Origin of the sequence: Flavobacterium sp. DSP2-3-1 (assembly GCF_049896865.1) — a bacterium.
In the GTDB taxonomy this organism is placed as follows: domain Bacteria; phylum Bacteroidota; class Bacteroidia; order Flavobacteriales; family Flavobacteriaceae; genus Flavobacterium.
Map to the genome: position 1 here is coordinate 173,015 of NZ_JAFCVD010000008.1, position 45,449 is coordinate 218,463.

Consider the following 45,449-nt stretch of genomic DNA (forward strand, 5'->3'; position numbering starts at 1 on the left):
CCATTCGACCAATTCTTCCGTTTCGGGTCTTGGAATCAAAACGTCTTCATTGACTTCAAAGTCCAATCCATAAAAACTGGTTTTTCCTAAAAGATATTGTATCGGAATTTCCTTTTTTAATTGTTCCAAAATAGAATTCCAAACAACAGTTTCCGCTTCCAAAAAAACCAAATCGGGACGCAACGCCAAGTCGATTCTTTTCAATTGATTTTTTTCTTCTAAAATCAAATAGAAAAAACTCTCGGCTTCTACTGCATCGTACAGTGGCGTAAGCGCGTCAATAAATTGAGTTCTGTATTCTTTTATTTTCATTTTCTCTGTCAATCGTTTCTAAAGAATTAACACTCGCAACTCATTATTCAAAACTTACAAATCTTTCAACATCCAAACCGGACAACTAACGTGACCAGTGCTTCCCATGGGTGCAGCAATATTTTCAAAACCTGTTTTTTTGTATAATTTTTGTGCGTTGAGCATAAATGGCATGGTTTCCAAATAGCATTTTTCGAAACCAAAATTCTTAGCGCTTTGCAAGCAAACTTCCATCATTTCAGTTCCAATTCCCATTCCTCGAGTTTCAGGCAGAAAATACATTTTTTGGAGTTCGCAGATGGTCTCCGCTTCATTTGCGAGTGGAGCAATTCCTGCAGCACCGACAATTTTACCATTATTCTCGACCACGTAATATACTGATTTTGGTTTATTGTATTCTTCATACATGAAGTCCAAATATAGGTCCTCGTAAGCCGTCCCCACTTTGGGAATATCCATTTCATCAAAAACTGCACGTATCAATTGTGCAACTTCTTGATTGTCTTCTTTATTTATTTTTCTGATACTGTAATTTTCCATTTTTTCAAAATCTTGTTATACCTGCAAAAATAGAAATTGTTTGCTATTATTTTGAAAAGTTTTAAAACAAATCTTGAGGTTTCAGGACTAATCCCAAAATTACTACTTTTGTGTGGTGAAAATACATGAAAAATACATAAAACGATGCATTGAATTAGCCAAAAATGGCTTGGGAACAACGTACCCAAATCCGTTAGTAGGCAGTGTTATTGTGCATGAAGGCAAGATTATTGGCGAAGGATGGCATCAAAAAGCAGGAGAGTCGCACGCAGAAGTGAACGCCGTAAATTCCGTCAAAGATAAATCTTTGCTAAAAAAAGCGACAATTTACGTTAGTCTGGAACCTTGCAGTCATTTTGGCAAAACGCCACCGTGTTGCGATTTGATTATCAAAAATAAAATTCCGAATGTGGTTATTGGAACTGTAGATCCTAATGTAAAAGTGGCCGGAAGCGGAATAAAAAAACTTTTAGAAGCTGGCATTCATGTCACGGTTGGTGTACTTGAAGCGGAATGCAACGAACTTAACAAACGATTCTTTACATTCCACGAAAAGAAAAGACCCTACATCATCTTGAAATGGGCTGAAAGCCAAGATGGTTTTATTGCGCCTATTGAAAAATCAGAAAAGAAACCCGTTTGGATTACCAATGCGTATTCAAGGCAATTAGTTCACAAATGGCGCACTGAAGAGCAAGCTATTCTGGTGGGAACACAAACAGTCATTGATGATAATCCCATACTAAATGCACGCGATTATTATGGAAACAATCCGATTCGAGTGGTTTTAGACCAAAATAATCGAATTCCGAAAAATAGCCATATTCTTGATAATCAAGTTAAAACTATCCTATTTTCCGGATATAAAACTTCTCTTGAAAAAGAAAATAGTATCTTTGAAATAATCGATTTTGAAAAAAACATTGCAGAGCAAATCGTTCAATCATTGAATAAAAATCAAATTCAATCCATTATTATTGAAGGTGGAAGACAAACTTTACAAACTTTTATCGATGCCAATCTTTGGGATGAAGCACGAATATTTGTTGGAGACATCCAATTTAAAAATGGAATCAAAGCGCCCATTCTTGCTAAAAAACAGTTCGAGAAACATTGCATTGCGGCAGACGAACTTATAATTTTTAGAAACCATGATTAATACTATTATTTTTGATTTTGGAGATATTTTTATCAATTTAGATAAGCAAGCCACTATTACTTCTTTTGAAAAATTAGGCTTAAAGGAATGGAATAACGATTTAGACCAACTGAATTTACAGTTTGAAACAGGTAAGGTTTCCCGTGAAAATTTTCTTTTTGGTATTCAAGAACATATTCCGAATGCCAGCATAAAAGAGATTTTGGCAGCTTGGAATGCCACCTTGCTTGACTTCCCGCTATATCGATTGGAATTCTTGCAGATGCTTTCCCAAAAATACCGCATGTTTCTATTATCCAATACAGATGCCATTCATATTGAAACTTTTGAACAAGCGAGTGGTGTTTCATTTTACAGAGATTTTTATCAATGTTTCGAAAAAGTTTATTTCTCATTTGAGCTCGGCCTGAGAAAACCAAACCCTGAAATTTTCAATCATTTGATAAGCAACCATGAATTAGCACCCAAACGAACGTTATTTATAGATGACAAAAAAGAAAATACAGATGCCGCATTCGCTTTGGGATTTGAAGTTTGGAATTTAGAAGTAGGGAAAGAAGATATTATTCATTTATTGGACAAAAAAATAATTTGACACCAGCAAATCATCCACCAAACTACAATAACATTTCAACTCTCTTTTCTAATTCAATTTGAAAGACACTTATTATACTATTGAGATTCCCTCAGACGAATTGCTGTTCAAAGAAAAAAACAGTAAATTCTTTGGTTATGCCTATCCTATTCATTCGGAGGAAGAAGTAAAACCGCTGATCGATATTTTGCGAAAGCAACATCCCAACGCAGGCCATTTCTGTTATGCTTATCAAACAGGAACTGATGCTTTTACATATCGTGCAAATGATGACGGAGAACCAAGTAATAGTGCCGGAATGCCTATTTACGGACAAATCCAATCCTTTTCAGTAACAAATGTTTTATTAGTTGTAGTTAGGGTTTTTGGAGGCGTAAAACTAGGCGTCGGCGGATTGATTTCTGCCTATAAAATGACTGCGAAGATGGTTCTTGAAAGCTGTGAAATTGTTGAAAAAACAATTGATATTCATTTTACCATCACATTTGATTACCAAAACATGAACAAAGTAATGCGAGTAATTAAGGAAAAAAAGTTGGAAATGGTATCCCAAAAAATGGAGATAGATGAAATCACCACCCTTCCTATTGGAAAAATCGAACTAAAAACACGAAAAAAAAATGCCGAAATGGTATTCGACATTTTCAACTCGATGTTTGAAATTAAAATAAACCGATTATAATTTCGCTACTAAATTGCTTCTTTTGTAATTTATTCCATTGTTTTTAACAGTTCTGAAATATAATCCGGCGGAGCTGTTGGACGACCTGTTTTTAGGGACACAAAAACCAAAATAAAATGGGCAGTTGTTAATAACTCATTAGATTCATTGTAAATCGCACAATCAAATTCTATCTTGACGGAACTCTGACTTTTAAAAGTGGTGTGAACCGTAAGCAACTCATCATACCGCGCTGATTTTTTATAATTTACATTCATCGAAACGATGGGAAGCGCTATGCCACTCTCTTCCATGTTTTTATACGAGATCCCTTTGTTTCTAAGCCATTCGACCCTTCCTATTTCAAAATATGGAATATAATTCCCATGGTATACAACCCCCATTTGGTCGGTTTCTGAGTAACGAACTCTAACTTCTATTTGATGATCTTTCATTTATTATGTATTAAAATTTAAAATTTAAACAACGCCTTACAACAATAATTTGTGAAATTATTACCCTATATATTTTTTTTTACAAAAATTTGTTCACATATTTGTTACCCCGATAATCAATTACAAAACTCCTTTTTTTTAGTAAGATAACAATTACCAATTAAAAACAATTTAACAGAATATATGAACAAAACTGCTCAATCAGTATGGGAAAACTGTTTGTCTTTCATAAAAGACAACATCCAAGACCAAGCGTACAAAACTTGGTTCGAACCAATCAAATCAGTTGAACTTACCGATAACGCATTATATATTCAAGTTCCTAGCAAATTTTTCTATGAATGGTTAGAAGAGCATTATGTGAAATTACTAAAAGTGGCCCTGACGAAAGAACTTGGAAAAAACGCTAAGTTACTTTATAAAATCAGAATGGAAAATACCTATGGCAATAAACAACCGTTTACGGAGCAGTTGCCAAGCGCGAATAGAGTTCCTATGAAGCCACAAGAAGTTGATGCTCCATTTAAAAACTTAAACCCGGAATTAAAAAATCCATTTGTAATCCCCGGCATTCGAAATTTAAAAATTGAATCCCAATTAAATGCAAATTACAGTTTTGATAATTTTTTGGAAGGAGATTCCAACAGATTAGCACGTTCTGCAGGTATGGCTGTTGCCAATAAACCGGGTGGAACCTCATTTAATCCTTTATTGATTTTTGGCGGAGTTGGTCTTGGAAAAACACACCTGGCACATGCTATTGGTGTAGAAATAAAAGACAAATACCCTGAAAAAACAGTTTTATACATTTCAGCAGAAATTTTTACACAACAATATATCGACTCGGTTAAGAAAAACAACCGAAATGATTTCATCCATTTCTATCAATTAATTGACGTTTTAATTATTGATGACGTACAATTCCTTTCCGGTAAATCAGGAACTCAGGATGTGTTTTTCCATATTTTTAATTACTTACATCAAAACGGCAAACAAGTAATCTTGACTTCGGATAAGGCGCCAGTTGACATGCAAGATATTGAGCAACGTTTACTTTCCCGTTTTAAATGGGGATTGTCTGCGGAACTGCACCAACCGGATTATGAAACCAGAATTTCAATCCTGAAAAACATATTGTACAGAGACGGTGTAGAAATTCCGGAAGAAATCATCGAATATGTTGCCCGCAATATAAAATCGAATGTCAGAGAATTAGAAGGAGCTATTATTTCCTTAATTGCACAATCATCTTTTAATAAAAAAGAAGTTACGCTGGAGCTTGCGAAAAGTGTTGTTGAAAAGTTTGTGAAAAATGTAAAAAGAGAAATTTCGATCGATTACATTCAAAAGATTGTTTCGGATTATTTCCAATTAGACTTAGAAACCTTGCAGTCCAAAACAAGAAAAAGACACGTGGTTCAAGCCAGACAATTAGCCATGTTTTTCGCCAAGAAATTTACTAAAGCTTCTTTAGCGAATATTGGTTCCCAAATTGGAGATCGCGATCACGCAACTGTTTTACACGCTTGTAAAACCGTTGACAACTTAGTGGCTACCGACAAACAATTCAAGAAATTTGTGGAAGATATCAATAAAAAATTAACGTTGTAAACGCATCATGTCCGTAAAAATTTTAATGGTTTGTTTAGGAAATATTTGCCGTTCCCCGCTGGCCGAAGGGATTTTGGCTGCAAAACTTCCTAAAGACAAATTTACAGTTGATTCTGCAGGAACCGGATCTTGGCACATTGGTCACGCGCCAGACGATCGCTCTATTGCTATTGCAAAAAAAAATAAAGTAAACATTTCTCATCAAAAAGGAAGACAATTCAGCGCAACTGATTTTGATGCCTTTGATTACATTTACGTAATGGATAATTCCAATTACAAAAATGTAACTGAACTGGCCCAAAACCAGAACCAAGTAGAAAAAGTCCAGCTAATTTTAAATGAATTGTTTCCAAATGAAAATGTAGATGTTCCAGATCCTTATTTTGGTTTACCAAATGGATTCGAAATTGTTTACAACATGCTGGATGAAGTGTGTGATGAAATTGCTAAAAAGCTATTAAAAAAACACCAGTAATTTTTTCTGCAAAAAATTACAGTAAGCTCATTGATAAATTACGCACCTACTTAACAACATTAACCCATTCACAGATTTCACTTTAGCAACATAAATATCACTTATGGAATCAAACTCTGTTTTAGGAAAACTCTATCTAATCCCCACCACAATGGGCGATTGTGACCCTATGGATGTTTTGCCGCAAACTATAAAAAGAAGTATTGCTCTCATTGATTATTATATTGTTGAAAACGACAAAACAGCTCGTAAATCCATCAAAGAAGTAAATCCTGAGAAAAAACAATCCGAGTTAAAACTTTTTGTTTTAAATAAACACACTGAAATCAAAGAACATTTAGACTTTATAAAACCTTTACTGGAAGGTCACAACATGGGTTTAATGAGCGAAGCTGGTTGTCCCGGCGTTGCGGATCCTGGAGCAGTAATTGTAAAATTAGCCCACGAAAAAGGAATTCAGGTTATTCCTTTGGTAGGCCCTTCCTCCATCCTTTTGGCCATGATGGCATCAGGAATGAATGGACAAAGTTTCACCTTTCATGGCTATTTACCCATTGAAAAAGACGAAAAGAAAGCCAGTTTTAAAACCCTAGAAAGAGTTTCTTTCGAAAAAAATCAGTCTCAGATTTTTATTGAAACGCCATATCGCAATAACAAATTACTGGAAGATTTGGTACAAACGCTGCATCCTGAAACACATTTATGCATCGCAACGGATATCACCTTGCCTACAGAATATATCAAAACCAAAAAAATTTCGGCTTGGAAAAAAGAAACAATAGATTTACATAAACGCCCAACCATTTTTATTATCCACAAAATGTAATTTTACAACTACATTTAAATTAATTTAATATATTTACCTTATTAATTAGCTAAACAATTCAACCAATTAAAATGAAAGTAAATAAAAGAGACCTTAAAATATTTACATTGGGAATTTTCAGCCTTTTTATATTCCAGTCAATCTATGATTGGAAACAAATTAAAAAAGATATAATTAGCGGCTGGAATGCAGGCTATCGCGCTGAATAATAATTTCCATTCAAAAAGTAGTTTTAAATTACAAGAAGAAAGAAAAATACTTTTTTATCCGATTAAAAATTTTAGCGAACCACTAAAGCTTCAATTTATTATACTAAGCTATTACAATACTTGTTTACGATTAAAAGTGCTTTAAATTTAATAATGAAAAATCTTTATTCATTAGTTATATTATAAAAAACGCACTATTACTCTCAAGTAACCCGCTAAAAACTATACTAATATTGATTAAATCCAATTATAAAAAGCTATTTTTATAATTGGATTTAATCAATATTTTTTATGAGTAAACTACCAAATATCAGCACGAGTATTTTTACGGTTATGTCTAAAATGGCAGCTCAATATAATGCGATCAATCTTTCGCAAGGTTTTCCAAACTTTCCCGTTGACGAAAGATTAACTGATATTGTTGCTAATCTGGCGAAAGAAAATGTGCATCAATATACGCCAATGTCAGGCTACATGCCGTTATTATTAAAAATAGCAACACTAATCAACAACTCCTATGGAAGAACTGTTCAGCCTGAAACGGATTTGTTGATTACCGCCGGAGCAACACAAGCCATTTTCACTACCATAACAGCTTTGGTAAAAAACAATGACGAAGTGATTATCTTAGATCCAAGTTATGATTGTTACGAAGCGCCCGTATTATTATGCAACGCAAATCCGGTTCGAGTGCCGCTGAACGATGATTACACTCCAAATTGGAAAATTATCGAAAAAGCGTGTACGTCAAAAACCAAAATGATTATCATTAATAATCCGCACAATCCAACGGGGAAAATTTTAACGGAATCAGATTTTGAATCATTGGAAATCCTGTTGGAAAAATATCCTGACATTATACTTCTTTCTGATGAAGTGTACGAATACATTACTTTCGAAGAAAAACATATTTCAGCTCACACCCGAAAGAAATTACTGAATCGTTGTGTAATGGTTTCTTCTTTCGGAAAATCATTTCATGTAACAGGTTGGAAAATTGGTTATTTAACAGCGCCGGAATATTTGATGAAAGAAATCAAAAAAGTACATCAGTTTTTAGTTTTCAGTGTAAATAGTATTTGTCAAGTTGCCATTAGTGAGTATTTAGATATTATTTCTGTAGTTGAAATTGGGAAATTATATCAGGAAAAACGGGATTACTTTAAACAATTATTAAAAGGTAGTCGCTTTAAACTTATGCCTTGCGAAGGAACTTATTTTCAGGTGGTTTCTTATGCAGCTATTTCAAATGAGAACGATGTTGATTTCTGCAAACGCCTTATTATTCAACATGGAGTTGCTGCCATTCCTATTTCCACTTTTTATGCCGATGGAAAAGACCTGAAACTAATTCGCTTCTGTTTTGCCAAAGATAATGCAACGTTGGAAGAGGCAGCAAAAAGATTGTGTGCGATTTAAAATCGGAAATGAAATTTATTTTATTATGCATGCATACTATTTAATTTTATTATATTTACAATAAAAAAATATCAAAAATATGAGTTATACAGATAAAATGTTACGCGACGATGCCCTAAAAGGCAAAGTTATTGTTGTAACCGGAGGCGGAAGCGGTTTAGGAAAAGCGATGACTAAATATTTTCTGGAATTGGGTGCGCAAGTTGCCATCACTTCCAGAGATTTAGAAAAACTAAAAAATACCGCTACAGAACTGGAAACAGAAACAGGTGGAACTTGTCTCCCAATTCAATGTGATGTGCGTCATTACGAAGAGGTTGAAAATATGTTACAAGAAGTATTGAAAGCCTTTGGCAAAGTAGATGTTTTACTTAATAATGCTGCCGGAAATTTCATTTCTCCAACGGAACGATTATCTGCGAATGCTTTTGATACTGTAATTGATATAGTTTTAAAAGGGACCAAAAACTGTACCCTTGCTTTTGGAAAACATTGGATTGACACGAAACAAAAATCATCTACCATCTTAAATATCGTTACGACATACGCTTGGACAGGTTCTGCTTATGTAGTACCTAGCGCAACTGCAAAAGCTGGAGTTTTGGCCATGACAAGAAGTCTTGCGGTGGAATGGGCAAAATACGGAATTCGTTCTAATGCGATTGCTCCAGGACCATTCCCTACTAAAGGCGCATGGGACAGATTATTACCAGGTGATTTGGCAGAAAAATTTGATATGGCTAAAAAAGTGCCATTAAAACGCGTAGGAGATCATCAGGAATTAGCCAATTTAGCGGCGTATTTAGTTTCTGATTTTTCAGCTTATGTAAACGGTGAAGTGGTTGTAATTGATGGAGGCGAATGGCTCAAAGGAGCCGGACAATTTAATATTCTGGAAGCAATTCCCGAAGAACTTTGGGATCAGTTGGAAATGATGATTAAAGCAAAGAAAAATAAATAAAAGTTGATGTAAAATAAACCATTAAGAAATAAAGAAAAATTAAGAATTGACGCTTAATAAACCTTTATTTCTTAATCGTTTAATTTTTATTGTTTTCCAAAGCTATTAAAATTTCACTTTTCAGCAAGCCGCTTCCACCGCCATAATGCTGGACAATAATTATATTTGGATTTTGTTTTTTAAAAAAAGCGCATAATTCAACTTCGCTTTCCTCCTGAATTCCGGAACCCAACAATACAACGGAAAAGTTTTTATTTCGAAAAACTTCCTTCGCTTCCTCTTCTTTCATAACGCCTACCCCATTCCAATTCTCATTTGCATTTATTAATCGGATTACAGTTTCCAGAATTTCAAAATGTCCTCCGATGTATAATATATCTATGGTTTTCATCATTCCATTTTTGAAAAACACAAACCTCAAAAAGAATAGTATTTTGAGATTTGTGTTTGTTTACTTTAAATTATTGTTGCAAAAACTGCAATTCGATATTCAAACGTACTTCTTCGCTTACTAAAACACCGCCAGTTTCAAGAACGGAATTCCAATTTAATCCCCAATCTTTCCTGTTGATTTTGCCTTCTAATGACAATGCCATTTTGGTATTTCCCCATGGATCTTTCATTAATCCGCCATAATCTGCCGCTAATTTTACTGATTTAGTAACACCGTGTAAGGTTAAATCTCCAACTAATTCATATTCACCTTCATTAATTTTGGTGAAAGAAGTAGCACTGAATTTAATTTCTGGAAATTGTGCAGCATCAAAAAAATCTGGACTCAATAAATGCGTATCTCTGTCTGAATTTCCTGTTGTAATAGAATCGATTGCACCGGTAAATTCTATTTTTGAGTTTTCAATATCATTATTTTCTGATTCAACAGTTGCATCAAATTTTGAAAATTTACCTGAAACATTAGTGAACATCATGTGTTTCACTTTAAAACCTATTTCTGAGTGTGTTGGGTCAATTACCCATTTTGTTATTGACATAATATTATTTTATTTAAATTATTATTTGCTATTTTTACTGAAATTGAAATTGCCATTGAACTTAGCTTAAATACTCATCGGTATTTCCATCAATAAGATTTCGGCATCGGCTGAATTAGCAATGATTTCAATCAAATTGGCATCCCAAATTCCTAAACCGTCACGTTCATTCAAAGCGATGTTTCCTATGGTGAAATCTCCTTTTAAGACAAAAGCATAAACTCCATTTCCAGGTTTTTTCAACTCGTATGAAGCAAAAAAATCATTGTCAAACTTTCCAATATGAAACCAAGCATCTTGATGAATCCAAACCCCTTCGTCCTCTGGATTTGGCGATAAAATTTGCTGCAATTTATTATGACGATCCTTCAAGTCCAAAGTAACTTGGTCATAACGAGGCGCTACATTTTTTTTATTTGGATAAATCCAAATCTGCAAAAACTTAACCAACTGATCTTTGTTCTTGTTGTATTCGCTGTGAAAAATTCCGGTACCGGCGCTCATCGCTTGAATATCCCCTTCTTTAATTATGGTAGTATTTCCCATACTGTCTTGGTGTTCTAAATCACCTTCAAGGGGAATGGAAATAATTTCCATATTGTCATGCGGATGTTTTCCAAAACCCATTCCTTGACTAACTCTGTCATCATTAAGAACGCGCAATACTCCAAAATTCATTCGCTCTCGGTTCTGATAATTCGCAAAACTAAATGTGTGATACGATTCTAACCAACCGTGATTGGCATGACCGCGTGTATTTGCTTTGTGCAAAACATGATGTGTGATTGTCTCTTCTGAAATTTTATCTGTTTTTTCCATTGTCATGATCTTTAATAGTTTTATGCAAAGTTGCGTCAAAATAAAAGCAATGGCATTGAACTAGGACAAGAAATGAAAAATAACAAGAATTTAAAGTTTAGCGATTTTTGTCCTTACTTTACTTAAAAATTCGGCTGAAATACCGAGATAAGAAGCAATATAATGCTGGGCAACGCGCTGTGAAAGTGTGGGATAATGTTCGATAAACTCTAAATATTTCTCGGTAGCCGTTTTAGAAATAGTATTAAATAAACGGTCTTGTGTAACAGCCAAGCTCCGCTGCATCAGGATTCGGAAAGCGCGTTCAAACTTTGGTGCTTTACTGAATAATTCCTCTTTTGTTTCCGGACTAAACATAAAAAATTCACAATCTTCTAATGTTTCGATATATACTCGACTTGGTTTATCTTCGTAATTACTAAAAGAAATATCGCTAATCCATGCATTTTCAATCGCGAATTGTAGTATAACTTCAAAACCATTGGCATCAATATAATATTTCCGCACACAACCCTTAATAACAAAAGCTTCAAAATTGCACATCTCGTCCTCCTGAAGCATAATCGTTTTTTTTGGAACGGCTTTGTATTGCAATAATAAATCAAAAATTTCTAATTCATTTGCGTCAAAAATGACATATCGGCTAATATTTTTATTAATTTGGGAATACAATGTTTTAAAATTTAGAAAATAAAGATAGAAAAAATGTTAAATAACAACCACTAAATAAATATATTAAATTAGCAATATTTCTTAAAAAAAGAAAAACTGCTCCCGATTAAATTCCTATTTTTGTTCCGATAAAAACATAACAAAAAAATTATGCTCATTATAGGAATTGCAGGCGGTACTGGAAGCGGAAAAACAACCGTCGTACATCAGATTATGAACGAATTACCGCAAACCGAAGTTGGTATTATTTCTCAAGACTCTTATTACAAAGAAAACCACGGACTTTCATTCGATGAAAGAGCATTAATTAATTTTGACCATCCACGTGCCATTGATTTCGAATTATTAGTGGCTCATCTCAAGGAATTAAAAGAAGGAAATAACATTCACCAACCTGTATATTCGTTTGTAACGCACAACAGAACGGACGATACCGTTTTTACACATCCTCGAAAAGTAATGATTGTAGAGGGGATTTTAATCTTAGCAAATCCAGAATTAAGAGAGCTATTTGATGTAAAAATATACGTTCACGCCGATTCTGACGAGCGATTAATCCGACGGATGAAACGTGATATTACCGAACGTGGTAGAGACATGAATGAAGTAATCAACAGGTACCAAACCACTTTGAAACCAATGCACGAACAGTTCATCGAACCAACCAAAGCATTTGCTGACATCATTATACCAAACGACAAATACAACACCGTAGCCATTGATGTGGTTCGCGCAGTAATAAATCAAAAAATTCTGTAATTTAGTTATAATTTTAGTGGAATAATTATTAGGAGCTATTTCCCGCTTTCCGTTGCAATCTTTTAGTAGATGAATCTTCCTTCGTCATCATCACCTACTAAAAGGATTTCCACTGTAATCGGGGCTAAAAAAGATAAAATGACAAATCCGTATAAAGACAAATCTTGGTTTAAATTCTTGAGTAACAAATACGTTTGGGTCTTATTGTTTTTTTGCGTTTGGATGGTTTTCTTGGATAATTATTCCTACTTCGGTCATCGTATTTTGGATCAACAAATCGAAGATTTAGAGGATAATACGACCTATTACAAAGAAGAAATAAAAAAAGATCAGCAGAACATCAAGCAATTAAAAAATTCAGAACAAATAGAAAAATACGCCCGCGAAAAATACTATATGAAAAAAGATAGTGAAGATATTTATATCATTGAATTCGAAGGTGACACGATTGAAAAAAAATAATTAATTAAAATATTAATTATTTAAAACCACAATTTAATCAACTAAAAAATGACAACAAATCTTTTCGATGATTTCAATCCCATTTCCTCCAAACAATGGAAACAAAAAATTCAGTTTGAACTCAATGGAGCGGATTATAATGAATCCTTAGTTTGGAATTCTCCCGAAGACATTCAGGTAAAACCTTTTTATCACAAAGATGAGTTTACTAAAGTTTTTCCTGTTTTCACTAAAGCGACTGAATTTAAAATTTGTCAAAATATATTTGTCTATGATATTCAAAAATCAATAGAAAGGGCGTTGGACACATTGAATCGTGGTGCAGAAAGCCTTAGATTTACAATAGAAAACGAATCAATTGATATTACCAATTTTTTGGAGCAATTACCTTTAGAAAAAATTACCGTTTATTTTAATCTTGGATTTATTTCAATCGATTTCGTTAAAAAAATAGATGCTTTTACAAAGAAAAATAATACCACCATTTTCTGTAATCTGGACCCAATTGGGCAATTAGCCAAAGATGGAAACTGGTTTACAACCAAAGAAAAAAGCAATTTCGACACGCTGAATATACTTTCGGCATCAACAACAGCTGTATCTTTAATCAGTATCAATTCCGCTTTGTATCAAAATGCCGGAGCCAACATGGTGCAGCAAATCGCCTATAGTTTAGGACAAGCCAATGAATATTTCAATAGAATTGAAACTATTAATAAACCCATTGTTTTTGAAGTTGCCGTTGGGACAAATTACTTTTTTGAAATTGCAAAACTCCGTGCGTTACGATTACTTTTTAATCTGATTGCGAAGGAATATGATCACAAACTTGATTGCAATATCATTGTCTCTCCTACTAAACGAAACAAAACATTATACGATTATAATGTAAACATGTTGCGAACCACAACTGAGTGTATGTCTGCAATTATTGGCGGAGCGGATGCTATTGCCAATTTACCATACGATGCATTGTACCACAAAGACAATGAATTTGGCGACCGAATCGCGAGAAATCAATTGTTGATTCTTAAAAAAGAAAGTTATTTCGACAAAGTAAACAATCCTGCTGACGGAAGTTATTATGTAGAAAATCTTACCAATCAATTAGCTGAAAAATCATTGGCTTTATTCAAAGATATAGAGCTGAATGGCGGTTTCTTAAAACAACTTAACGATGGAATTATAAAGAGGAAAATTCAGGAAAGTGCAGATACGGCTCAGCAATTATTTGATTCTGGGAAAGAAATTTTATTGGGAACAAACAAACATCCTAACAAACAGGATAGGATGAAACACGATTTAGAACTGTTCCCTTTTGTAAAAGTTAAACCAAGAAAAACATTGATTACACCAATAATAGAAAAACGTCTGGCAGAAAAAATAGAACAAGAGCGATTAGATCTTGAATAGTCAGCCCAACGCTGTTATTTGATGTATTACCATTGCAAAAGAGTATATTTACTTTACTAAAAAAACAAAATAATGGAAGCCATAAGACAAATCGTTAAGGTAAAAAATCACAAAATAAGCATCACACTTCCGGATAATTTTAATGCTGATAAAGTTGAAGTGATTATTCTTCCAAGGTCGAATAATGTAGAAATCCCTCAATGGCAAATGGACCAAGTTCGAGAAAGAACTGAGAAATATCTTAAGAATCCTTCTTCAGCTCAAGATATTGATGATTTTCTAAAAGATATTGATGGTGAGTTATAGGACTGTAATTGTAGAGGAAGCTAAACTTGATTTCAAAACAGCTTTGGATTGGTACAAAAGCATTCAACCTAAATTGGGCGATAAGTTCTCCAATTCTTTCAAGGAAAGTTTAAAAATAATTAAATCAAATCCGCTACTTTTTTAAATAAGATATGACAAGACCAGAGTGGCTTTAATTGAAAATTTCCCATACTTAATTCATTTCAACAGCTACGATAACATAATTGTCATTAAAGCTATTTTTCATACTTCAAGAAATACTGAAATATGGATTGAAAGTAATTAAAATTTCAAAAACTATAATCTTTGTACTAAACAAATGAAAAGAAAAGATTTACAACATATACAATTAGAAAGTACAACGCTGAACGTGAAGAATGAAAATTCTTCAACTGATGCATTTCTTACCGCCGAGGGAATCGAACTAAAACAAACGTATTCGGAACAAGATATTGAAAACCTTACTCATCTTGATTTTGGAGCTGGATTTGCCCCGAATTTACGCGGACCTTATGCAACAATGTACGTTCGCCGACCTTGGACAGTGAGACAGTACGCCGGATTTTCAACCGCCGAAGAAAGCAATGCTTTTTACAGACGAAATCTGGCTGCGGGTCAAAAAGGACTTTCCATAGCTTTTGATTTACCTACGCACCGCGGTTATGATTCCGATCATGAACGTGTTGTAGGTGATGTGGGAAAAGCAGGAGTTGCGATTGATTCCGTGGAAGATATGAAAGTATTGTTTGACCAAATTCCGCTAGATGAAATGTCCGTTTCGATGACGATGAATGGCGCTGTTTTGCCCATTATGGCTTTCTATATTGTCGCCGCCGAAGAACAAGGCGTACAACCCGAATTACTTTCCGGTACAATACAAAATGATATTTTAAAAGAGTTCATGGTGCGTAACACGTATATTTATCCGCCAACTCCTTCGATGAAAATCATTGCTGATATTTTTGAATTTACCAGCAAAAAAATGCCGAAATTCAACTCGATTTCAATTTCAGGATATCACATGCAGGAAGCCGGTGCCACTGCAGATATTGAATTGGCGTACACATTAGCCGATGGTTTAGAATACATTAGAACAGGACTTGCCACAGGAATGAAAATTGACGAGTTCGCTCCTCGCCTTTCTTTCTTTTGGGCCATTGGAATGAATCATTTTATGGAAATTGCCAAGATGCGCGCCGGAAGAATGATCTGGGCAAAACTGGTGAAACAATTTGAACCAAAAGACGATAAATCATTAGCCTTGCGAACCCATTGTCAGACTTCGGGTTGGAGTTTAACAGAGCAAGATCCATTCAACAATGTGGCCCGAACCTGCATTGAAGCAGCCGCAGCAGCTTTTGGAGGAACACAATCTTTACACACCAATGCATTGGATGAAGCCATAGCTTTACCAACGGATTTCTCTGCAAGAATTGCCAGGAACACACAACTTTATTTACAGGAAGAAACTAAAATAACCAAAACCGTTGATCCATGGGCTGGCAGTTATTATGTCGAAAGCCTGACAAATGAAATTGCCGAAAATGCTTGGAAACTTATCGAAGAAGTAGAAGAACTAGGCGGAATGACCAAAGCCATTGAATCTGGAATTCCAAAACTTAGAATAGAGGAAGCGGCAGCCAGAAAACAAGCCAGAATAGATAGCGGTCAGGATATTATTGTGGGTGTAAATCAATATCGATTAGAAAAAGAAGATCCTTTACAAATTTTGGATGTGGATAACCAAATGGTCCGCAAGCAACAATTGGAACAATTAGACCGAATCAAAGCAACCAGAGATACTGAAAAAGTGCAGGATTCGCTGAAAAAATTAATCCTTTGTGCGCAAACCGGTCAAGGGAATTTACTGGAAATAGCCGTTGAAGCCGCTAGAAATCGAACTACGTTAGGAGAAATCAGTGATGCGCTTGAAACGGTTTTTGGAAGATACAAAGCACAAATTAAATCCTTTAGCGGTGTGTATAGTAAAGAAATAAAAGACGACAAAAGTTTTGAGAAAGCAAAGCAATTAGCAGATGAATTCGCAAAAAAAGAAGGACGCCGCCCTCGAATTATGATTGCAAAAATGGGACAGGACGGACACGATCGTGGTGCCAAAGTAGTCGCTACCGGTTATGCTGACGTCGGTTTTGATGTTGATATTGGTCCACTTTTTCAAACACCAGCCGAAGCGGCTAAGCAAGCTGTAGAAAATGACGTTCATATCTTGGGAGTTTCCTCATTGGCGGCAGGACACAAAACGCTGGTACCACAAGTGATTGAAGAACTAAAAAATTACGGTCGGCAAGATATCATGGTGGTTGTTGGCGGAGTTATCCCTGCACAAGATTATCAGTTTTTATTTGATGCTGGTGCAGTTGCTGTTTTTGGACCCGGCACAAAAATCAGCGAGGCGGCTATTAAAATATTAGAAATTTTAATGGGAAGTTTCGAATAAAAACTATACCTAAAAATTTCATTACTTATAAAGCATCAATCGAAAAGTTGGTGCTTTTTTTTATGGTAACATATTAAAAATAAGGTGTTTAATTCCTATTAAAAAAAATCGTAATGAGATATTTTTATTAACACTGGATATAGAATTCATTAACAGCCAAGCCTTTAAAAAATAGGTAAATTTACATAGGCTGATGTTAATTAATCCATTAAAATACTGATATTCAATTTATTAAAACATTTAAAAAAAGTGTAAGTAAAAAACGAGCCTGGGCATTCATTAGTGTATTACAAGTGCAATAACTCAATAATTAATTTAAAACTAAATATTATGAAATCACTTATTATCATTTTCATTTTAACCATTACTATCGCAACGAATGGTCAAGTAACCGAGAAAGGAAAAATCAAAATTGAAGAACTGCCCGGAGTTGTAATTAAAAGAGTTGGAACTGATTTTTCTGTATATATTCCTGACAATAATCCTGATCAAAGGGTAAAAATGGTGGAAGACCAATTTATTGCTTTTGATCTGGGAAAAGGTGCTGAAGGTTTTGAAGAATACCTTGTAGTAATGGAAGCAAAAAACGGCTCTTTGACTGCTACCTATAATGAAAACGGAAAATTGGTGCGTGTAGTAGAAAATTTTAAAAACGTTCAACTTCCAAGTGAAGTTATCTACTCCATTTACAGAACATATCCTGGTTGGTCTATTGTAAATGATAGTTTTCTTTATACTCAGGAAGATGGAGACGTAATCAACAAACAATATAACATTAAAATTAAAAAAGATAAGGAAGTCGTTAAACTATTAGTTCGTCCTAATGGGGAAATCCTAAAGGCAAAATAATCTAATTGAAAGTAACAAAAAATAGGCTGTCAACATTTTGACAGCCTATTTTTTATCATAAAAAAAAGTGATTACACTTTTTTTACTTTTGCATTAATATCGGCAATGATGAACGAAGTGTCATAACCTCCAAACATTTTTATATAACTTCGTATTGAGCTTCCGTAAGCATCCCTGAAATTGCGTTTGCCTTTGTGTTTAAAATATTTTTTTACAGATCCTGCACCTCCTAAATGTGCAGCAGCTAAAATGCCGGATTCCGTAATTTGGATACCATTTAATATTGTGCCCTCATATTTTTCAATTTCTGTTTTCAATTCCCATTTATTTTTTGCTAAAAGCGCCAAAAAAGCTTTTTCTTGAAGTTCAGGACTATTTAAAAAAGCGGAGCGATTGTATAAGCCAACTGATTTTAATGTTTCTATACCAAACTGGTATTTACCCATGTAACCCAAAGAATTGATTTTTTTATATTTATTTTCAGACTCTCTATAACCGATTGCTTCTTTGAAGCCGATAAAGAAATTTCCGGTATAAGGGATATTTAAATTGGTGTATTCTTCTTGTTCTTGTGATGGATATAAGTAGTGTGTTCCATCTTCTTCATTGATGAGAAACCATGGGTTGGTTTCTAAATTAAAAGGTCTAAAACCTGAGCTCAAAAAAACTGTAATTACAGTTAGACTTGTATAAAAATACCATTTCTTAATCATAAATTGTTTTTCTTCAAAACGCTGTACCGTTATGAAATTTCTACATGCAAAGATACAATAAAAATAATTATACTGATAATCAGGTAGTTAAACTTTTCTAAAAATAGATGAAGTGGTATTTTACATCGTTAAAACGAACAAACTCAATTGCCGGTGCAGGGATTTTAACTGTGTTAAAAACAGAAAAAACGGTCTTTAAAAAATGAGAATTTGTTTTTATTTTTGTTAAATCGACATCCAAACTAAGGTAAAATTGTCTGAATCTTTTTGAATTTGAAGTCGATAAGGCAACGCTGTAATCTCTGTTTCCGGTCAGCATTCCTTCCGCTCCATATCCAAAAGCTAAATTCAGCCATTTTGGTATTTTAGAACCTTTAGCAAAAGAATGTAAATTGACCGAAAGCCAATATGTTTGTCCATTGTAATCTTTTAAAATTTGCTCCGAGAAGGAACTACCTAGAACTTCTGGTCTAAAATTGGCATACTTTGTTGTATGAAAAGAGAATTTCGGCGTTATACGTTGTTCGTTCCAAATTAATTCCTGAGAAACATACAATGCTGTACCAGAAGCATTAGCAATTATATCGCCAGAAGAAGCACCCCAGTCAGAAGAATATCCGTCTAAAACCTCAACTGCGGTCAGAAATGCAAAGCCTAAACCCGCTCCATATAATAATTGATTTTTTTTATTGGCGCCGCTCCAGTGCAACATTTCAGCACCAAATCGGCCTAGCTGATACGACGAAAATACATGACCGGCTTTATCGATTTGAAGCCACTCTGCGTTATCATTTAAAAAATGAAAATCAGATTTGGAATAATTGGCGTACCAAAGTTGGTTTAAGCCTACCAAAGTTCCCGTGGCCAAAACAGCTTCCGAAATGACAACGGTATTTTGCCTTTTCTTATTTAAAGAATCGGATGGTTTAAAGAAATTATCCTCACGGTTTTGTGAAAAACCAATTTGAAATCCAATGAACAATAAAAATATCAGGAGTGCTTTAAATTTCAAAACTATCTTTTCACACCTTGACTGTTGATCCAATCCGAATATTTTTTGGCGTTTTTATTGTGTTCTGGTAAAGTAGCAGCAAACTCATGGTATCCGAAACGCTCTACACTTGCGCAGAAATAAATGAAGTTATTTTTCTCAGGGTCCAAAACAGCTTCTAACGCTGTGATGTCAGGCATAGCAATAGGTCCAGGAGGCAGACCAACATTCATATATGTATTATAAGGATGTGACATTGTCAGATCATTGTAAAAAACTCTTTTGATTACCTGATTAAAATCATTCGATTTCTTTTTCATCGCAAATATTACGGTTGGATCAGCTTGCAATGGCATTCCAGCTCTTAAACGATTCAAATAAACACCTGCAATCCTTGGTCTTTCATCTTTTTTTACGGATTCTTTATGAACGATTGAAGCCAAAATAGTCGCTTCAATTGGAGTTAAGCCTTGTTTTTGAGCTTTGGCGACTCTTTCCTTATTCCAAAAATTACGGTATTCCTTAATCATTTTATCCCGGAACTTTTCAGCTGTTGTGTTCCAATAAATCTCATACGTATTCGGAATAAACATTACCAAAATATTCTCTTCATTGAACCCGTTTTCTTTCAAGAAAATAGAATCTTTGAACGAATTCAATAATGATAAACTGTCGGCTTCAATTTGAGAACCCACACGTCCCGCTAAATTTTCTGCACGTTCCTGATTATTGAAAGCCAATTTTACGGGCGAATTAAGTCTCAAGGTTTTTACCAATTCATAACTGTTCATTCCTTTTGTGAATAGAAAACGCCCCGGAATCACATTGTCAGAATAACCTCTTTTGTTGGCCACCATTTCAAAACGCTCCATATTATCCACATAAGGTGCAATTATCTTTTTGACATCCTCGTATTTTGAATCAGTTGGGACATAGACAAACACTTCTTTATCTTCAAATTTTGTATTGGCGGCAAAAATCTGACGTAAAATAATCAGTCCGTAAATCATTAATATTGATATTAAAACAACAGACGTAATCGTGATGATTTTTTTGATATTCATATATGGTATTGTTTTTTCCCGGAATCATGATATGACCATTCTTCCTATTTACTTGATTTTAAAATGATATTGGTTCAAAATTAAAAAATTTAAAATTTAAAATTTAGTATTGACTAATTGAAAAATTGCTTCGTCTTTATAAATTCCGTTCACAAAGGTCCAGTCTTTCTTTACACCAATCATTTCGAATCCAAATTTAGTAAAAAGTGCTATACTAGCTTCATTTTCGGTACCAATATTTGCATATAACTGGTGTAAATTAAGATTACAAAAAGCATATTCGATTAATAACCCCAATGCTTCTGAACCAATATTCTGTTTTCGGTTTTCGTTGTCTTGGATAACAATACCAACTCCTGCCCTGTTATTCTTTGGATCAAAATCAAATAAATCAATTAAACCCAAGGCCGGAAAATCCTGATCGTGACAAATAGCCAATCGCAATTGCTTGGCTTCATAAATATCCTGATGGGCATTTTCCAAATATTGTTTGACCAAAAACCGGCTGTAAGGCGTATGCGTATTACTGACTTCCCAAATGCTCTGATCGTTTTCTATGGCATATACAAACTCCAAATCATTGGGTTCTAATGCACGAATATAGATGTTGTCGCCTTTTAATGTTTTCATTTAGGTATTTGGTTCTTGGTTTTGGGTTTTAGTTAAATCTCAATCGTTCCTTTAAATACAAATTCCGCTGGTCCTTTCAAGAAGACATTAGTAAACTGTTCTTCTTTTTTATCAAAAGAAACGACTAATTTTCCGCCTTCGACATTTAAATTTATTGCCGAAGCATTCGTTTTTCCTAAAACATTCATCGCAATTGCAACTGCCGTCGCTCCTGTTCCGCAAGAAAGTGTTTCATCTTCTACACCTCTTTCATATGTTCGTAACGAAAAAGTGGTGTCGTCAATTTGTTTGACAAAATTGATGTTACTTCCTGTTTTCCCATACAAATCTCCGTATCGGATCGCGGCTCCATTTCCCCTGATGTTGTAATTTTCTAAATCGTCTACCAATTGCACATGATGCGGCGAACCCGTATTTAGAAAAACATAATCTGAACTTACTTTTACCTGATCAACATCAATCATTTGAAGTGAAACCAATCCGTCATCCCCAATTGTCGCGTGGTGCAAACCATCTGTTGCTATGAAAGTAGTTTCATTCTCGATTATGTTCAGCTTTTTGGCGAAAGCCACTAAACATCTGCCACCATTACCACACATGGAACTTTGGTTTCCATCAGAGTTGTAATAGACCATTTTGAAATCTGTAGTCATTGCGAGATTTGGAGCAATCGTATTATTTTCCAATAAAATAAGACCATCGCCGCCTATTCCAAAACGTCTGTCACATAAATTAGCAATGAGTTGTGTATTTTCTTTTGGGAAAAATTCCGAACGGTTATCAACCATTACAAAATCATTTCCTGTTCCTTGGTATTTATAAAATTCTAGTTGCATTTTAATTTGTATTGATTCCAACAAAAGTACGAACTATTAATGAAATGTTAATCACTGTTAAAGAGCGTTAAACTGTATTTTAACAAAGCAATTTAGCTTTATTTTTACGAATAAATATCTTTAAAAACGATTTTAATATGAAAAAATTTTCAACTTTATTTTTAGTTTCGTTGTTGAGCGGAGCCATGACTCTTGGAGCTTACAAATTATTATTTGACACCAATGGATATTTTTCTAATGACAAAATTTCAGCAGTTACCATGGCATCGAATTCTTATGGCAAGAAAGTCGGATTATCCGCAGATGTGATTGATTTTACTGAGGCTGCAGAAAAAACCATCCATACGGTTGTTCACGTAAAAAACGTTTCGCGACGAACAATAACGAATCCCATGTTAGAATATTTCTATGGTTATAAAGGCGGACAATCGCAAGAACAGGTTGGGACGGGCTCTGGAGTAATTATTTCGGAAGATGGGTATATCGTAACCAACAATCACGTAATCAAAGGTGCATCTGAAATTGAAATCACCTTAAACAACAAAAAATCATATCAGGCAAAACTCATTGGAACCGATTCAAAAATGGATATTGCCTTATTAAAAATTGACTCGGAGGAGAAATTACCCTATACCGTTTTTGCCAATTCTGATGCGGTGAAAGTCGGCGAATGGGTTTTGGCAGTCGGAAATCCGTATAATTTAACGTCCACGGTAACGGCCGGAATTGTTTCGGCGAAAGCCAGAGATTTAGACACCAGCGGAATCCAATCTTTCATACAAACAGATGCTGCAGTAAACCCAGGAAACAGTGGTGGCGCCTTAGTGAACACGCGTGGTGAACTGGTAGGAATCAACACTATGATTTCTTCCATGACAGGTTCTTACGTAGGTTATTCCTTTGCGGTGCCTTCTAACATTGCCCGAAAAATCATTGAAGATTTAATGGAATTTGGGAATGTACAACGTGGAATTCTGGGGGTTGAAGGTGGCGAATTAAACGGAACTGCTTCTAAAGAATTAGGGATTTCTCAAACGCAGGGATTCTACATTAAGAAGGTAACAAAAAATTCCGGTGCTGAAAAATCAGGACTCAACAAAGGCGACATCATTATTAAATTAGACGAACTGAATGTTGCTACTTTTGCTGATCTTTCGGGATACATCAACACAAAAAGACCCAATGATAAAGTGCAGGTGACATACATCAGAGAAGGAAAAACGAAAAGCATTCCTGTAATTCTGAGCAAAAATGAATTTTTTAGTACGGAATTTAAAGGCATTGAATTAGAAAACATTGAGGCAGCTGACAAAAAGAAATTCAAAATTGATTATGGCGTGCGAATTAAATCCATAAACAGCCAAAATTTGAAACAATACGAAGACGAGTTGATAGGAAATATTATTTTGAGCATTGACAATATCAAAGCTACTGATGTGGAAACGGTGTCTAAACTTTTGAGTAAAAAAGAGGAAAGCCAAACGGTACGTATTGAAATGATTAATAAAAACGGTGAAGTACTGCGCGTGATTCTCTAACGCAATACTCTTTTCGAAAACTAAAGCCATCTTAAAAAATTAAGATGGCTTTTTATTTTGCAAATAATTCACAAAATAGCTTACGAAATCGATTGAAATGGGTATTTTTGCGCCAAATTTTAAAAAATACATTAACTTATTTTCATTAAATTTTTAACATGGACACCACAACTTTATACGAAAAAGAAGTTTCTTTTCAAGCCGACAGGAGACGTGCTGGAGTAAAACTGATTAAAATCATCAGCGATTTATGGTACGACAAAAGCATTGAAATGGTCTTATTTCGCAATCAATTAATTGACCGAAATGTCAGTGACATCATCAACCTGCATGAATATGCCGGAGAATTTGTGGGCAAACCCATTTCTATCTTTGATTCTGTTAAAATTGCAAAAGCTATTTTAGAATTGAATTTACCTCCTGCAAAATTAGACATTGGAAAACTTACGTATGAATACCATTTAGAAGATGAAAAATATCCTGATGCAAAGTATTTTGTAATTGACAAATTAAAGAACGCAAAAAACTCAGAGGAAATTCATCCAAAAGATGTTGTACTGTATGGTTTTGGGAGAATTGGTCGATTGCTTGCCAGAGAGTTAATGTCAAAAACTGGAAAAGGAAGTCAATTGCGATTGCGAGCAATTGTAACACGTGATAAAAATGATGCTACCACATTAGAAAAAAGAGCTTCCTTATTGCGATACGATTCTATTCATGGTGATTTTCAAGGATCTGTAACTGCTGATCCTGAAAATAATGCTTTAATTATTAACGGAACCACCGTTCATGTCATTACTGCAAATGCGCCTGAGGAAATTGATTACACGCATTATGGAATTGACAATGCATTGGTTATTGACAACACGGGTGCTTTCACCACACATGAAGCTTTGAGCAGACATTTAGTATCTAAAGGTGCTGATAAAGTATTGCTCACCGCTCCAGGAAAAGGAGTACCAAATATTGTTCATGGCGTAAACCAAAATGAATATAATCCGGATGAAATCAACATTTTTTCGGCCGCATCCTGTACTACCAATGCAATCACGCCAATCCTGAAAGTTGTTGAAAATACATTGGGAGTAGTCAAAGGACATTTAGAAACCATTCATGCGTATACAAACGACCAGAATCTTGTGGATAATATGCACAAAAAATACCGTCGTGGAAGAGCTGCAGCATTGAATATGGTGATTACCGAAACGGGCGCCGGAAGTGCTGTTGCAAAAGCATTACCCTCATTGGAAGGAAAATTAACCTCAAATGCGATTCGGGTTCCGGTTCCTAACGGTTCATTGGTAGTTTTGAATCTGGAAGTTTCAAAAACAACTTCGGTTAAAGAAATCAATGCCATCATGAAGAAATATGCATTGGAAGGGGAATTGGTTGAGCAAATAAAATATTCCATGAATAACGAGTTGGTTTCTTCGGATATTGTAGGAACATCAGCTCCTGCCATTTACGACAGTAATGCCACAATCGTTTCAAAAGACGGAAAAAACATCGTGTTGTACATTTGGTATGATAACGAATACGGATACAGCCACCAAGTAATCCGATTAGCAAAATACATTGCCAAAGTAAGACGTTTTACGTATTACTAGCCTGCCGTTTACAGGTTGTGGATTGCAGTTGTAATTTTTTTATTTTTAGTTTTTAGTCTCATTAGTTTTAAATTTAAAGCAATAGCAACCCAACCTGAATTCAATAGAAAATCCGTCGCGGTATCAAAACGAGACGGATTTTTTTGTTATAACTCTTTTGTTATTGTGCGGAATTGGCACGCAGATGACGCGGATTTAGCAGATTTTTTATTAAGTGTTACTGTCATTATTATACCGAATTAGCACGCAGATGACGCGGATTAAACAGATTTTCACTGATCTTCCCTGATTTTAAAAAAATCAAACTTGAAAAATGAATATATCAACCCTTCTACAATTCACGAAAAACCATTTACTTCTTACTTCTCACAATTCACTTCTCACTAAAAAACTACTCCTTAGCTTTCGTCAAATAATACACCGGAATACCAATCAGCATTATCAGAACTCCCCAACCACTGGTACTGGTTTTTGTATACAACAAAGCAATACAAATCGCCGTGGCGATAATTAGATACAATCCTGGCAAAAATGGATATCCAAAAGCTTTATACGGTCTTTCGGCATTTGGCATTTTCTTGCGCAGAATAAATATTCCAAGGATCGTAAGAATGTAAAATATCAAAACGATGATAACCACAAAATCCAATAAATCGCCGTATTTCCCAGTCAGACATAACGCCGAAGCCCAGATACACTGCGCCCATATAGACCAAGCCGGAACGCTGGCATGATTCAATTCAGCGGCTTTCTTAAAGAAAACACCGTCTTGCGCCATCGTATAATACACTCTCGCACCCGCCATAATCAATCCATTGTTGCAGGCAAAAGTCGAAATCATAATCATCACAGCGATAATTAGTGTTCCCACAGAACCAAAAATACTTTGCGAAGCCACAACAGCCACACGATCAGATTCAGCTGTAGCAATTTCATACAAAGGCACCACGGCCAGGTACATGATATTAGCCAAAATATAAATCACACTCACGATTAATGTTCCTAAGAACAAACTCAATCCCACGTTGCGTTTTGGATTTTTTATTTCTCCGGCGATAAAAGTGACTCCTTCCCAAGCCACACTGGAGAACATCGAACCTACTAAGGCAGCCGAAATTCCCGATATTAAAGCCGTTCCACTGATGGGCAACCACGAACCCGTTTCCACATTTAGTGATTGAGAAGTCCAGGCATTCGTCCAGTTCGCATCCCAAACTTCTGCTTTGGCAGCCATAAAACCAAAAATAATCAAACCAGCCAACGATAGAATTTTGATAACCGTCAGAACCGTTTGTAGAATCTTGGAGTTTTTCACCCCACGACTGTTGATGTAACTCAACAAAATAATGGTGAAAATAGAAACAATCTGAGCCGCATTGAGTTTGAAATCCCCAATCTCATATAAAATATTTTTATCACTTAAAGGCGCGTACAAATAGGCGGCAAATTTAGCAAAAGCCACACCCACGGCAGCAATAGTACCGGTTTGAATCACGGCAAAAAAGCTCCAACCGTACAAGAAACCCACCAGTTTCCCGTAAGCTTCCTTGATGTACACATATTGACCACCCGCTTTAGGAAACATCGCGCTCAACTCGCCATAACTCACGGCAGCAATCACCGTAATAGCGCCCGTAAGCACCCACATAGCAATCAACCAACCGGCAGATCCCAACTGGCGAACCATATCCGAGCTTACAATAAATATCCCGGAACCTATCATAGAACCCACCACAAGCATAGTTCCGTCGAGTAATCCTAATTCTCTTTTAAAATCGTCTGGTTTTTGGTCTTCCATATTTTTTTGGTTTTGGGGTTTTGCTTTTAGTTGGCTAAAGATATACTTTTTTTGGAAATTTCATAAAAAGGATGAAAAAAGTGAGATTGTTCCTTTGGGCGTGACCCTGCAGCAGCTTTGTCGTTCCTCCTCGCCACTTTGGGTCGGGCGGTACGCTGTATCTTTATTTTCTTAAAAAAAGAAAATAAAGGATGCCGCTTCCCTCCCTTACGCAAACCGAAATAAAATAACGTTTATTCTTTTCAAGAAAAATTGTAAGAAAAATTTAATATATTTGAGGAAGTATAGAACGAAAGAAATCTTCGCCAATCCAACTAAATTTGATATAGTTTACAAAAAAATTTTCGTGTATATGCCTTCGTCAAAAGTCGCATACAAATAAAATAAGCAACAAATGGAAAAAGATTATTTCCTTCTAGAGGATAAAAAAAAGGAAATTGAATCCAAATTTTCAATCAAAAATGGTTGGTTAAAAATATATGAAGACGAATCAAAAGATTCTGACGATTCTGCTGGAATTTATTGTTGTCTAATATCAAATGATAAGTTTGATAAATATAGTGAAGACTATAATTGGCCAATTTCAATGGGCTATGAGGGTAAACCTTCTGTTTATGGAGATAATACTTATAAAAGTAATGACGAAGAAGGATTAGAGCCTTTTTTGTTTTACAAAAGCTTTTCACTACAAGAGACATCAATAAAATACATAGATATATCAGAAGAATTCATTCTCTATTTCAGACTTTACGAAAAGGGGAATGACAAACAAAATCGTACCTTTTATTATGTAAATGATTATGGTGAATTGGATGAAGTTCTGATAATCGAACCAAAATTGATTAAAGTTAAAATCAAATACTTGAAAGAATATATTACAATGAGAGATATGAACTTTGTGGTATGTTATGATTTTATGAGGCTTCTAAAAAATATACCTTCAGATTGGAATATTGAACATAAAGACGAGTTAATAAAGGAAAGCAATTTTATTTATAGTCATTTAATAAGGGATGTATCTGACGAAACTCAAAGTTGGGTCATGGGTAAAGTTTTCATAAAGCCAAATGAAATTAAAAAATCACATTTTGATTTAGCAGAATCTAAAAATGAAAATTTCATAATTGGAGTTGATGATGAAGGAGAATCAATTTATGAAAACTGCGGAGAAACTGACGGAAATCATTTCAAAGTAACCTACTTTAAAAAAGAAGTTTTGAACAAATATTATAACGAACCTAACAAATATCAAGTTGATGGATTTAGTGTTGACTCAAAATTTTTCAGATTAAAAATAGACAATAATGTTGATGAGTATATTCCGGTCTTTCTTACCAATTTAAGAATGCTTCCAGAAATGGAACAGCTTCATTGGAAACAATATAATATTACACCTAAAGAAGGAATGAATATTAGCCGAACATATTATAGAACAATGATAGAAGGAGAATGGGCAGAACAACCGGAAACAGTTGATTTATTTTTTAAATCAAAGTATGAAAGCTTTAACAAAAAGTGGGAAGACAAATTTGGTTGGAAATTATATAAACCATTATCTTCAAAAGACGAGTATTTATTTACAGCATTGCACAAAATAACTTCTAATAATGTCAAAGCCTTTTGTGAGCAAACCTCAACTATTGTAAAACTAACAATTGACAGGTTAAACGAAAAAGAACTAGCGAAAGGGTTACATTTAGATTCAAAAGCCAGAGGAATTGCAAAATTTGAGAAATTTTTAGAATCTAAAGGTATGCAAATACCGGATATGTTTCAGTTTCTTAGAAACCTTCAAAATTTGAGGTCGGGATTAATTGCCCATACATTCAGTGAATCGAATGAAGATTGTAATAAAGCACTTAAATATTTCGGGATTGAAAATGATAATTACGTAAAGGTATTAGACGAAATATTTGTGAAATCTGTTTTCACATTTAATACTTTGGAAAATTATTTTGATTTAAAAGAATAAAAACCCAATGACTAAAGTCATTTTGCAAAACCCGACCTCGCTGATATACAACAATCGTTCGCGCAGTTTTGTAAAATGTGCCCATAATGAGCAGATAATCTAAATAACACAAAAACTATGAATACATTAAAATTAGGATGGACAGGTCTTGGCAACATGGGAAACCCAATGGTGATGAACCTGCTCAAAGCAGGTTTTGAAGTAACGGTTTTCAATCGTACCAAAGAAAAAGAAGCGCCATTACTGGCTGCAGGAGCAAAATCAGCGAGCAGTTTGCAAGAATTAATGGAAACCTGTGACGTAGTTTTGACGATGTTATCCAATGATGCGGCTGTCAAAGAAGTTTTTGAGGGACCAACAGGTTTATTGTCTAAAACCAATCCGGGTAAAACCATCACCAATATGAGTACGGTTGCTCCGGAAACCTCGCGTTATTTAAACACCATTTGCAAACAACATAACGTACATTTTATAGACGCTCCCGTTTCTGGAAGTGTAAAACCAGCACAAGACGGAACGCTGGTCATTCTTGTGGGCGCTTCGAATGAAGATTACGAATTAGCCAAACCGATATTTGACGTTTTGGGTAAAATTGCGATTCACGTAGGCGAACCTAGCGTGGCAAGTTCAGCTAAATTAGCCATCAATTACTTATTGGGACTAAATCTTCAAGGAATAGCCGAAACGGTTTTATTTGCCGAGAAAAACGGCGTAAGCAAAGAAGACATGCTCAACATCATCAATCAAGGCGCTTGCGGCAACGGAATCACGAATATAAAAACACCTTCCATTCTGAACGATTCCTATCCGGCAGCATTTGCGTTGAAACATTTAGTCAAAGACTTAAGACTGGCCATAGAAGCCGGACTTAATTCCCCGTTGATTCATCCTTTGTACGACAGTTTTGCTGCAGCAGAACAAGAAGGATTAGGCGATCAAGATGTTATGGCGATTATCAGCAGTTTAAAAATTAAGTAACTTTTGGGTATTATTCTGGAAACCAAACTCCGCTTTGTTCTCTGAAAACCACAATAACAATGATTTAGTTCCTCGTTATTTTTAAAAAAATACTAATATATTCGAAAGGCTATAAAATGAAATAAGTTTCGATAATATGAAAAAAACTTTTCTACTTCTAATTTTAATCTGCTTTAGTTTTAATCACCTAATTGCTCAACAAAAGATTTCAGATACCGAAAAATTAGCTTCAATTGGTAAAATTTATGGTTTTTTAAAATATTATCATCCAGAAGTTGGAAAGGGTAAATATGATTGGGATAAAGAATTTATAAAATACTTGCCTCAAGTACTTGAAGCTAGCGACAAGGAATCTTTATCAAAAATTTATAGCAATTGGATTAATGTTTTGGGCAATATTGAAAAATGTAAAAATTGTTTTTCGGATCAACTTCTTTTTGATAAAAATTTCAACCTTTTTTGGACACAAGATTCAGAGATTTTCAATGCTGAACTGAAAGCAAAATTAAAATATATTGAAGAAAACAGATTTCAAGGAGAAAATTTCTATGTCACAACAGAACCTGTTGGAACTATTAAAGTTACAAATGAATCTGTTTATCAAAATTTTTCATATCCAAGTGAAGAATACAGATTGTTAGGCTTATTCAAATATTGGAATATCATTGAATATTTCTATCCTTACAAATATCTTACTGACCAAAAATGGGATTCTGTATTAACAGAAATGATTCCAAAATTCAGAAGCGCATCCAATAAAGAAGAATATCAGTCTCTCGTTAAAGAACTCATTGCAAAATTAGACGACACACACGCTTGGATAAGTTTTGATAACGAAAAGCCCAAGTATCTTCCTGTCAAAATTTCAAACATTGAAAATAAAGCGGTAGTTTCTGGTTTCTACAATGATTCTATTGCAAAAATCAACAATATAAAATTGGGCGATGTGATATTGAAAATTGATGATTTAGAGATTCAAAAAGAAACAGAAAAAAAATCAAAATATATTGCAGGCTCAAATGCAAATATTAAAATTCGACAGACTTACAACGAAATTCTTCTTGGAAAGAATAGTACCTCGACATTGACTATCGAAAGGAATAATCAAATCGAAAAAATTAAAGTTAATCGCTATAATTTCGACGACTTTAAATATTGGGACAACCCCACAGCAATTAAAACAAAGTCAATAAACGAAAAAATTGGTTATGTAAATATGGCAAGTATTAAAGGTGCTGACGTTTCTAATATCTTTAAATCTTTTAAAAATAAAAAAACGATAATAATTGACTTGAGGAATTACCCCGCTTCTGTTTACAAATTGCTTTCAAAATATTTAAATTCTGAAAAAAGAGATTTCAGTAAAGTTTACGCTCCTACTATGGATTATCCCGGAAAGTTCCGATATAAAGAAAATTTACAAACGGGTATAAAAAATAAAAATAATTTTAAGGGAAAAGTTATCCTTTTAGTAAATGATGAATCAATAAGTAAATCAGAATTTACTGCCATGGCAATCCAAACGGCTGATAATGTAATTACCATTGGAAATCAAACCGCAGGTGCGGATGGAAACATATTTGTTTTTGAGTACATTGGAGGGTACAAAACAGCAATCTCAGGTCTTGGAATTATGTATCCTGATAAAACCGAAACACAAAGAAAAGGAGTTAAAATTGATATAGAAATTAAACCAACAATTGAGGGTTTAAAACAAGGTCGAGATGAAATTTTAGAAAAGGCAATTGAATTAGGCTCTGAATAAAATAATAATACTTGCAATATCTAATCACAAACACAAGAAAAGCTAAATCCGTAAAGATTTAGCTTTTCTTATTTATTCGAATCAGAAAACGATTTTACTTCGTTTTTACTGGTGGCAAGTCAAATGCAGCTGATTCATGCTCAAAACCGTTACGGTGGGAACCATCGCAAAAAGGTTTGTTTGCCGACAATCCGCAACGGCAAAGACCCAAAGCCGTTCTTCCTTCTAATCCGTATGTTTTTCCTTCGCAGTCTGTTATTTCGAAATCGCCTTCTATTTTTATAGAACCATTGCGATTGATTGTTAGTTTAGTCTTGCTCATAATGCTATTTATTTATTTTTAGAGTTCAAAGATTGCAAAATATTTCAGGACCTTTTCGCATTGCTGTGCTTTTTTTTTGATTCCAAAACGTAATTTACATTAATTCTATTTTGCATAACCCGAAACCTAGGAAATTTGACTTGATGCTACTACAAAGAAAACCGTTCCTTGCTATCCCAACAATCAGCATAAACAATCAATCTACTAAACAAATAATTGACTATTTTTAGAGCTTTAAATCAATTCAGTAATCAAACTCTCATGAAAAAGAAAATCGCAATCACCCTGTTTTTAGGATTCCTAGTTGGGACAAGCTATGCTCAAAAAATGAACGTCGCCAAACTCGACAGTTTATTTCAGATTTTAGAAGCCAAAGATAAATTTATGGGCAGCATTGCTGTTTCACAAAACGGAACGCTACTTTATTCGAAATCCATTGGAATGGATGATATAGAAAGCAATAAAAAAGCAAGTAATTTGTCAAAATACCGTGTGGGTTCGATTTCAAAAATGTTTACTTCAGCATTAGTGTTCAAAGCCATCGAAGATAAAAAACTATCGTTGAAACAAACTACCGAAACTTTTTTCCCAAACATTGAAAATGCAAATAAAATAACCATTAGTAATTTATTAAACCACCGAAGCGGCATTTATAATTTTACCAATGCGCCGGAATACATGAACTACAACACCCAATCAAAATCTGAAAAAGAAATGGTGGAAATAATTGCCAAAGGGAAAAGTATTTTTGAGCCTAACAGCAAAGCCGATTACAGCAACTCCAATTATGTTTTATTGAGTTACATTCTTGAGAAAATATACAAAAAGCCATTTAAAACTATTTTGAACGACAAAATTGTAAAACCCTTAGGCTTAAAAAACACCTATATTGGAGGTAAAATTAACATTCAAAACAACGAAAGCAATTCGTATTCTTTTTCTGAAAAATGGGTAAAAGAAACGGAAACCGATATGTCAATCCCAATGGGAGCTGGCGCAGTGGTTTCTAACCCACAAGATTTGACGCTGTTTATTGAAAAGCTTTTCGCCAACGCCATAATCACCGAAAGTAGTCTGAAGCAAATGACAGCCTTACAAGAAAACTACGGAATGGGGATTTTCCAGTATCCGTTTTATGACAAGAAAAGCTTTGGTCATACCGGAGGAATTGATGAATTCAGATCGACTTTATCTTATTTTCCAGAAGACAAACTAGCTGTTGCTTTAACCTCTAACGGCAAAACTTACGACAATAATGACATTATGATTGCCGCTTTAAGTGCATATTACAACAAACCATTTACAATTCCGACTTTTAAAATTATTGCGCTGAAAAGTGAGGATTTAGATCCTTATTTAGGAGAATATTCAGATTCCGGATTTCCGATGAAAATTACAATCACAAAAGAAAATACTAAACTTTTTGCACAAGCAACAGGTCAATCTGCCTTTCCACTAGAACCTACTGAAAAAGATAGTTTCGAATTTATAACGGCAGGAATAAAATTAGAATTTAAACCAAATGAAAAGCAGATGATTTTAAAACAAGGCGGTGGAAAATTTACTTTGACGAAAAAATAAAAAGAATTTCGTAAGCGCCTACACGCATAAAAATTCTATCGTATACCTTTTACTAAATTTTGTATGTTCTAGTCATGCAAACAAAATATTTTTTAACTGCACACAAGATTGGATTATATCAAAGGACGCAAACCACAATATTTCGATGTATATTGTACATTTGTCGAGACGAAGTACACCTTAGATTGTGAGTATACTGTAAAGCTAAAAACACCAACTATCAACATCAGATTCATTTTTAAACAAAAAAATTCACTTGTAAATCCTATTTTAACAGCATGAGTATCTTAAAAAAAGTAAATGTATTTCGAAGAATTGTAACACATGGATTAACCAAAAACATTGGCAGTTCACAAAAAAATTACAAAATAGATTTAACACAAAAAATCGAGATAAAAAGGGTTTTAATATCCAGACCTAATCACAGGCTGGGCAATTTATTACTCATTACGCCACTGGTACAAGATGTAATCACAACTTTTCCGGACTGTAAAATTGACTTGTTTGTAAAAGGTGGTTTAGCGCCAATTGTATTTAAAAATTACACGAACATCAATTACATAATTGAACTTCCCAAAAAACCTTTCAAAGACTTAATTGATTATTTTAAGGTTTGGCTAAAAATTAAAAAGCAAAAATATGACATCGTCATAAATGTAGATAAAAACTCATCATCCGGGCGATTATCGGCACAATTTGCTGACGCCAAATACAAATTTTTTGGAGAAATGGATGAAAACATGCCATTAAAATACAACGATTATGAGCACATTGCAAAATATCCCGTTTATGAATTCAGAAGCTTTTTAACCAAATTGGGTTTTCCTGAAAATGAAAATCCTGTACCATCCTTAGACCTAAAATTGACTGTTTCGGAAATAAATGAAGGTCAAAATATAGTAAAAGGCCTTACTAAAAATGAAAAAGAAACCATTTGTATATTTACTTATGCAACTTCTGATAAATGCTATTCAACTACTTGGTGGGAAGAATTTTACGAACGTTTGAAAACAGAATACCAAAATTATAATATTATTGAAATCTTACCAGTTGAAAATATTTCACAAATAGGTTTTAAAGCACCTACTTTTTACAGTAAAGATGTTAGAGAAATTGCCTCCGTAATTGCGAACACTATACTTTTTATTGGTGCGGACAGCGGAATAATGCATTTAGCCAGTGCTGCAAAAACACCTACAATTGGACTTTTTTCACGTCAAAATATAAACATGTATAAACCGTACAACAATAATAGCGTAGCTATAGATACGAATACTGGCGATAAAGAAGACTGGGTTAAAACAATAAACGCCGTAATTGCTAAAGTGTGATTACTGATCGAAAATAAAATTTAAGCGAAATAATTTAATGTAAAAAAGCAAATAATAAAACCACTTAATTATAATTTAATAACATGAAAACAAAATTTTTTATCCCTGTATTATTCGCCTGCATTTGTACCGGAAACCTTTGGGGACAAAGTCAAGATAACTTTACTTTAAAATTAGATCACATGGCGCTTTCAGTAAAAAATCTGGAAAAATCAGTTGCGTTTTATAAAAATGTCTTGAAACTTTCAGAAATTACCAACGGTACCAAAAAGGAAGGCATTCGATGGGTTTCCTTAGGAGAGGGAAAAGAATTGCACCTTGTTTCTACTATTAAAGAACCCGTTACTGTAAACAAAGCGGTTCATTTGGCTTTTAAAGTCACTCATTTTGATTCATTGATACAACTATTGAAATCCCAAAATATTATGTATTCTGACTGGCCGGGAACACTTTATAAAATCACTGTTCGCGCGGATGGGATCAAACAAATCTACCTTCAGGATCCTGATGGATACTGGATTGAGATTAATAGCGATGAGAAATAATATATATTTTTTCAAAACTATTAACGTCCTCCTATACTACCATTTTTAAGCATTTCAATTTGCGTTCACAACTTTTTTTCAATAAAAAATCTGCGAAAAATGAAACTTTTGTATTAAATTATGTAATAGATTTTGCTGTTTTGTCTCCTAACTTTGTAAAACAAATTTAAAATGTATTTCCATAAAAATAAAAATCAGGATCATGAGTGATAAAGCAAATGAGCACACAGTTGAAGGAATAGAAAAACTTAGAAGTCTGGTTGAGGAAATCAATACCTGTCTTTTTTGTACCAATCTCAAAACTAATGATGGAGCAACCACCAGACCCATGGGAGCCGTAAAAGTATGTGATGAAGGGAATATTTGGTTTTTCAGCCAAAAAGACAGCGATAAAAACAAAGAAGTAGAGCAAGATTCTAATGTTCAATTGTTTTTTGCACATCCTGGCAAAGGAAGTTACATGGTTGTGAATGGTGAAGCAACAATTACAACTGACCGTGAAAAAATAGAAGAACTTTGGTCTCCAGTAATAAATATATGGTTTAAAGATGGTAAAAATGACCCTAATATTTCTCTCATTAAAGTAAAACCCACGAGTGCTTATTATTGGGACACGGACGGAAACCAAATGATTAATTTTCTAAAAATGGCTGCCTCTGTTGCAACAGGCAATAATTATATAAGTGGAACTGAGGGAGAAATAAAAATGTAAATAAACAAAAACGCGTTAAATGTTGGAGGATTTTTGTAAGTAAATTGCCAAATTCTCGAGAAAATTATTGCAACACTCTGTTGATTTGAGAGAAATTTTTCTGATAATATTTTTCTTTTGTGGAAGAAATAATAACTCCATTACTCACCGAGGAGTGAATGAATTTAATTTCATCTTCACAAACTTCAACTACCATTCCTACATGATTAATCCGATTTCTGCCATTTGTTTTAAAGAAAATCAAATCACCTTTTTTAGCTTCTTGCGTATTAACTACAGTACCAATACTGGATTGTTCACGAGATGTTCTTGGTAATTTAATATCAAATGATCCAAAAGTAGTACACATTAAACCAGAGCAGTCAAATCCAGATTTTGTAGTTCCACCTGTGCGGTACCGTGAACCTATATTTTCAGACGCACGTTCTATCAACTGGTCTAAAAATTCATGACTGAACGTAGGAGTAACTGAATTATTAAAATCGATTTTGGAAATTTCTAAGGTTGTATTATCTTTTGAATCCGCACTTACAATTGCATCGTTATTGCTAGTTATATTATTTGCTCGGATATTCAATGTGTAACCTACCGGAAGATTGTTTTTGACTTCAGGATTTTGTTTTTCTAGTTCCTGAACTGTAATTCCATATTGTTTTGCGATCGCATATTTAGTTTCTTTAGGCAACACCTCACGGATAATTGTCTGTGATAAATTATTTTGAGATGTTTCGTTTTGAGAAACTAAATTAGTTACTGTTTGCTGCAAATCGGAAGATTTTGAAACTAAAGCTTCTTCTAATTTTGGCGTAATTGCTGGAAGTGTAGCAACAATTTTTGAAGTAATTTCAGGAAATTCTTTAGATTCTTGTACTGCTAAAACTATTTTAGTGCTTTCTAAAAAAGGTCCCGGAATATTAATTTTCTGACCAACTCTAAGTGCTTTTACTCCTATTCCCGGATTCGCTTTATCAAATTCCTTAATCGTGATTCCGTATTTTTTTGTGATGGAATACTTGGTTTCTTTTGGCAACACTTCCCAACTAGATGTTGCTGGACTTGAAGTTGGAGTTTCGATTGACAAAGAAGCAGTAGCTAATTCTTTTTTGGTTTCGATTTGTTTTGCAACTGCTGAAGTTTTGGCTTCCGTCACAATAACGTTGTCGGGAATATTTATTTTTTGACCAATTTTTAATTCTGAAGAAGCGAGTGTCGGATTGACTTGGTTTAATTCTTTAACGGAGATTCCGTATTGTTTTGCGATTCCGTAAAGGGTTTCTTTGGGTTGAACTTCGTGTTCTTTAGCGGAATGTTTTATTGCAATCTTGGTTTTATCGGTAGTCTTTTTTGTGGAAGCAATTGGAATTAATAAAACAGAATTGAGTTTTAAAAGATTCTTGGCATTGGGATTTAATTTAAAAATAGCGCTTTGTTTAACTTCATATTTCTCAGCGATACTCGATATTGTTTCCCCTTTTGTTATAGTGTGTTTTGTGATTTTTTCCTGTGAAAAAAGAACGACACTATTTAAAAAAATTAATGTTATTATTACTCTTAAACTCATATTCATTTATTTCAAATTACTTACCCCATTGTATTCTTCCTAGCGATTTCGGGATATAATTATTAAATTTCGCTTAGGCTTGCACTTTTATTATTTTATTCTATAAAACATAAAAAATCTTAATCTCTTTTGTAAAAAGAGGGAAGTAATATGTGCGTTTTATTATTTTGTTGATTTTTTTGTTAAAATTGCAAAAGCAATTTACAACATAACGCAAGACAATTGTAATTATGTTTGCGCAGAAAATAAATTATAGAAACAGAATCGATTAATATACCAATTCAATAAAATTTCAATAATAATTTTATTTTTCTTAATTGCTAATTTAAACTATAATATCAAAAAACGCTTCTTTTTTTTTAATTTTAACGTTGTTTTCATTTATTCGCTTCTTTTTTTGATTAATTCTAATCATTTTCAATTGAAAACTATTCTCTATTGAAAAATCATTTTTTTTGTACAATTGTGATTTATGGGTGAATTTTTAGTTCCGGCTTAGCCCTGATAAAAGTGGAAAGCCTTATGAAGCAGAATTGCTTATTTTTCCTGAGAAAAAAAAGCGACTGAAAGAAGCTCTTTATTTATCTTGGAAAAAAGCAATTGAGCGAAAAAGCTTGAAACGGTGAGCAGGAAATAGCTCCTAAAATAAATTGCTATTGAAACAAAAAACTCCCAAGTTTCCTTGAGAGTTTTAAAAATAAATTATTTAAATGCTTATGCTTTTCCAGCAGCAGCAATCAAGTTTAATGCTGAACCAGCAACGAACCAACCAATTTGCCCTTCATTATACGTGTGGTTTGCCAAAATAATATCTTTAGTTCCATCAGCGTGAATGAATTCTAATGTTAATGGTTTTCCTGGAGCAAAATCAATTAAATCAGTGAAGTTGATCGTATCATCTTCCTGAATTTTATCATAATCTGCTTCGGTAGCAAACGTCAATCCTAAAAGACCTTGTTTTTTAAGGTTTGTTTCATGGATACGAGCAAATGATTTTACCAATACAGCTTTCACACCTAAGAAACGAGGTTCCATTGCGGCATGCTCACGGGAAGATCCTTCCCCGTAGTTATGATCTCCAACAACAATTGAAGGAACGCCAGCTGCTTTGTAAGCACGTGCTACAGCAGGAACTGCATCATAAGTACCAGTCAACTGATTTTTAACTGTATTTGGTTTTTGGTTGAATGCATTGATTGCACCAATCAACATATTATTAGAAATATTATCTAAATGTCCACGGAAACGCAACCATGGTCCAGCCATAGAGATGTGATCTGTTGTACATTTTCCGAAAGCTTTGATAAGCAATTTAGCATTTGTGATGTTTTTTCCATCCCAAGGCAAGAAAGGAGCTAACAATTGCAATCTTTCCGAAGTTTCACTTACAGAAACCTCAACACCTGAACCGTCTTCGGCTGGAGCCTGAAAACCTGGGTCTTCAGCATCAAAACCTTTTGGAGGCAATTCATTTCCTGTTGGAGCGTCCAGTTTTACTTCTTCTCCATTTTCATTGATTAAAGTATCAGTCAACGGATTGAAACCTAAATCTCCAGCAATTGCTAAAGCGGTTACCAACTCAGGTGAACCTACAAAAGCCAAAGTGTTTGGATTTCCATCAGCACGTTTTGAGAAGTTACGGTTGAAAGAGTGAACGATTGTGTTGCGTTCTTCTTTTTCAGCTCCTTCTCTGTCCCACATTCCGATACATGGTCCGCAAGCGTTGGCAAAAACAGTTGCTCCCATTTTATCGAAAATATCGATAAATCCGTCACGTTCTATCGTATAACGCACTACTTCAGAACCTGGAGTAATGGTAAATTGAGATTTTATTTTTAAATTTTTATCGGTAACTTGTTTAGCCAAAGAAGCTGCACGAGCGATATCTTCGTACGAAGAGTTCGTACAAGAACCAATCAAACCAACTTCGATTTTTAAAGGCCAGTTGTTTTTGATTGCTTCCTCTTTCATTTTAGAAATTGGAGTCGCTAAATCTGGCGTATAAGGACCGTTTAAATGAGGCTCTAATTCGTCCAAGTTGATTTCGATAACTTGATCAAAATACAATTCTGGATTCGCATATACTTCAGCATCACCTGTTAAGTAAGGAGCAATTTTATCGGCTGCATCAGCAACATCAGCTCTGTTAGTTGAACGTAAATAACGGCTCATAGAATCGTCATAACCAAATGTAGAAGTGGTAGCACCAATTTCGGCACCCATATTACAGATAGTTCCTTTTCCAGTACAAGACATAGAAGTAGCTCCTTCACCAAAATATTCAACGATAGCTCCTGTTCCACCTTTTACAGTAAGAATTCCTGCGACTTTAAGAATAACATCTTTTGGAGCTGTCCAACCTGAAAGTTTTCCAGTCAATTTTACTCCAATTAATTTAGGGAATTTTAATTCCCAAGCCATTCCCGACATAACATCAACAGCATCAGCACCACCTACACCAATTGCTACCATTCCTAAACCACCTGCATTTACAGTGTGAGAATCGGTACCAATCATCATTCCACCTGGAAAAGCATAATTTTCAAGAACCACTTGGTGAATAATACCTGCTCCTGGTTTCCAGAAACCAATTCCGTACTTATTTGATACTGACGAAAGAAATTCAAACACTTCATTACTTTGCGTTTTTGCTCTGGCCAAATCGGTTACAGCATCAACTTTAGCTTGAATCAAGTGATCACAATGCACCGTCGTAGGAACAGCCACTTTAGATTTTCCGGCATGCATGAATTGCAACAATGCCATTTGAGCCGTTGCATCTTGACAAGCAACTCTGTCTGGTGCAAAATCAACATAATCTGCACCCCTTGTAAAAGCTTGAGACGGCATTCCATCCCAAAGGTGATTGTACAAAATTTTCTCTGTTAAAGTAAGTGGACGCCCAACAATTTCGCGTGCTTTATCAACACGGGTTGTCATGTTGTCGTACACTTTTTTAATCATTTCAATATCAAAAGCCATAATGTGTAGGGATTGTTTGTTATATGTAGTGCAAATTTAAGTATTTAAGATGAGAATTAAAAAGAATTTAATGAAACTCACCTTTCTAAAAATTATTATTATAAAAAAACCGATTTCACTGCATTAAATTGAGAAAATAATAGATTTTCGATATAATTTTAAATAATTGACAATTTAGAATCCTTTTTTTAACAAAATCTAAATTATACTTCTTTTAAAAACATTCAAAAACCCCTTAGCTATATCGATTTCTTTCAACTAATTTAGGAAGGATTAAAGCAACTTATCAATGATCATTTCTTCGGTAATTCCTTCGGCATCGGCTTTATAGTTTTTAATAATTCGATGACGCAAAATACCAGTTGCCACGGCTTTAACATCTTCTATATCCGGAGAAAATTTTCCGTTAAAAGCAGCATTTGCTTTGGCTGCCAAAATCAAATTTTGCGATGCTCTCGGTCCTGCTCCCCAGTCGATATAATTTTTCACAAACTCATTTGACAATGAATTATCAGGGCGGGTCTTACTCACTAATGTTACCGCATATTCAATTACATTGTCAGCCACAGGAATTCTACGGATCAAATGTTGAAAATCAATTATTTCCTGAGCAGTGAACAAAGGATTTATCGTGTTTTGTATATCCGAAGTAGTTTGTTTCACCACTTGAACTTCTTCTGCAAAAGAAGGATATTCCAGTTTTATCGCAAACATAAAGCGATCTAATTGGGCCTCAGGCAGCGGATAAGTACCTTCCTGCTCAATAGGATTTTGAGTTGCCAAAACAAAATAAGGTAAATCTAATTTATAATTTTCACCTGCGATAGTAACGGAACGCTCCTGCATGGCTTCTAGTAAAGCAGCCTGCGTTTTTGGAGGCGTACGGTTAATCTCGTCTGCCAGAACAATATTCGAAAAAATAGGTCCTTTTATAAATTTGAAATGACGGTTTTCATCCAATATTTCACTTCCTAATATATCTGAAGGCATCAAATCTGGCGTAAACTGAATTCTTTTAAAATTAAGTCCCAATGCTTGTGCCAGCGTATTTACCATCAATGTTTTAGCCAATCCGGGAACACCTACCAATAAAGCATGACCACCAGAAAAAATACAAAGTAAGATTTGATCTACCACTACATCCTGACCTACAATGATTTTTGCGATTTCTTTTTTCAGCTCGTTCCTTTTTTGAACTAAATTATGTATTGCTGCTACGTCTGACATGTATGATGTATTTAAAATTAAAAAGAGTTAGCATTATGAAATCATAAAACTAACTCTTTTTATTTATTTAACGAAAACTTTTTTATTGCTAATCAACCCTCAAGGGTAAAAAGAATTCTATTTTTTAAGCCAATTATTGGTAAAAGTACAATCTCTATATTCACCAATAATTTTAACATATGTTTCTTTTATTTTCTCATCAAACCATTTGCCAATAGCAGTAATTCGTTTGTCTTTCAAAGCCAATTCTTTAATTTTGATGTAATCTTTAGCATAATCTGCTGCATGCTCATCAATTCTGTTGGTTACGGTAATTAATTTGAATTTTTTCTTTCCTTCTTCTCCTTGGTCTAAAATTGGAACCGAAATTTCATTTTCTTTTAAATTAGAAACCTGACTGTAAAATGCAGGATCCATTTTGGTCATTTCAAAACGCGTATCCTGCGTTTGTGGATTAATTAGCGCACCACCATTCGCTCTTGTTTCTTTTTCATCAGATAATGTTCTGGCTGCTTCCGCAAAAGTAATTTCCTTGTCTTCGATTCTTTTTTTAATCAAAGTTACTTTTTCTTTCGCTTCATTTAGAGCCGTTTCAGTTACTGTTGGAGACAATAATATATGACGCAATTCAACTTCTTGTCCTTTTATCTTTTCTATGTAAATAATGTGGTACCCAAAATCCGTTTCAAAAGGAGCTGAAATTTCACCCTCTGCTAAACTAAAAGCAACGTCTTTGAATTCTTTTACAAATGGTGTTTTACGGTTCATCTTGTAGAATCCCCCATTTGACCTAGATCCTGGGTCTTGCGAATACAAAACTGCTTTCGTTGAAAAACTGGAACCTTCTTCTATTTCTTTTTTAAAACCATTCAATCTGTCAATCACTTTTTGCTTGTCCTCTGCAGAAACTTTAGGAGTAACAACAATTTGCGATACTTCTAATTCCACGCCAAAGAATGGAAGATCATCTTTTGGAATTGTTTTGAAATAATTACGAACCTCTTCAGGAGTAATTTCTACAGCATCAACAATTTTGTTTTGCATTTCGGATGTCAACTTCCCTTCCTTTAAAATATCAGAGAAATAAGTTCTAAATTCTTCCTCAGAATCCTTTTTGTAAAATTGTACCACTTTTTCCATAGAGCCGATTTTCTCTATCATGTAGTTCAAACGGTCTTCCAACATACCTTTCACCTCGGCATCAGTAACTACAATACTGTCCTGAATCGCCTGATGTGCATATAATTTGTCTTCTAATAATTTCCCTAACATCTGGCATCTTGTAATGTCTTTTACAGATCCGCCTCCAGCTGAAATTTCAAGATACGACTTGTCAATATCTGAATCTAAAATAATGTAATCGCCAACAGTAGCAATAACACCATCAATTTTTTGTTTTCCAGTTGACTGAATTTTTTTAATCGGGGCAACCACTGAGTCCTTAATAATTTCTTGCGCACTTGTTATTACGCTCGTAAAAAGCAAAAGGAAAAAAGTAAGTGCAATTTTATTATTAATGAATTTCATTTGTATTTTATTTATTGGCATTGTTATAATTTGTATTGATTGTAAAACATTCCTATTCCGTTATCTTTTAACCTCTTTGTAAAAAACCAAATAATTTTTGCAAATATACACTTTAAGAATAAAAAATGGAATTGAATTTTATAATACAATTCTCCTTGATTCTTTAAATTTAAAACGAACAAAAATAGCAATTCAATTACATAATACAAGTTTCCTAACTACTATTAACAAAAAATTATATACGCTTTTATTTATTGACTTCTTAAGCTCCTAAACCATCAAGATACTGAATGTTAAATGAAAAAAAAGTTAAATACTAATTGTATTTTCTTGAATCTCGACTGCATAAATTTTAGACTATTTTTTTTAGTTACATCTGATTTTACTACAAATATTTTCTCTTTGCAATATTCTTTTTAAGACAAAAAAAGACCTAAATTTTAAAAATCTAATACCTAGACGCTTTAAATCCTAAAAAAAGATTTCAGAATTCTCATTAACAGCCCATTATTTTAAAATATTGTAAATACTACAACGTTTCCGGAAAGAAAGAAAATAGTTCCGACAACCATCTTGTAAGAATGCATAAAAAGTTGCTGTTTTATCCAAAAAATAAAAAACAAACGTAGGGCAATTGTAAATACTGTTTATTTTGTTTTCAAACGTAAACAAGTTCATAAACAAAAGAGAAACAAATTAATTATGTTTTACCTTAATTGATTCAACCCAACATCTATTAATTAACCTAAATTACTTTATTTGAAAAAACAAATTTTAAAAGCTTCCCTACTAACTAACCACGGTACTTATAGGCCTTTACTTGTGTAATTCAAATGATGATCTCACAACCAATTATACAGAAGCGGGTGGACAATCTAATGTTACAAACATTATAAAGCACGATGGACGTCCATTCAACGTGTGTAAACAAACCTTACAGCAAATGGAAAATATATGGTAAATCCGCGTGGTGGCGTTATGGTGAAAGCTTTTTGTTGGGATTTACCAGCGTGTAGAACGTGGTAGAATACCCTTGCCGCAAAAATAATTACCTAGTCAAAGTATCGATATTGGTTTCATCTGCTTCCTCCAGTTTCAAAACCTCAAAACGGACCGGTTACTATGGGTTGAGAGGCTAGTAGTTATTTCGATTTTGGAAATTAAAATCAAAATGGAACAATAGAAATAAGATTTGATTGCGGTAAGGACTTATTAAGTTTAATCACAAAAGTGTATCCTTAAAACATGCAGGTCAACGCTAATGTAGTCCTGAACCGCAACATTGGCGGACAATTAGAAAACAATTCATTTATAGAAATACAAACGTACACTAATTTTACCGGTGTCGCTTTTGGAAAATTCAAATAAAATAGAAGTAATTTTTATAAAAATTCTTATGGGAGTAATGATTAAGGCGCTTTTGGAGGATTTTTAAATTAAGCACATGTAGTTCCAAATATACAAGACGGGCTTTGGAAAAGAGCAGACCGAGTAGGTAATTAGTGTAAAAATACAATGAAATTTGATGGCTGGAGATTTGATTACGCAAAAGTTTTTGCTCTTTGGATTATCAAAGACTGGAACGCAAACGTCGGTGGTTTGTTGGTTACCGAATGCGGTAATCCAACGTCAACATAATAAACGACTGGTATAATTATACCAACAGTTCAATTTTTAATTTTGCCTGTTATTTAAAAAGCAGGATTCAAGTTATAAATGCAACTTTTTGATTAAACATAAAATTAGGTGTTTCAAAATTAAATCTTTTTCTTGGTCTATTGTTTAATTTCTCTTGTATTTCTATAATTCTCTCTGG

The 45,449-nt window shown here is 34.2% G+C and carries 44 protein-coding genes and 1 pseudogene (1 of these 45 cut by a window edge); 26 read left to right on the forward strand and 19 right to left on the reverse strand.

Translation table 11 applies throughout. From position 1 onward, the window contains the following. Together prmC and ACP7AT_RS10990 are read right to left on the reverse strand one after the other, a co-directional pair. On the reverse strand, positions 1 to 312 hold the start of the coding sequence (prmC, locus tag ACP7AT_RS10985; protein ID WP_426064363.1) for a peptide chain release factor N(5)-glutamine methyltransferase. Its footprint begins 543 nt before the window's first position; the window shows 312 of its 855 coding nt (coding positions 1-312); the start codon lies at positions 310 to 312; its stop codon lies beyond the left edge, outside the window. A 54-nt stretch (positions 313 to 366) separates the two neighbouring features. Beyond that, entirely contained in the window at positions 367 to 852 is a 486-nt protein-coding gene (locus tag ACP7AT_RS10990) for a GNAT family N-acetyltransferase (protein WP_426064364.1), read from the reverse strand. 115 nt (positions 853 to 967) lie between these two features. Here ACP7AT_RS10990 and ribD point away from each other — a divergent pair, with 115 nt between their 5' ends. The 3 genes from ribD to ACP7AT_RS11005 are packed head-to-tail and all read left to right on the forward strand — an operon-like array spanning position 968 to position 3,288. Further along, positions 968 to 2,011 carry a bifunctional diaminohydroxyphosphoribosylaminopyrimidine deaminase/5-amino-6-(5-phosphoribosylamino)uracil reductase RibD gene (gene ribD / locus ACP7AT_RS10995; RefSeq protein ID WP_426064406.1) on the forward strand — a complete coding sequence of 348 codons (1,044 nt, stop codon included), beginning with the start codon at positions 968 to 970 and terminating at the stop codon, positions 2,009 to 2,011. After that, positions 2,004 to 2,606, forward strand: coding sequence for an HAD family hydrolase (locus tag ACP7AT_RS11000; protein WP_426064365.1), 603 nt, complete (start codon positions 2,004 to 2,006; stop codon positions 2,604 to 2,606). The genes ribD and ACP7AT_RS11000 overlap by 8 nt, the downstream gene beginning before the upstream one ends. Before the next feature lie 58 nt (positions 2,607 to 2,664). After that, positions 2,665 to 3,288 carry an IMPACT family protein gene (locus tag ACP7AT_RS11005; protein ID WP_426064366.1) on the forward strand — a complete coding sequence of 208 codons (624 nt, stop codon included), beginning with the start codon at positions 2,665 to 2,667 and terminating at the stop codon, positions 3,286 to 3,288. 29 nt (positions 3,289 to 3,317) lie between these two features. Here the strand turns inward: ACP7AT_RS11005 and ACP7AT_RS11010 are convergent, their stop codons facing one another. Next, a complete protein-coding gene (locus tag ACP7AT_RS11010; protein WP_426064367.1) occupies positions 3,318 to 3,722 on the reverse strand; it encodes an acyl-CoA thioesterase in 405 nt (134 codons plus the stop codon). A 183-nt stretch (positions 3,723 to 3,905) separates the two neighbouring features. Here ACP7AT_RS11010 and dnaA point away from each other — a divergent pair, with 183 nt between their 5' ends. From dnaA to ACP7AT_RS11035, 5 genes are all read left to right on the forward strand, one after another. Further along, positions 3,906 to 5,333, forward strand: a complete 1,428-nt coding sequence (gene dnaA / locus ACP7AT_RS11015) for a chromosomal replication initiator protein DnaA (RefSeq protein ID WP_035674283.1) — start codon at positions 3,906 to 3,908, stop codon at positions 5,331 to 5,333. Positions 5,334 to 5,340: 7 nt separating this feature from the next. Continuing rightward, on the forward strand, positions 5,341 to 5,808 hold the full coding sequence (locus ACP7AT_RS11020) for a low molecular weight protein-tyrosine-phosphatase (protein ID WP_426064368.1): 468 nt from the start codon (positions 5,341 to 5,343) through the stop codon (positions 5,806 to 5,808). 103 nt (positions 5,809 to 5,911) lie between these two features. Next, positions 5,912 to 6,634, forward strand: a complete 723-nt coding sequence (locus tag ACP7AT_RS11025; RefSeq protein WP_426064369.1) for an SAM-dependent methyltransferase — start codon at positions 5,912 to 5,914, stop codon at positions 6,632 to 6,634. A gap of 500 nt (positions 6,635 to 7,134) precedes the next feature. Beyond that, positions 7,135 to 8,262, forward strand: coding sequence for a methionine aminotransferase (locus tag ACP7AT_RS11030; RefSeq protein ID WP_426064370.1), 1,128 nt, complete (start codon positions 7,135 to 7,137; stop codon positions 8,260 to 8,262). Between the two features lie 79 nt (positions 8,263 to 8,341). After that, entirely contained in the window at positions 8,342 to 9,223 is an 882-nt protein-coding gene (locus ACP7AT_RS11035) for an SDR family oxidoreductase (RefSeq protein ID WP_039110037.1), read from the forward strand. Between the two features lie 79 nt (positions 9,224 to 9,302). Here ACP7AT_RS11035 and ACP7AT_RS11040 read toward each other — a convergent pair whose 3' ends face one another. The 4 genes from ACP7AT_RS11040 to ACP7AT_RS11055 all read right to left on the reverse strand — a co-directional run bounded on the left by ACP7AT_RS11040 (position 9,303) and on the right by ACP7AT_RS11055 (position 11,706). Next, complete coding sequence (locus ACP7AT_RS11040; protein ID WP_426064371.1) at positions 9,303 to 9,617, reverse strand: hypothetical protein; 315 nt, start codon at positions 9,615 to 9,617, stop codon at positions 9,303 to 9,305. Between the two features lie 67 nt (positions 9,618 to 9,684). Beyond that, complete coding sequence (locus ACP7AT_RS11045; protein ID WP_426064372.1) at positions 9,685 to 10,215, reverse strand: YceI family protein; 531 nt, start codon at positions 10,213 to 10,215, stop codon at positions 9,685 to 9,687. A 66-nt stretch (positions 10,216 to 10,281) separates the two neighbouring features. Next, the gene (locus ACP7AT_RS11050) at positions 10,282 to 11,034 is read right to left on the reverse strand and encodes a pirin family protein (RefSeq protein WP_426064373.1); all 753 of its coding nucleotides are present in this window, start codon (positions 11,032 to 11,034) and stop codon (positions 10,282 to 10,284) included. A 90-nt stretch (positions 11,035 to 11,124) separates the two neighbouring features. Continuing rightward, positions 11,125 to 11,706 carry a Crp/Fnr family transcriptional regulator gene (locus ACP7AT_RS11055; RefSeq protein ID WP_426064374.1) on the reverse strand — a complete coding sequence of 194 codons (582 nt, stop codon included), beginning with the start codon at positions 11,704 to 11,706 and terminating at the stop codon, positions 11,125 to 11,127. A gap of 150 nt (positions 11,707 to 11,856) precedes the next feature. Between ACP7AT_RS11055 and udk the strand changes: the two genes are divergently transcribed. The 7 genes from udk (at position 11,857) to ACP7AT_RS11090 (ending at position 17,953) form a co-directional block, all read left to right on the forward strand. Further along, positions 11,857 to 12,465 (forward strand): uridine kinase, encoded by a 609-nt coding sequence (gene udk / locus ACP7AT_RS11060; protein WP_091204063.1) that lies wholly within the window; start codon positions 11,857 to 11,859, stop codon positions 12,463 to 12,465. Between the two features lie 138 nt (positions 12,466 to 12,603). Then, the gene (locus ACP7AT_RS11065) at positions 12,604 to 12,927 is read left to right on the forward strand and encodes an FtsB family cell division protein (RefSeq protein ID WP_426064375.1); all 324 of its coding nucleotides are present in this window, start codon (positions 12,604 to 12,606) and stop codon (positions 12,925 to 12,927) included. A 48-nt stretch (positions 12,928 to 12,975) separates the two neighbouring features. Then, positions 12,976 to 14,340 (forward strand): methylmalonyl-CoA mutase subunit beta, encoded by a 1,365-nt coding sequence (locus tag ACP7AT_RS11070; RefSeq protein WP_426064376.1) that lies wholly within the window; start codon positions 12,976 to 12,978, stop codon positions 14,338 to 14,340. 72 nt (positions 14,341 to 14,412) lie between these two features. Beyond that, positions 14,413 to 14,646 carry a hypothetical protein gene (locus tag ACP7AT_RS11075; protein ID WP_426064377.1) on the forward strand — a complete coding sequence of 78 codons (234 nt, stop codon included), beginning with the start codon at positions 14,413 to 14,415 and terminating at the stop codon, positions 14,644 to 14,646. Beyond that, positions 14,633 to 14,791, forward strand: coding sequence for a hypothetical protein (locus ACP7AT_RS11080; protein ID WP_426064378.1), 159 nt, complete (start codon positions 14,633 to 14,635; stop codon positions 14,789 to 14,791). The genes ACP7AT_RS11075 and ACP7AT_RS11080 overlap by 14 nt, the downstream gene beginning before the upstream one ends. Before the next feature lie 174 nt (positions 14,792 to 14,965). Then, positions 14,966 to 17,104, forward strand: a complete 2,139-nt coding sequence (scpA, locus tag ACP7AT_RS11085) for a methylmalonyl-CoA mutase (RefSeq protein ID WP_426064379.1) — start codon at positions 14,966 to 14,968, stop codon at positions 17,102 to 17,104. A gap of 330 nt (positions 17,105 to 17,434) precedes the next feature. Further along, complete coding sequence (locus tag ACP7AT_RS11090; RefSeq protein WP_426064380.1) at positions 17,435 to 17,953, forward strand: hypothetical protein; 519 nt, start codon at positions 17,435 to 17,437, stop codon at positions 17,951 to 17,953. Between the two features lie 71 nt (positions 17,954 to 18,024). Here ACP7AT_RS11090 and ACP7AT_RS11095 read toward each other — a convergent pair whose 3' ends face one another. The 5 genes from ACP7AT_RS11095 to dapF form a co-directional block, all read right to left on the reverse strand. Further along, the gene (locus ACP7AT_RS11095; protein ID WP_426064381.1) at positions 18,025 to 18,666 is read right to left on the reverse strand and encodes a peptidoglycan-binding protein LysM; all 642 of its coding nucleotides are present in this window, start codon (positions 18,664 to 18,666) and stop codon (positions 18,025 to 18,027) included. 97 nt (positions 18,667 to 18,763) lie between these two features. Continuing rightward, positions 18,764 to 19,678 (reverse strand): DUF2279 domain-containing protein, encoded by a 915-nt coding sequence (locus ACP7AT_RS11100; RefSeq protein WP_426064382.1) that lies wholly within the window; start codon positions 19,676 to 19,678, stop codon positions 18,764 to 18,766. A 2-nt stretch (positions 19,679 to 19,680) separates the two neighbouring features. Continuing rightward, positions 19,681 to 20,721 (reverse strand): endolytic transglycosylase MltG, encoded by a 1,041-nt coding sequence (gene mltG, locus ACP7AT_RS11105; protein ID WP_426064383.1) that lies wholly within the window; start codon positions 20,719 to 20,721, stop codon positions 19,681 to 19,683. Positions 20,722 to 20,817: 96 nt separating this feature from the next. Further along, the gene (locus ACP7AT_RS11110) at positions 20,818 to 21,351 is read right to left on the reverse strand and encodes a GNAT family N-acetyltransferase (protein ID WP_426064384.1); all 534 of its coding nucleotides are present in this window, start codon (positions 21,349 to 21,351) and stop codon (positions 20,818 to 20,820) included. 32 nt (positions 21,352 to 21,383) lie between these two features. Further along, positions 21,384 to 22,187 (reverse strand): diaminopimelate epimerase, encoded by an 804-nt coding sequence (gene dapF / locus ACP7AT_RS11115; RefSeq protein ID WP_426064385.1) that lies wholly within the window; start codon positions 22,185 to 22,187, stop codon positions 21,384 to 21,386. Between the two features lie 137 nt (positions 22,188 to 22,324). Between dapF and ACP7AT_RS11120 the strand changes: the two genes are divergently transcribed. After that, a complete protein-coding gene (locus ACP7AT_RS11120; RefSeq protein WP_426064386.1) occupies positions 22,325 to 23,725 on the forward strand; it encodes a trypsin-like peptidase domain-containing protein in 1,401 nt (466 codons plus the stop codon). A 158-nt stretch (positions 23,726 to 23,883) separates the two neighbouring features. Continuing rightward, positions 23,884 to 25,332 (forward strand): glyceraldehyde-3-phosphate dehydrogenase, encoded by a 1,449-nt coding sequence (locus ACP7AT_RS11125; protein ID WP_426064387.1) that lies wholly within the window; start codon positions 23,884 to 23,886, stop codon positions 25,330 to 25,332. 391 nt (positions 25,333 to 25,723) lie between these two features. Here the strand turns inward: ACP7AT_RS11125 and ACP7AT_RS11130 are convergent, their stop codons facing one another. Beyond that, positions 25,724 to 27,130 carry an APC family permease gene (locus ACP7AT_RS11130; RefSeq protein WP_426064388.1) on the reverse strand — a complete coding sequence of 469 codons (1,407 nt, stop codon included), beginning with the start codon at positions 27,128 to 27,130 and terminating at the stop codon, positions 25,724 to 25,726. A 394-nt stretch (positions 27,131 to 27,524) separates the two neighbouring features. Between ACP7AT_RS11130 and ACP7AT_RS11135 the strand changes: the two genes are divergently transcribed. The 3 genes from ACP7AT_RS11135 to ACP7AT_RS11145 all read left to right on the forward strand — a co-directional run bounded on the left by ACP7AT_RS11135 (position 27,525) and on the right by ACP7AT_RS11145 (position 31,845). Next, entirely contained in the window at positions 27,525 to 29,102 is a 1,578-nt protein-coding gene (locus ACP7AT_RS11135) for a hypothetical protein (protein WP_426064389.1), read from the forward strand. A gap of 117 nt (positions 29,103 to 29,219) precedes the next feature. Then, the gene (locus tag ACP7AT_RS11140) at positions 29,220 to 30,080 is read left to right on the forward strand and encodes an NAD(P)-dependent oxidoreductase (RefSeq protein ID WP_426064390.1); all 861 of its coding nucleotides are present in this window, start codon (positions 29,220 to 29,222) and stop codon (positions 30,078 to 30,080) included. A 136-nt stretch (positions 30,081 to 30,216) separates the two neighbouring features. Continuing rightward, a complete protein-coding gene (locus tag ACP7AT_RS11145) occupies positions 30,217 to 31,845 on the forward strand; it encodes a S41 family peptidase (RefSeq protein WP_426064391.1) in 1,629 nt (542 codons plus the stop codon). Positions 31,846 to 31,939: 94 nt separating this feature from the next. On the opposite strand, the gene ACP7AT_RS11150 is transcribed toward ACP7AT_RS11145, so the two are convergent. Further along, positions 31,940 to 32,167, reverse strand: coding sequence for a CDGSH iron-sulfur domain-containing protein (locus ACP7AT_RS11150; protein WP_113665273.1), 228 nt, complete (start codon positions 32,165 to 32,167; stop codon positions 31,940 to 31,942). Between the two features lie 261 nt (positions 32,168 to 32,428). Here ACP7AT_RS11150 and ACP7AT_RS11155 point away from each other — a divergent pair, with 261 nt between their 5' ends. The 4 genes from ACP7AT_RS11155 to ACP7AT_RS11170 all read left to right on the forward strand — a co-directional run bounded on the left by ACP7AT_RS11155 (position 32,429) and on the right by ACP7AT_RS11170 (position 36,336). After that, positions 32,429 to 33,748 (forward strand): serine hydrolase domain-containing protein, encoded by a 1,320-nt coding sequence (locus tag ACP7AT_RS11155; protein ID WP_426064392.1) that lies wholly within the window; start codon positions 32,429 to 32,431, stop codon positions 33,746 to 33,748. Between the two features lie 278 nt (positions 33,749 to 34,026). After that, positions 34,027 to 35,079, forward strand: a complete 1,053-nt coding sequence (locus ACP7AT_RS11160) for a glycosyltransferase family 9 protein (RefSeq protein WP_426064393.1) — start codon at positions 34,027 to 34,029, stop codon at positions 35,077 to 35,079. A gap of 83 nt (positions 35,080 to 35,162) precedes the next feature. Next, entirely contained in the window at positions 35,163 to 35,624 is a 462-nt protein-coding gene (locus ACP7AT_RS11165) for a VOC family protein (protein ID WP_426064394.1), read from the forward strand. 202 nt (positions 35,625 to 35,826) lie between these two features. Continuing rightward, positions 35,827 to 36,336 (forward strand): pyridoxamine 5'-phosphate oxidase family protein, encoded by a 510-nt coding sequence (locus ACP7AT_RS11170; protein WP_426064395.1) that lies wholly within the window; start codon positions 35,827 to 35,829, stop codon positions 36,334 to 36,336. A 64-nt stretch (positions 36,337 to 36,400) separates the two neighbouring features. Here ACP7AT_RS11170 and ACP7AT_RS11175 read toward each other — a convergent pair whose 3' ends face one another. From ACP7AT_RS11175 to ACP7AT_RS11190, 4 genes are all read right to left on the reverse strand, one after another. Beyond that, positions 36,401 to 37,897 carry a LysM peptidoglycan-binding domain-containing protein gene (locus ACP7AT_RS11175; protein WP_426064396.1) on the reverse strand — a complete coding sequence of 499 codons (1,497 nt, stop codon included), beginning with the start codon at positions 37,895 to 37,897 and terminating at the stop codon, positions 36,401 to 36,403. 714 nt (positions 37,898 to 38,611) lie between these two features. Further along, entirely contained in the window at positions 38,612 to 40,879 is a 2,268-nt protein-coding gene (locus ACP7AT_RS11180) for an aconitate hydratase (protein ID WP_426064397.1), read from the reverse strand. A gap of 273 nt (positions 40,880 to 41,152) precedes the next feature. Next, complete coding sequence (locus tag ACP7AT_RS11185; protein WP_426064398.1) at positions 41,153 to 42,106, reverse strand: AAA family ATPase; 954 nt, start codon at positions 42,104 to 42,106, stop codon at positions 41,153 to 41,155. A 117-nt stretch (positions 42,107 to 42,223) separates the two neighbouring features. Continuing rightward, positions 42,224 to 43,654, reverse strand: coding sequence for a peptidylprolyl isomerase (locus tag ACP7AT_RS11190; protein ID WP_426064399.1), 1,431 nt, complete (start codon positions 43,652 to 43,654; stop codon positions 42,224 to 42,226). A 1,224-nt stretch (positions 43,655 to 44,878) separates the two neighbouring features. On the opposite strand from ACP7AT_RS11190, the gene ACP7AT_RS11195 reads away from it, so the two are divergent. Both ACP7AT_RS11195 and ACP7AT_RS11200 read left to right on the forward strand, forming a co-directional pair. Further along, the gene (locus ACP7AT_RS11195; RefSeq protein WP_426064400.1) at positions 44,879 to 45,001 is read left to right on the forward strand and encodes a hypothetical protein; all 123 of its coding nucleotides are present in this window, start codon (positions 44,879 to 44,881) and stop codon (positions 44,999 to 45,001) included. 147 nt (positions 45,002 to 45,148) lie between these two features. After that, positions 45,149 to 45,271 carry a hypothetical protein gene (locus tag ACP7AT_RS11200; RefSeq protein WP_426064401.1) on the forward strand — a complete coding sequence of 41 codons (123 nt, stop codon included), beginning with the start codon at positions 45,149 to 45,151 and terminating at the stop codon, positions 45,269 to 45,271. A gap of 67 nt (positions 45,272 to 45,338) precedes the next feature. Here ACP7AT_RS11200 and ACP7AT_RS11205 read toward each other — a convergent pair. Next, positions 45,339 to 45,449 (reverse strand): annotated as a pseudogene (locus ACP7AT_RS11205) (IS30 family transposase); the annotation flags it as partial.

What these genes read in the sequence shown, in the direction of transcription:
- udk (WP_091204063.1), top strand. Translation starts at nt 11,857, where the DNA reads ATGCTCATTATAGGAATTGCAGGCGGTACTGGAAGCGGAAAAACAACC.
- ACP7AT_RS11130 (WP_426064388.1), bottom strand. Translation starts at nt 27,130, where the DNA reads ATGGAAGACCAAAAACCAGACGATTTTAAAAGAGAATTAGGATTACTC.
- ACP7AT_RS11070 (WP_426064376.1), top strand. Translation starts at nt 12,976, where the DNA reads ATGACAACAAATCTTTTCGATGATTTCAATCCCATTTCCTCCAAACAA.
- ACP7AT_RS11025 (WP_426064369.1), top strand. Translation starts at nt 5,912, where the DNA reads ATGGAATCAAACTCTGTTTTAGGAAAACTCTATCTAATCCCCACCACA.
- ACP7AT_RS11200 (WP_426064401.1), top strand. Translation starts at nt 45,149, where the DNA reads ATGAAATTTGATGGCTGGAGATTTGATTACGCAAAAGTTTTTGCTCTT.
- ACP7AT_RS11190 (WP_426064399.1), bottom strand. Translation starts at nt 43,654, where the DNA reads ATGCCAATAAATAAAATACAAATGAAATTCATTAATAATAAAATTGCA.
- ACP7AT_RS11195 (WP_426064400.1), top strand. Translation starts at nt 44,879, where the DNA reads ATGCAGGTCAACGCTAATGTAGTCCTGAACCGCAACATTGGCGGACAA.
- ACP7AT_RS11080 (WP_426064378.1), top strand. Translation starts at nt 14,633, where the DNA reads ATGGTGAGTTATAGGACTGTAATTGTAGAGGAAGCTAAACTTGATTTC.
- ACP7AT_RS11170 (WP_426064395.1), top strand. Translation starts at nt 35,827, where the DNA reads ATGAGTGATAAAGCAAATGAGCACACAGTTGAAGGAATAGAAAAACTT.
- ACP7AT_RS11140 (WP_426064390.1), top strand. Translation starts at nt 29,220, where the DNA reads ATGAATACATTAAAATTAGGATGGACAGGTCTTGGCAACATGGGAAAC.
- ACP7AT_RS11185 (WP_426064398.1), bottom strand. Translation starts at nt 42,106, where the DNA reads ATGTCAGACGTAGCAGCAATACATAATTTAGTTCAAAAAAGGAACGAG.
- ACP7AT_RS11010 (WP_426064367.1), bottom strand. Translation starts at nt 3,722, where the DNA reads ATGAAAGATCATCAAATAGAAGTTAGAGTTCGTTACTCAGAAACCGAC.
- ACP7AT_RS11165 (WP_426064394.1), top strand. Translation starts at nt 35,163, where the DNA reads ATGAAAACAAAATTTTTTATCCCTGTATTATTCGCCTGCATTTGTACC.
- ACP7AT_RS11040 (WP_426064371.1), bottom strand. Translation starts at nt 9,617, where the DNA reads ATGATGAAAACCATAGATATATTATACATCGGAGGACATTTTGAAATT.
- ACP7AT_RS11110 (WP_426064384.1), bottom strand. Translation starts at nt 21,351, where the DNA reads ATGAAAACATTAAAAGGCGACAACATCTATATTCGTGCATTAGAACCC.
- ACP7AT_RS11155 (WP_426064392.1), top strand. Translation starts at nt 32,429, where the DNA reads ATGAAAAAGAAAATCGCAATCACCCTGTTTTTAGGATTCCTAGTTGGG.
- dnaA (WP_035674283.1), top strand. Translation starts at nt 3,906, where the DNA reads ATGAACAAAACTGCTCAATCAGTATGGGAAAACTGTTTGTCTTTCATA.
- ACP7AT_RS11145 (WP_426064391.1), top strand. Translation starts at nt 30,217, where the DNA reads ATGAAAAAAACTTTTCTACTTCTAATTTTAATCTGCTTTAGTTTTAAT.
- dapF (WP_426064385.1), bottom strand. Translation starts at nt 22,187, where the DNA reads ATGCAACTAGAATTTTATAAATACCAAGGAACAGGAAATGATTTTGTA.
- ACP7AT_RS11125 (WP_426064387.1), top strand. Translation starts at nt 23,884, where the DNA reads ATGGACACCACAACTTTATACGAAAAAGAAGTTTCTTTTCAAGCCGAC.
- ACP7AT_RS11045 (WP_426064372.1), bottom strand. Translation starts at nt 10,215, where the DNA reads ATGTCAATAACAAAATGGGTAATTGACCCAACACACTCAGAAATAGGT.
- ACP7AT_RS11035 (WP_039110037.1), top strand. Translation starts at nt 8,342, where the DNA reads ATGAGTTATACAGATAAAATGTTACGCGACGATGCCCTAAAAGGCAAA.
- ACP7AT_RS11030 (WP_426064370.1), top strand. Translation starts at nt 7,135, where the DNA reads ATGAGTAAACTACCAAATATCAGCACGAGTATTTTTACGGTTATGTCT.
- ACP7AT_RS11175 (WP_426064396.1), bottom strand. Translation starts at nt 37,897, where the DNA reads ATGAGTTTAAGAGTAATAATAACATTAATTTTTTTAAATAGTGTCGTT.
- scpA (WP_426064379.1), top strand. Translation starts at nt 14,966, where the DNA reads ATGAAAAGAAAAGATTTACAACATATACAATTAGAAAGTACAACGCTG.
- ACP7AT_RS11020 (WP_426064368.1), top strand. Translation starts at nt 5,341, where the DNA reads ATGTCCGTAAAAATTTTAATGGTTTGTTTAGGAAATATTTGCCGTTCC.
- mltG (WP_426064383.1), bottom strand. Translation starts at nt 20,721, where the DNA reads ATGAATATCAAAAAAATCATCACGATTACGTCTGTTGTTTTAATATCA.
- ACP7AT_RS11160 (WP_426064393.1), top strand. Translation starts at nt 34,027, where the DNA reads ATGAGTATCTTAAAAAAAGTAAATGTATTTCGAAGAATTGTAACACAT.
- ACP7AT_RS11095 (WP_426064381.1), bottom strand. Translation starts at nt 18,666, where the DNA reads ATGATTAAGAAATGGTATTTTTATACAAGTCTAACTGTAATTACAGTT.
- ACP7AT_RS11120 (WP_426064386.1), top strand. Translation starts at nt 22,325, where the DNA reads ATGAAAAAATTTTCAACTTTATTTTTAGTTTCGTTGTTGAGCGGAGCC.
- ACP7AT_RS11050 (WP_426064373.1), bottom strand. Translation starts at nt 11,034, where the DNA reads ATGGAAAAAACAGATAAAATTTCAGAAGAGACAATCACACATCATGTT.
- ACP7AT_RS10990 (WP_426064364.1), bottom strand. Translation starts at nt 852, where the DNA reads ATGGAAAATTACAGTATCAGAAAAATAAATAAAGAAGACAATCAAGAA.
- ACP7AT_RS11065 (WP_426064375.1), top strand. Translation starts at nt 12,604, where the DNA reads ATGACAAATCCGTATAAAGACAAATCTTGGTTTAAATTCTTGAGTAAC.
- ACP7AT_RS11180 (WP_426064397.1), bottom strand. Translation starts at nt 40,879, where the DNA reads ATGGCTTTTGATATTGAAATGATTAAAAAAGTGTACGACAACATGACA.
- ACP7AT_RS11090 (WP_426064380.1), top strand. Translation starts at nt 17,435, where the DNA reads ATGAAATCACTTATTATCATTTTCATTTTAACCATTACTATCGCAACG.
- ACP7AT_RS11000 (WP_426064365.1), top strand. Translation starts at nt 2,004, where the DNA reads ATGATTAATACTATTATTTTTGATTTTGGAGATATTTTTATCAATTTA.
- ACP7AT_RS11075 (WP_426064377.1), top strand. Translation starts at nt 14,413, where the DNA reads ATGGAAGCCATAAGACAAATCGTTAAGGTAAAAAATCACAAAATAAGC.
- ACP7AT_RS11135 (WP_426064389.1), top strand. Translation starts at nt 27,525, where the DNA reads ATGGAAAAAGATTATTTCCTTCTAGAGGATAAAAAAAAGGAAATTGAA.
- ACP7AT_RS11150 (WP_113665273.1), bottom strand. Translation starts at nt 32,167, where the DNA reads ATGAGCAAGACTAAACTAACAATCAATCGCAATGGTTCTATAAAAATA.